General features: G+C 52.0%; 59 protein-coding genes and 2 rRNA genes (1 of these 61 running past the window's edge). 52 read left to right on the forward strand and 9 right to left on the reverse strand.

The features are described 5' to 3' along the window. Together KJS42_RS20495 and rrf are read left to right on the forward strand one after the other, a co-directional pair. A 23S ribosomal RNA gene (locus tag KJS42_RS20495) occupies positions 1-123 on the forward strand; the annotation flags it as partial. 130 nt (positions 124-253) lie between these two features. Further along, positions 254-370, forward strand: a 5S ribosomal RNA gene (gene rrf, locus KJS42_RS20500). A 127-nt stretch (positions 371-497) separates the two neighbouring features. On the opposite strand, the gene KJS42_RS20505 is transcribed toward rrf, so the two are convergent. After that, the gene (locus KJS42_RS20505) at positions 498-1,319 is read right to left on the reverse strand and encodes an arsenite methyltransferase (protein WP_213623975.1); all 822 of its coding nucleotides are present in this window, start codon (positions 1,317-1,319) and stop codon (positions 498-500) included. Between the two features lie 515 nt (positions 1,320-1,834). On the opposite strand from KJS42_RS20505, the gene KJS42_RS20510 reads away from it, so the two are divergent. The 10 genes from KJS42_RS20510 to KJS42_RS20555 all read left to right on the forward strand — a co-directional run bounded on the left by KJS42_RS20510 (position 1,835) and on the right by KJS42_RS20555 (position 11,587). Next, the gene (locus KJS42_RS20510) at positions 1,835-2,146 is read left to right on the forward strand and encodes an ArsR/SmtB family transcription factor (protein ID WP_239484065.1); all 312 of its coding nucleotides are present in this window, start codon (positions 1,835-1,837) and stop codon (positions 2,144-2,146) included. A gap of 18 nt (positions 2,147-2,164) precedes the next feature. Continuing rightward, the gene (gene arsB / locus KJS42_RS20515; protein ID WP_155606072.1) at positions 2,165-3,241 is read left to right on the forward strand and encodes an ACR3 family arsenite efflux transporter; all 1,077 of its coding nucleotides are present in this window, start codon (positions 2,165-2,167) and stop codon (positions 3,239-3,241) included. A 26-nt stretch (positions 3,242-3,267) separates the two neighbouring features. Further along, complete coding sequence (gene arsC, locus KJS42_RS20520) at positions 3,268-3,693, forward strand: arsenate reductase (thioredoxin) (protein WP_213623977.1); 426 nt, start codon at positions 3,268-3,270, stop codon at positions 3,691-3,693. Next, on the forward strand, positions 3,686-4,522 hold the full coding sequence (locus KJS42_RS20525) for an AraC family transcriptional regulator (RefSeq protein WP_213623978.1): 837 nt from the start codon (positions 3,686-3,688) through the stop codon (positions 4,520-4,522). The genes arsC and KJS42_RS20525 overlap by 8 nt, the downstream gene beginning before the upstream one ends. A gap of 99 nt (positions 4,523-4,621) precedes the next feature. Continuing rightward, positions 4,622-5,611 carry an aldo/keto reductase gene (locus tag KJS42_RS20530; protein WP_213623979.1) on the forward strand — a complete coding sequence of 330 codons (990 nt, stop codon included), beginning with the start codon at positions 4,622-4,624 and terminating at the stop codon, positions 5,609-5,611. Positions 5,612-5,789: 178 nt separating this feature from the next. Further along, positions 5,790-7,346 (forward strand): ABC-F family ATP-binding cassette domain-containing protein, encoded by a 1,557-nt coding sequence (locus KJS42_RS20535; protein WP_213623980.1) that lies wholly within the window; start codon positions 5,790-5,792, stop codon positions 7,344-7,346. A gap of 66 nt (positions 7,347-7,412) precedes the next feature. Further along, positions 7,413-7,829 carry a VOC family protein gene (locus tag KJS42_RS20540; protein WP_213623981.1) on the forward strand — a complete coding sequence of 139 codons (417 nt, stop codon included), beginning with the start codon at positions 7,413-7,415 and terminating at the stop codon, positions 7,827-7,829. Positions 7,830-8,025: 196 nt separating this feature from the next. Next, entirely contained in the window at positions 8,026-8,745 is a 720-nt protein-coding gene (locus KJS42_RS20545; RefSeq protein ID WP_155606067.1) for a YebC/PmpR family DNA-binding transcriptional regulator, read from the forward strand. A gap of 172 nt (positions 8,746-8,917) precedes the next feature. Continuing rightward, positions 8,918-10,483, forward strand: a complete 1,566-nt coding sequence (locus tag KJS42_RS20550) for a ClC family H(+)/Cl(-) exchange transporter (RefSeq protein ID WP_193418569.1) — start codon at positions 8,918-8,920, stop codon at positions 10,481-10,483. Positions 10,484-10,534: 51 nt separating this feature from the next. Next, on the forward strand, positions 10,535-11,587 hold the full coding sequence (locus KJS42_RS20555) for a UDP-N-acetylmuramate dehydrogenase (protein WP_193418567.1): 1,053 nt from the start codon (positions 10,535-10,537) through the stop codon (positions 11,585-11,587). Between the two features lie 58 nt (positions 11,588-11,645). On the opposite strand, the gene KJS42_RS20560 is transcribed toward KJS42_RS20555, so the two are convergent. Further along, positions 11,646-12,437 carry an IclR family transcriptional regulator gene (locus tag KJS42_RS20560; protein ID WP_244868564.1) on the reverse strand — a complete coding sequence of 264 codons (792 nt, stop codon included), beginning with the start codon at positions 12,435-12,437 and terminating at the stop codon, positions 11,646-11,648. Between the two features lie 306 nt (positions 12,438-12,743). Here KJS42_RS20560 and pxpB point away from each other — a divergent pair, with 306 nt between their 5' ends. The 16 genes from pxpB to KJS42_RS20640 all read left to right on the forward strand — a co-directional run bounded on the left by pxpB (position 12,744) and on the right by KJS42_RS20640 (position 28,931). Beyond that, positions 12,744-13,496, forward strand: coding sequence for a 5-oxoprolinase subunit PxpB (gene pxpB / locus KJS42_RS20565; protein WP_193418565.1), 753 nt, complete (start codon positions 12,744-12,746; stop codon positions 13,494-13,496). Continuing rightward, a complete protein-coding gene (locus KJS42_RS20570) occupies positions 13,493-14,539 on the forward strand; it encodes a 5-oxoprolinase subunit C family protein (RefSeq protein ID WP_193418563.1) in 1,047 nt (348 codons plus the stop codon). The genes pxpB and KJS42_RS20570 overlap by 4 nt, the downstream gene beginning before the upstream one ends. A gap of 43 nt (positions 14,540-14,582) precedes the next feature. Next, complete coding sequence (locus KJS42_RS20575; protein WP_155606062.1) at positions 14,583-15,359, forward strand: ABC transporter ATP-binding protein; 777 nt, start codon at positions 14,583-14,585, stop codon at positions 15,357-15,359. 18 nt (positions 15,360-15,377) lie between these two features. Then, a complete protein-coding gene (locus KJS42_RS20580) occupies positions 15,378-16,184 on the forward strand; it encodes an ABC transporter permease (protein ID WP_155606061.1) in 807 nt (268 codons plus the stop codon). Positions 16,185-16,276: 92 nt separating this feature from the next. After that, positions 16,277-17,287, forward strand: coding sequence for an ABC transporter substrate-binding protein (locus tag KJS42_RS20585; protein ID WP_213623982.1), 1,011 nt, complete (start codon positions 16,277-16,279; stop codon positions 17,285-17,287). Between the two features lie 93 nt (positions 17,288-17,380). After that, positions 17,381-18,808, forward strand: a complete 1,428-nt coding sequence (locus KJS42_RS20590) for a UbiD family decarboxylase (protein ID WP_213623983.1) — start codon at positions 17,381-17,383, stop codon at positions 18,806-18,808. A gap of 131 nt (positions 18,809-18,939) precedes the next feature. Then, complete coding sequence (locus KJS42_RS20595; RefSeq protein ID WP_193418557.1) at positions 18,940-19,722, forward strand: LamB/YcsF family protein; 783 nt, start codon at positions 18,940-18,942, stop codon at positions 19,720-19,722. A 23-nt stretch (positions 19,723-19,745) separates the two neighbouring features. Further along, complete coding sequence (locus KJS42_RS20600; RefSeq protein WP_213623984.1) at positions 19,746-21,446, forward strand: FAD-binding protein; 1,701 nt, start codon at positions 19,746-19,748, stop codon at positions 21,444-21,446. 81 nt (positions 21,447-21,527) lie between these two features. Continuing rightward, positions 21,528-21,839 (forward strand): 2Fe-2S iron-sulfur cluster-binding protein, encoded by a 312-nt coding sequence (locus KJS42_RS20605; RefSeq protein ID WP_193418553.1) that lies wholly within the window; start codon positions 21,528-21,530, stop codon positions 21,837-21,839. A 33-nt stretch (positions 21,840-21,872) separates the two neighbouring features. Then, positions 21,873-22,721, forward strand: coding sequence for an FAD binding domain-containing protein (locus tag KJS42_RS20610; RefSeq protein ID WP_213623985.1), 849 nt, complete (start codon positions 21,873-21,875; stop codon positions 22,719-22,721). Between the two features lie 20 nt (positions 22,722-22,741). Continuing rightward, positions 22,742-23,707, forward strand: a complete 966-nt coding sequence (locus KJS42_RS20615) for a substrate-binding domain-containing protein (RefSeq protein WP_193418579.1) — start codon at positions 22,742-22,744, stop codon at positions 23,705-23,707. Positions 23,708-23,736: 29 nt separating this feature from the next. Continuing rightward, positions 23,737-24,228, forward strand: a complete 492-nt coding sequence (locus KJS42_RS20620) for a (2Fe-2S)-binding protein (RefSeq protein WP_213623986.1) — start codon at positions 23,737-23,739, stop codon at positions 24,226-24,228. Next, a complete protein-coding gene (locus KJS42_RS20625; RefSeq protein ID WP_213623987.1) occupies positions 24,225-26,546 on the forward strand; it encodes a xanthine dehydrogenase family protein molybdopterin-binding subunit in 2,322 nt (773 codons plus the stop codon). The genes KJS42_RS20620 and KJS42_RS20625 overlap by 4 nt, the downstream gene beginning before the upstream one ends. A gap of 202 nt (positions 26,547-26,748) precedes the next feature. Beyond that, entirely contained in the window at positions 26,749-27,966 is a 1,218-nt protein-coding gene (locus tag KJS42_RS20630) for an XdhC family protein (RefSeq protein WP_213623988.1), read from the forward strand. Beyond that, the gene (locus KJS42_RS20635; RefSeq protein ID WP_213623989.1) at positions 27,959-28,585 is read left to right on the forward strand and encodes a nucleotidyltransferase family protein; all 627 of its coding nucleotides are present in this window, start codon (positions 27,959-27,961) and stop codon (positions 28,583-28,585) included. The genes KJS42_RS20630 and KJS42_RS20635 overlap by 8 nt, the downstream gene beginning before the upstream one ends. Before the next feature lie 55 nt (positions 28,586-28,640). Next, on the forward strand, positions 28,641-28,931 hold the full coding sequence (locus tag KJS42_RS20640; protein ID WP_193418547.1) for a hypothetical protein: 291 nt from the start codon (positions 28,641-28,643) through the stop codon (positions 28,929-28,931). A 50-nt stretch (positions 28,932-28,981) separates the two neighbouring features. Here the strand turns inward: KJS42_RS20640 and KJS42_RS20645 are convergent, their stop codons facing one another. Then, positions 28,982-30,463, reverse strand: a complete 1,482-nt coding sequence (locus tag KJS42_RS20645; protein WP_213623990.1) for an MFS transporter — start codon at positions 30,461-30,463, stop codon at positions 28,982-28,984. A gap of 151 nt (positions 30,464-30,614) precedes the next feature. Here KJS42_RS20645 and KJS42_RS20650 point away from each other — a divergent pair, with 151 nt between their 5' ends. Beyond that, positions 30,615-31,043, forward strand: coding sequence for a MarR family winged helix-turn-helix transcriptional regulator (locus KJS42_RS20650; protein WP_155606047.1), 429 nt, complete (start codon positions 30,615-30,617; stop codon positions 31,041-31,043). Positions 31,044-31,067: 24 nt separating this feature from the next. Here KJS42_RS20650 and KJS42_RS20655 read toward each other — a convergent pair whose 3' ends face one another. Beyond that, positions 31,068-31,628: a GNAT family N-acetyltransferase gene (locus KJS42_RS20655; RefSeq protein ID WP_213623991.1), complete on the reverse strand. Its 561-nt coding sequence runs from the start codon at positions 31,626-31,628 to the stop codon at positions 31,068-31,070. 152 nt (positions 31,629-31,780) lie between these two features. Between KJS42_RS20655 and KJS42_RS20660 the strand changes: the two genes are divergently transcribed. The 15 genes from KJS42_RS20660 to KJS42_RS20730 all read left to right on the forward strand — a co-directional run bounded on the left by KJS42_RS20660 (position 31,781) and on the right by KJS42_RS20730 (position 45,938). Then, on the forward strand, positions 31,781-32,206 hold the full coding sequence (locus tag KJS42_RS20660) for a DMT family transporter (protein ID WP_155606045.1): 426 nt from the start codon (positions 31,781-31,783) through the stop codon (positions 32,204-32,206). 29 nt (positions 32,207-32,235) lie between these two features. Beyond that, positions 32,236-32,934, forward strand: a complete 699-nt coding sequence (locus tag KJS42_RS20665) for a Crp/Fnr family transcriptional regulator (RefSeq protein ID WP_213623992.1) — start codon at positions 32,236-32,238, stop codon at positions 32,932-32,934. Between the two features lie 12 nt (positions 32,935-32,946). Beyond that, complete coding sequence (locus KJS42_RS20670; RefSeq protein WP_193418541.1) at positions 32,947-33,438, forward strand: DMT family transporter; 492 nt, start codon at positions 32,947-32,949, stop codon at positions 33,436-33,438. Positions 33,439-33,458: 20 nt separating this feature from the next. Beyond that, positions 33,459-33,860, forward strand: coding sequence for an NUDIX hydrolase (locus KJS42_RS20675; protein ID WP_155606043.1), 402 nt, complete (start codon positions 33,459-33,461; stop codon positions 33,858-33,860). A gap of 18 nt (positions 33,861-33,878) precedes the next feature. Next, positions 33,879-34,355: a GNAT family N-acetyltransferase gene (locus tag KJS42_RS20680; RefSeq protein WP_193418537.1), complete on the forward strand. Its 477-nt coding sequence runs from the start codon at positions 33,879-33,881 to the stop codon at positions 34,353-34,355. Positions 34,356-34,541: 186 nt separating this feature from the next. Continuing rightward, positions 34,542-38,219: a nitrate reductase subunit alpha gene (locus KJS42_RS20685; protein WP_193418535.1), complete on the forward strand. Its 3,678-nt coding sequence runs from the start codon at positions 34,542-34,544 to the stop codon at positions 38,217-38,219. After that, a complete protein-coding gene (gene narH / locus KJS42_RS20690) occupies positions 38,209-39,756 on the forward strand; it encodes a nitrate reductase subunit beta (protein ID WP_213623993.1) in 1,548 nt (515 codons plus the stop codon). Before KJS42_RS20685 ends, narH begins: the two co-directional genes overlap by 11 nt. Then, positions 39,749-40,324 (forward strand): nitrate reductase molybdenum cofactor assembly chaperone, encoded by a 576-nt coding sequence (gene narJ, locus KJS42_RS20695; RefSeq protein ID WP_213623994.1) that lies wholly within the window; start codon positions 39,749-39,751, stop codon positions 40,322-40,324. The genes narH and narJ overlap by 8 nt, the downstream gene beginning before the upstream one ends. Next, entirely contained in the window at positions 40,311-41,009 is a 699-nt protein-coding gene (narI, locus tag KJS42_RS20700) for a respiratory nitrate reductase subunit gamma (RefSeq protein WP_213623995.1), read from the forward strand. Before narJ ends, narI begins: the two co-directional genes overlap by 14 nt. A 28-nt stretch (positions 41,010-41,037) precedes the next feature. Then, positions 41,038-41,496: a GAF domain-containing protein gene (locus KJS42_RS20705; RefSeq protein ID WP_213623996.1), complete on the forward strand. Its 459-nt coding sequence runs from the start codon at positions 41,038-41,040 to the stop codon at positions 41,494-41,496. After that, positions 41,493-42,554 carry a sensor histidine kinase gene (locus KJS42_RS20710; RefSeq protein ID WP_155606037.1) on the forward strand — a complete coding sequence of 354 codons (1,062 nt, stop codon included), beginning with the start codon at positions 41,493-41,495 and terminating at the stop codon, positions 42,552-42,554. The genes KJS42_RS20705 and KJS42_RS20710 overlap by 4 nt, the downstream gene beginning before the upstream one ends. A gap of 56 nt (positions 42,555-42,610) precedes the next feature. Next, positions 42,611-43,258, forward strand: coding sequence for a response regulator (locus tag KJS42_RS20715; protein ID WP_193418527.1), 648 nt, complete (start codon positions 42,611-42,613; stop codon positions 43,256-43,258). A gap of 14 nt (positions 43,259-43,272) precedes the next feature. Continuing rightward, on the forward strand, positions 43,273-43,791 hold the full coding sequence (locus KJS42_RS20720; RefSeq protein WP_155606036.1) for a hemerythrin domain-containing protein: 519 nt from the start codon (positions 43,273-43,275) through the stop codon (positions 43,789-43,791). A gap of 192 nt (positions 43,792-43,983) precedes the next feature. Then, on the forward strand, positions 43,984-45,486 hold the full coding sequence (locus KJS42_RS20725; RefSeq protein WP_155606035.1) for a nitrate/nitrite transporter: 1,503 nt from the start codon (positions 43,984-43,986) through the stop codon (positions 45,484-45,486). Between the two features lie 38 nt (positions 45,487-45,524). Next, on the forward strand, positions 45,525-45,938 hold the full coding sequence (locus KJS42_RS20730; RefSeq protein ID WP_213623997.1) for a hemerythrin domain-containing protein: 414 nt from the start codon (positions 45,525-45,527) through the stop codon (positions 45,936-45,938). Positions 45,939-46,026: 88 nt separating this feature from the next. Here KJS42_RS20730 and comA read toward each other — a convergent pair whose 3' ends face one another. Next, positions 46,027-46,890 (reverse strand): phosphosulfolactate synthase, encoded by an 864-nt coding sequence (gene comA, locus KJS42_RS20735; RefSeq protein ID WP_193418519.1) that lies wholly within the window; start codon positions 46,888-46,890, stop codon positions 46,027-46,029. Between the two features lie 111 nt (positions 46,891-47,001). Then, entirely contained in the window at positions 47,002-48,312 is a 1,311-nt protein-coding gene (locus KJS42_RS20740) for an MFS transporter (RefSeq protein ID WP_213623998.1), read from the reverse strand. A 146-nt stretch (positions 48,313-48,458) separates the two neighbouring features. On the opposite strand from KJS42_RS20740, the gene KJS42_RS20745 reads away from it, so the two are divergent. Continuing rightward, complete coding sequence (locus tag KJS42_RS20745) at positions 48,459-49,154, forward strand: 2-phosphosulfolactate phosphatase (protein WP_213623999.1); 696 nt, start codon at positions 48,459-48,461, stop codon at positions 49,152-49,154. Positions 49,155-49,189: 35 nt separating this feature from the next. On the opposite strand, the gene KJS42_RS20750 is transcribed toward KJS42_RS20745, so the two are convergent. Next, positions 49,190-49,696, reverse strand: coding sequence for a DUF3231 family protein (locus tag KJS42_RS20750; protein ID WP_213624000.1), 507 nt, complete (start codon positions 49,694-49,696; stop codon positions 49,190-49,192). Between the two features lie 150 nt (positions 49,697-49,846). On the opposite strand from KJS42_RS20750, the gene KJS42_RS20755 reads away from it, so the two are divergent. Continuing rightward, positions 49,847-51,001 carry a hypothetical protein gene (locus tag KJS42_RS20755; protein ID WP_213624001.1) on the forward strand — a complete coding sequence of 385 codons (1,155 nt, stop codon included), beginning with the start codon at positions 49,847-49,849 and terminating at the stop codon, positions 50,999-51,001. 59 nt (positions 51,002-51,060) lie between these two features. Here the strand turns inward: KJS42_RS20755 and KJS42_RS20760 are convergent, their stop codons facing one another. After that, a complete protein-coding gene (locus KJS42_RS20760) occupies positions 51,061-51,963 on the reverse strand; it encodes an aldo/keto reductase (protein ID WP_155606028.1) in 903 nt (300 codons plus the stop codon). A gap of 118 nt (positions 51,964-52,081) precedes the next feature. On the opposite strand from KJS42_RS20760, the gene KJS42_RS20765 reads away from it, so the two are divergent. Continuing rightward, positions 52,082-52,348, forward strand: coding sequence for an FAD/FMN-containing dehydrogenase (locus tag KJS42_RS20765; RefSeq protein ID WP_155606027.1), 267 nt, complete (start codon positions 52,082-52,084; stop codon positions 52,346-52,348). A 60-nt stretch (positions 52,349-52,408) separates the two neighbouring features. Here the strand turns inward: KJS42_RS20765 and KJS42_RS20770 are convergent, their stop codons facing one another. Next, positions 52,409-53,599, reverse strand: coding sequence for a M14 family metallopeptidase (locus tag KJS42_RS20770; protein WP_213624002.1), 1,191 nt, complete (start codon positions 53,597-53,599; stop codon positions 52,409-52,411). Positions 53,600-53,805: 206 nt separating this feature from the next. Here KJS42_RS20770 and bioB point away from each other — a divergent pair, with 206 nt between their 5' ends. The 5 genes from bioB to KJS42_RS20795 form a co-directional block, all read left to right on the forward strand. Further along, positions 53,806-54,807: a biotin synthase BioB gene (gene bioB, locus KJS42_RS20775; protein WP_213624003.1), complete on the forward strand. Its 1,002-nt coding sequence runs from the start codon at positions 53,806-53,808 to the stop codon at positions 54,805-54,807. 74 nt (positions 54,808-54,881) lie between these two features. Next, positions 54,882-55,574 carry a response regulator transcription factor gene (locus KJS42_RS20780; protein WP_213624004.1) on the forward strand — a complete coding sequence of 231 codons (693 nt, stop codon included), beginning with the start codon at positions 54,882-54,884 and terminating at the stop codon, positions 55,572-55,574. Then, a complete protein-coding gene (locus KJS42_RS20785) occupies positions 55,571-56,578 on the forward strand; it encodes a sensor histidine kinase (protein WP_213624005.1) in 1,008 nt (335 codons plus the stop codon). Before KJS42_RS20780 ends, KJS42_RS20785 begins: the two co-directional genes overlap by 4 nt. Positions 56,579-56,675: 97 nt before the next feature. Continuing rightward, positions 56,676-57,431, forward strand: coding sequence for an ABC transporter ATP-binding protein (locus tag KJS42_RS20790; protein WP_155606022.1), 756 nt, complete (start codon positions 56,676-56,678; stop codon positions 57,429-57,431). Next, a protein-coding gene (locus KJS42_RS20795; protein ID WP_213624006.1) for an FtsX-like permease family protein crosses the window boundary here: on the forward strand, positions 57,428-57,671 show its beginning. The gene runs 1,697 nt beyond the window's last position; 244 of the gene's 1,941 nt are visible here — the first part of the coding sequence; it begins with the start codon at positions 57,428-57,430; its stop codon lies off the right edge, out of view. The genes KJS42_RS20790 and KJS42_RS20795 overlap by 4 nt, the downstream gene beginning before the upstream one ends.

A 57,671-nucleotide genomic window follows, 5' to 3' on the forward strand; every position in this document is an offset into this window, starting at 1 on the left:
CCCCTCAAGATGAGATTTCCCAATTAGTAAGACCCCTTGAAGACGACGAGGTTGATAGGCCTGAGGTGGAAGTGCAGCAATGTATGGAGCTGACAGGTACTAATCGGTCGAGGGCTTATCCAAAAAAACACCCCAAAAAGTGAAGCGAGGCTTCGAAGGTAATTCCGATTACTTTTCGGGGACCCCGGGAACATTAGGGGCTAACACGCAAATACGTTTCGTATCCAGTTTTCAAGGATTAAACCTTGAACCGTTTGGTGGCGATGGCGGAGGGGTTCCACGCGTACCCATCCCGAACACGACCGTTAAGCCCTCCAGCGCCGATGGTACTTGGACCGAAGGGTCCTGGGAGAGTAGGACGCCGCCAAGCAATCCCAAAAGAGCACTACCGTTCATTCGGTAGTGCTCTTTTTGGATTTGTAAATAAACGCACTGAAGCAATTAAAACGAGGGATATTTACGTAAGAAAAATTATGTCAACTTTGACCGGTTCATCCTTAGTCTTTCACCGCTTGAATGACCGCGGAGACGAGATAATCCTCAAGTTTCACCCCAGGCACCCACTTTTTGATGAAGGTTTTTGAATTGTCCTTTGGTTGGATGCTGATGTTGGTGAAGCCGCATTGGACTAGCATCTTCTCCAGTTCCGGGATTGAGGAAGCGCCGGATATACACCCGGCATACAGATCTTCGAGATCATTCTTGATCTCGGGAGGTAGTTCCGCTGTCGTAACGACATCCGAGATGGCGAGACGCCCGCCAGGGAGCAGCACCCGATAGGCTTCCCGGAAGACCTGTTCTTTGTCGGGGGAGAGGTTAATGACGCAGTTGGAGATGATCACATTGACGGTTTGATCGGCAACCGGTAAGTTTTCAATTTCGCCTAACCGGAAGTCCACATTCGCAAACCCGCCTTTAAGCGCGTTTTGGCGGGCACGGCTTACCATTTCCGGTGTCATATCCACACCGATGACCTTTCCCGACTCTCCGACTTGCCGCGAGGCGAGAAAACAATCGAAACCACCGCCGCTCCCCAAATCAAGGACGACCTCTCCCGGAGTTAGTTGAGCGATCGCTTGCGGATTTCCGCAACCAAGACCTAAATTGGCGCCATCGGGTACGGCGTTTAATTCCTCGCCGGAATAACCCAAACTGGCCGAGATATCTTTGAAATCGGTAGGGGTACTACAACAGCCGGCGGTATTCGGAGAACAGCAGCTCGATTCAGTGGTGCTGGGCTCGGATACTTGCTGAACCGCAACTTGCCGATAACGCTGGCGGACGTTTTGACGGATTTCGTCATGGGTTAATTTGGTCATTGTTATTCCTCCTTAGGTTAACTAGCAGCAAACGGTACAGCAAGAATCGGTTGGTACCGGACGAAGATGCAAAAATTCGGTGATTCGGGCGATCAAGCGCTTCTTCGGTGGTTTTGGTGTAATCCACATCCAGGCTTCACGATTTATCCTTTGGAGCTCTGACGCTTGTAATTTCATTAACACTTCAGCGGTATACACTTCACTCAACACGGTCATCCCTCACTTCTAATTTGATATTTGCAAGTAAAAGTTTACATGAATATCCGTATGGATGGGGAGGTTGATCAAACAATAACGACATTCACACCTTTGTTAAAACATTGTCGCTTTGTTTATCCAAATCCTGCCTTGTTATAGTTATACTCCGTTAACTTGCAAAATGCAAATAATATTTTGTGATACTAAACAAATAAGCAATTGATTATATAATTATATACGATTAAGATTGAATAAGGATCATCAACATGAATAAGAGGAGGTGCATTCTAGTGGATGCGGATAAAACGATCGATGATATGGCTGAGACATTTAAGTTGCTTGGCGATAAAACTAGACTAACGATTATGGCATTTCTGAAGGAACGTGAGCTTTGCGTCTGTAATATAGTTGATTTAATTCAAATGTCGCAGCCCAGCGTCAGCCAACATTTGCGAAAAATGAAGGCAGGAGGATTGGTCACGGAAGTTCGCCGCGGAAAGTGGACCTACTACTCCCTAAGATTAACGGAGAAGCCGTACGTCGAAGAACTGCTTAAGCACCTGCCATCCCAGGCATCGAAGGTGAAGCAGTTATTGGATTGTGAATCGGCATCCTCTTGCGATGATTAGTTTACCAATGATACAAGGATGGTGAGAAGTTTGTCAGGCAAACAAACACGAAGATTATCTTTTCTTGATCGATACTTGACGATATGGATATTTGCTTCGATGGCCATGGGGCTTCTGCTTGGAAGATTTGTACCGAGTTTTTCTGAGTATCTTTCTCGCTTGCAAGTGGGAACAACCTCGATCCCGATCGCCATCGGGCTGATCGTCATGATGTATCCTCCATTGGCTAAGGTGAAATACGAGAAATTGGGCCGCGTCTTTAAGGATGGGAAGGTGTTACTCCTTTCCTTACTGCAAAACTGGGTTATCGGACCAATCCTGATGTTCCTCTTGGCGATTCTGCTGCTTAGTGACATGCCGGAGTATATGGTGGGCTTAATCATGATTGGCCTGGCTAGATGTATCGCGATGGTACTAGTATGGAGCGATTTAGCTAAAGGCGACCCGGAATATACCGCTGGATTGGTCGCGTTTAACTCGATTTTTCAAATTTTGTTTTACTCGGTATTCTCTTACGTATTTATTACGGTTCTCCCCGAATGGTTTGGTATTCAAGGCGCCCGAGTGGATGTGTCAATGGGAGAGATTGCTCGTAGCGTATTGATTTATCTAGGAATTCCGTTTGCGGCCGGGCTGTTGTCTCGGGTTGTAGGGATTCGCTGGAAAGGAAAGGAGAAATATGAACAGGAGTTTGTGCCCAGAATCAGCCCGTTAGCCCTCATTGCCTTATTATTCACGATTGTGCTGATGTTCTCATTGAAGGCCGATCTGATGATGAAACTGCCTTTAGACGTGGTTCGCATTGCCATCCCAATGATCATTTATTTCGTGGTCATGTTCCTTTTGTCGTTCTTTCTGTCCAAAAAAGCGGGTACGACTTACCCCGTTGCCACTTCGTTGTCTTTCACGGCGGCGAGCAACAATTTCGAGCTAGCCATTGCCGTGGCCATCGGCGTTTTCGGTATTGATTCCGGTGTTGCATTTGCAGCGGTCATCGGGCCGCTTGTGGAAGTGCCTGTATTGATAGCGTTAGTGAATGTTGCTTTGCGTTTCAAACGGAAGCATTTCGATTCGTTCTCGGCTAAACCTAATTAAGATGCTAAAGGAGATGTTCTGATTCAATGGAGAAAAAAACGATTTATTTCTTGTGTACCGGTAATTCCTGTCGAAGTCAAATGGCCGAAGGTTGGGCGAAGAATTATTTACCGGAAGGTTGGGAGGTTTATAGCGCCGGAATCGAGGCGCATGGTTTGAATCCGAATGCGGTTAAGGCTATGACCGAGGTTGGTATTGATATCTCGGAGCAAACTTCGGATCTAATCGATATGGAACGCTTGAACCATGCGGATATGGTCGTCACGCTGTGTGGAGACGCTGCGGACCGCTGTCCGATGACACCGCCTCAGGTTCGCCGCGAGCACTGGGGATTTGACGATCCGGCGAAAGCCACGGGAACAGATGAAGCGAAGTGGGCGGTATTCCAGCGCGTCCGTGATCAAATTGGCGAGCGGATTCAGCGTTTTGCAGCTGAAGAAGCGAATGAATAGGATATTTCATTATAATCCAGACCGGCCGTTTCGCGAATCGCCGGATTTATATTTGTGTTATTGGGGAAAAGAAAAGTGTGCTCCACTTCATTCCTTTGGTCCAGGTGTCCGTGACATCTATAAAATCCACTTTATCCATTCGGGACGGGGGATTGTAAAGGTTGAGGGTGAAACCTACGAGTTGACCGGAGGACAGGCGTTTATCGCGTATCCCGAGCGGGTTATATTCTATCAAGCCGATGAAAGTGACCCCTGGACGTATTCCTGGATCGGCTTCCGTGGAGATCAAGTGACGGAAGTTTTAGACCGAACCCGGTTAAGTCCGGCATTCCCCGTGTTTCCAATGGACACACGATTGATGCCTCAATTATACGATTTGCTGGGGGATGCGGAGGATACAGCCGCCACCCGCGATTTACGCCTTCAAGCGTTGCTGCACGAATTTTTAACGTTGTTAGTGGAGCTTGTCCCTGCATCCGGAAGTTCTAACGCTGCAAGCACACAAGCAAAAGATGCGTATATCCATCACTGCCTTGATTTCCTGCATAGTCATTATAGCGAAGAGATTACCGTTGGCCAGTTAGCCGCGATCGTAGGGCTAGACCGGAAATATTTATCGTCACTGTTTAAGCAGGTTACAGGAATGCCGCCGCAGCAATATCTGTTGAATTACCGGATGGAGAAGGCCTGCTTTTTACTGGAGAAGGCCCACTATTCAATCGCCGAAGTTGCGCGCTCGGTCGGATATCAAGATGCTTTGCTATTCTCCAAAATGTTCAAGAAAAAGAGGGGTGTCTCACCTACCGACTATCGTGGGAAATTCCAATAATCAGACATTATGCCATAGGAATCATCCGTGTTGATATAGGTGTGCCGCTCCCGGTGTATTATATTGAACATATAAAACACTAAAGGAGGACAAACATTCATGTATCAAGCAGCTGACAACAGATACGAAACGATGACATATAACTGTTCGGGACGGAGCGGATTGAAGTTACCAGCCGTCTCACTCGGCCTATGGCATAATTTCGGCGGGATCGATGTGCTCGAGAATGGGCGTGCCATGCTGCACCGAGCATTCGATTTAGGGATCACGCATTTCGATCTGGCCAACAATTATGGACCGCCGGCAGGCTCTGCCGAGGAAACGTTTGGACGGGTGCTTCGCGAGGATCTTCGTCCCTATCGCGACGAGATGATCATTTCTACCAAAGCGGGTTATTACATGTGGCCAGGACCCTATGGAGAATGGGGTTCGAAAAAATATCTGGTCTCAAGCCTGGATCAAAGCTTGAAGCGGATGGGACTGGAATATGTTGATATTTTCTACCATCATCGTCCGGATCCAAACACGCCGCTGGAAGAAACGATGGCCGCACTCGACCTCATCGTACGCCAAGGGAAAGCGCTATATGTCGGACTGTCCAACTATCGTCCGGAAGAGACGCGGGAGGCGTCACGGATCCTGAAACAATTGGGTACACCAGCCGTCATCCATCAGCCAAACTATTCGATGATGAACCGCTGGATCGAGGAGGGGCTGCAGGATGTACTGGAGGAAGAAGGCATCGGCTCGATCGTGTTCTCCCCACTCGAGAAAGGTATTCTGACCGACCGTTATTTGAACGGAATTGCACCGGACTCCCGTGCTGCCGGACCTAGTGTATTCCTTCGTCCGGAGGACTTGAATGAGGAACGGATCACGAAAATCAAGCAGTTGAATGAATTGGCAGCTACAAGAGGACAGAAGCTATCGCAGATGGCCTTGAGTTGGGTGTTGCGTGGAGGTAGAGTGACCTCCGCACTGATTGGCGCCAGCAAGGTGAGCCAAATCGAAGATGCGGTTGGCGCTTTGACCCATCCGACGTTTACGTCGGAGGAGCTTCGCCGAATTGACGAGATTTTAGGGTTTTAAGAAATATCAGCACACAAGCGTCGCCCGAAGGAGATTCGGGACGGCGCTTTTTTCTACTAAATTTCCCCGCCGTATTGAGCTTTACCCCGATTAACCAGTATAATATGTCGAGTGTACCCTTTTTGCTTAAATCGAGAGTTACCAACCATATTTCCTATAGAAAAGGTGTTAAAATTCAATGAGTATTTTAAACGTAGAACGGTTAAGTCACGGTTTTGGGGATCGGGCCATCTTTAATGACGTGTCCTTCCGCCTGTTGAAAGGTGAGCATATCGGACTAGTCGGAGCCAATGGCGAGGGCAAATCGACGTTCATGAACATTATTACGGGGAAGCTGCAGCCAGACGAAGGCAAAGTCGAATGGGCTAGACGCACGCGTGTCGGTTATCTGGACCAACATGCGGTGTTGGAGAAAGGGATGACAATCCGCGACGTGCTGCGCGGAGCCTTCCAATACCTGTTTGACTTGGAACAGGAAATGAACGATATGTATGGCAAAATGGGCGAGGTGTCGCCGGAAGAACTGGAGCAGTTGCTCGAAGACGTGGGCACGATACAGGATACGCTCACGAATCAGGACTTTTACCTGATCGATGCGAAGATCGATGAAACGGCCCGTGGCTTGGGATTAACCGATATCGGACTCGATAAGGATGTCAATGACCTCAGCGGGGGGCAGCGGACCAAAGTGCTGCTGGCCAAGCTTCTGCTTGAGAAGCCTGACATTCTGTTGCTTGACGAGCCAACCAACTATTTGGATGAACAACATATCGAATGGTTAAAGCGATATTTACAGGAATATGAGAACGCATTTATCCTGATTTCGCACGACATCCCGTTCCTGAATAGCGTCATTAACTTGATTTACCATATGGAAAATCAAGAGCTGAACCGCTACGTTGGCGACTATGATAATTTTCTGCAGGTGTACGAGGCGAAAAAGCTACAGTTGGAGTCCGCCTACAAACGTCAGCAGCAAGAGATCGCTGACCTTAAGGACTTTGTGGCGCGCAACAAAGCCAGCGTGGCGACACGCAACATGGCGATGTCGCGGCAGAAGAAGCTCGACAAGATGGATATCATCGAGCTGGCAAAGGAGAAGCCGAAACCACAATTTAACTTCAAAGATGCCCGGACATCCGGCAAGCTGATCTTTGAGACAACGGATCTGGTGATCGGGTACGATTCACCGTTATCGAGACCGCTCAATCTGCGGATGGAACGCGGGCAAAAAATCGCCCTTGTCGGTGCAAACGGGATCGGGAAAACGACGCTCCTGCGCAGCATCCTGGGTCAAATCCCGGCGATCTCCGGCTCGGCACGCCTCGGCGATTTACTGGAGATCGGCTACTTCGAGCAGGAAATGAAGGACGCCAACTACAATACATGTATCGAGGAAATCTGGAACGAGTTCCCTTCGTATACGCAGTTCGAGGTACGTGCAGCCTTAGCCAAATGCGGTCTGACAACCAAACATATCGAGAGCAAGGTTGCCGTGCTGAGTGGCGGCGAGAAAGCAAAGGTTCGGTTATGCAAACTGATTAACCGGGAAACCAATCTGCTGGTGCTCGACGAACCTACGAACCATTTGGACGTTGATGCAAAGGATGAGCTGAAACGTGCCTTGCAAGCCTACAAGGGCAGTATTCTGTTGATTTCTCACGAACCGGAATTCTATCGCGATGTCGTCACAGAGACGTGGAACTGCGAATCGTGGACGACGAAAATGCTGTAGCGCTCGTCTAGTAATCTCTGGTTTCATCAGGTATAATTGTTTTAAATTTGAAATAGGGGTGATCCGATGGCAGTGACCTTGAGCAATATTTTTGTTAACCTCCCCATCAAAGATTTGCAGAGATCCATGAATTTCTTTCAAGCACTCGGATTTGAATTCAACCCGCAATTTACCGATGAGAAAGCGGCTTGCCTGGTAATTGGCGAGAATATCTTCGCCATGCTGCTGACCGAAGAATACTTTAAATCGTTTACTAAGAAAGAGATCCCGGACACCTCGGGCCATTCTGAGGTTATCGTCGCATTGTCGGCTGATAGCCGGAATCAGGTGGATGATATTGTGAATAAAGCGCTCGCCTCCGGCGGCAAACCTTACAGCGATCCGGTAGACCATGGGTTTATGTATACTTGGAGCTTTCAAGATCCTGACGGTCATTTGTGGGAAATTGTGTATATGGATGCAAGTGCAGTGCCTTCGGAGTAAAACGCAGACGTATAAACTAGTAATAAAAATGTCCTATGTCAATTCATAGGGCATTTTTGTTGTGGGCGGCCGATCTGATTTAGAAGGGTGAAAAGGCGCTCAATGGGTAACTGGGAAAGGGACTCTGTCATTCATTGCCGCGAAATCAGTTGTTGGTTATAATAGTTAGGTAGATTATTAAGAAAGTGGGAACAGTATGGGCCGCAAATGGAACAATATTAAAGAGAAGAAAGCTTCGAAAGACGCCAATACCAGCCGGATCTACGCGAAATTCGGCGTCGAAATTTATGTTGCCGCCAAGAAAGGCGAACCGGATCCGGAATCGAACCGCGCTTTGAAGGTCGTTCTGGAACGGGCAAAAACGTACAATGTACCTAAGGCGATCATTGACCGCGCCCTCGATAAGGCCAAGGGCAGTTCGGACGAAGTATACCAGGAGTTGCGTTACGAAGGCTTTGGGCCGAACGGCTCCATGGTGATTGTAGATACATTGACGAATAACGTGAACCGTACCGCACCGGAAGTACGTTCCGCTTTCAACAAGAATGGCGGGAACATGGGCGTAAGCGGATCGGTTTCTTATATGTTTGACGCGACAGCGGTCATCGGGATGGAAGGCAAGACCATCGATGAAGTGTTTGAAATCCTGATGGAAGCCGATCTCGAGGTGCGTGATATCGTCGAGGAGGACGAGGCGGTCATCGTTTATGCCGAGCCGGATCAATTCCATTCCGTTCAGGAAGCGCTCAAAAACGCCGGAATCACGGAGTTTACGGTTGCGGAATTGACCATGCTGGCGCAAAACTACGTTACTCTACCGGCGGATGCCGAAGCGCAATTTGAGAAACTGATTGACGCGCTGGAGGACTTAGAAGACGTGCAGCAAGTGTATCATAACGTGGAATTTGCTGAGTAATTGAATATGGACAAAGGGGCTGAATAGGATGAAATCCTTTCAGCCCTTATGTTTGATACTTCGGCATTCATTCGCGTATTTGCAACCTTTATTCGGCTAACTTGATGCAATACTCTGTGTATTATTAACATATATAAAGAAGTAAATGAATTCAACAAAGAAGGTTTGTACTTTGCAAGAAAATGAAACGAGTCGTATCTTGTCCGTTTGGTTTAATTTTAAGTTTCGCCTGCTTGCTGGCGGAATCGCGGTGGGGCTAGCAGCAGGAATCGTCGTTGTATTGTACCGTTATGTACTTGAGAAAACTTTGGAACTTATTTTGGGTTTGTACGATTTTCTCAATCATCATCTGTTGCTGATTCCTGTTTGGGCCTTATTTCTGATAGGGGCTGGTTGGTTGACGGGAAAGCTAGTAAACATGCAGCCGATGATTTCCGGCAGCGGTATCCCGCAAGTGAAAGGAATTTTGCAGAACAAGCTGCAAATGAACTGGTGGAAAACGTTATTAGCAAAATTTCTTGGGGGGACGCTAAGCATCGGTACTGGTTTGTCCCTGGGCAGAGAGGGTCCTTCGATCCAAATCGGGGCTAGTGTCGGACAGGGAATTAGCGAATGGCTGCGTCGTTCGAAAACCGAAACACATATGCTGATAACTTGCGGGGCAAGCGCAGGGCTAGCCGCGGCTTTTAACGCTCCGATCGCTGGGGTCATTTTTGCCTTGGAAGAAGTCCATATGAATTTTTCTCCTTTAATTATGATCGCTGCGTTAGGCTCCTCGCTGGTTGCTGATTTTGTATCCAAGGAGTTTTTTGGTTTAAATCCAATCTTCCATTTTTCGTCGATTAGCACTCTGCCGCTTAATCAGTATCTTCACCTAATCCTATTGGGTTTTGTTGTGGGAATCGCAGGGATGGGGTTTAACAAAGCAATCTACGTTTTTCAGGATTTATATCGAAAAATGAATCGTGTACCGGCTGAATATCGTCCTATACTCCCCTTTCTCATCTCCGGTGTACTTGGCTTAAGCCTGCCACAGGTTCTTGGGGGTGGGAATCATCTGGTCAATGAGATGATCTCTGGCAACTTCCCACTTCGGTTTTTGATCATCATCTTTGTTGTGAAATTTCTATTTACCATGTTTAGTTATGGCTCTTCGGCTCCTGGAGGCATTTTTCTACCAATGCTGGTCATTGGCGGGATGATCGGCGTGCTGTACTGCAAAGCTGTGAATGGAATAACCGGAGGGGCTCTTAGTGAAAGCGGGTTTCTAATCCTGGCCATGGCTGGCTATTTTACGGCCAGCGTGAGGGCACCCATCACCGGTATTATCCTAATTACGGAGATGACAGGTTCCTTTACCAATCTGCTTTCGACAGGCGTGGTATGTCTTGTTGCTTATATGACGGCGGAAATGTTTCGTTCGCACCCCATTTATGAGGTATTGCTCAGTCGGTTTCTACGTCAGGATAGAAGGGAAGAAGACAGAACACCATCGGAGAAAATCATTATGGAATTTCCTATTCATAAAGGTTCATCGTTGGATGGACTACAAATTAAGGAATTCCATTGGCCCGGCCATTGCCTCATTGTTTCCGTAAAGAGAGGTTCTCAGGAATTGATACCCGCTGGGGATATTACTATACAAGCTGGAGATTATTTAACGGTATTAACGGATGATAAGTACGCCTCGACGGTTCGGCAAAGGTTGCATCAGGTGTCCGTTTCAACCGTCTTCTAAGCTCCTTAAAATTACATTATAGAATAGGAAATTGTTAGGAAGGTGCTTATTATGACAAGCTGGAATTTAACCGGACTGCGGACGGAGCAAGCCTTGTCCCGTTACTCGACCTATGAAATCGGGGGAGAGGCCCGCTTCGTTGGAACGCCTCGATCGCAAGAACAACTACGGGAGCTGCTTGAGCAGGCGTATCGCCGCGGTATAGAGCCGACTTTTTTTGGCGGGGGCTCAAATATGCTGTTTCCCGATCGGCCTGACCCCGATGCCTTATTTCTCACGACTCGGGAAATGGTAGATTTCAAGCTCGAGGGGGACCGATTGGTTGTTTCGTCGGGAATGCCGATGTCGATGTTGGCCGTGATTGGATATGGACTGGGGATTTCCGATTTTGATTTTGCCTTTTTGCTGCCGGGAACGGTTGGCGGCGGAGTTTACATGAATGCCAAGTACTTTGACCGCCATATCAGCGATACGTTGGTCAACGTTCATTATGTTGATTTACAGCGGCCGAGCGGGATCCAAACCCTAGGGCGGGAAGCCTGCGGATTTGGGTATAAACAATCCGTATTTCAAGACAACTCCAGCAACTGGTTGATCGTCGGAGCGGAGTTTAAGTTGAGCTCGATTAGCCGAGAAGCTGTGTCGTTGTTGGCGTTACCGGAATGGATTGCTCTTCGGGAAGGGAAGCTTCCACCCACTCGGTTACCTGAATTTGCTTTGCACTTCATCGGTTGGTTGGAAGATAAAGAAGGGGAAAAGGGAGAAGACTCGGCATTAGCCCCGTTGCGAAAGGTCGTACAGGATCGTGTAGGGAAAATGCATTTTACTTATCCTTCCTGCGGGTCGGTGTTCAAAAACGATTATACCGTTGGCGAGCCGATCGGCAAACTGGCAGACCGACTTCATTTGAGAGGTGTTCAACGGGGCAATGCCCGAATTTCGCCCGTTCACGGCAATGTGATTCAAAATATAGGAGGGGCGAAAGCAGCGGACGTGATCGAGTTAATTCATCACGTACAGGATGCCTTTGATCGACATTATGGTTTTGTTCCTGAGCCGGAAGTTGTCGTTATCGAAGGGAAGTCTTCTTCGTACCGGCGTTAAAACTTCAAAGCCCGTCTCCGGCAGTTGCCGGGACGGGCTTGTTTAAGCTTATTGGGATTTATAAGGTTACCGCTACCGGGATTTGATTAGTATAACCTAATCTCCGGGAGATTTCGTTGGCTGCTTGCTGCACGTCCTTCACGAGCTCGGCGATGCGCCCCTCCTCGAACTGAACCTCTAACCCGGCAGCGCTGAGTGCTGCAATGATTTGCCCGGTATGATCGAAGATCGGTGCACTTAACTCGGCAGTGTAGTTCTCCAATTCGGACCGACTGAAGCAGTAACCATCCTGCCGAGAACGTTCCAGGATCTTGCGCAGCTTGGTTTTGTCAGTGATCGTGCCGGTGGCGATGAGTTGCAACTCAGTGGCATCCAGGTACTCCTCGCGCTCTGCCTCAGGCATAAAAGCTAAAATAATACGTGATGACGCTCCGGCGTACAATGGGGCTTTTCGGCCGATTTTGGTAAACAGTCGCACGGGGTGATCCGTATCCAGTTTTTCAATATAAATACATTCGTCGCCGTCGCGCAGCACCAAATGGATGGCCTCCTGGATCTCGTCCCGTAACTGCTGCATGACAGGCAATGCGACATGTCGGATGTCCAAACGTTCCGCGACCAGATTGCCGTATTGAAGAAAGAGTAATCCTAGGGAGTAAGAGCCTTCCGTATCTTTTTTTAAGAACCCCATCTCTTCCAAGGAGCCGATCATACGTAGAACCGAAGTTTTAGGAATTCCCGATAACTTGGCCATCTCGCTGATATTCAGCTTAGGATAGGTCAGGAATAATTGGAGTAGATCCATTGACCTGACCACGGTTTTGTTCTTGTGTTTATTGGTGGTTTGCACGTTATGCCTCCTGCATGGCCTCTAGTTCATTCTGTATTAGTATACAACGAATGGAAGAAAGTTGAAAACCAGCAAACGGTTACGGAAATTTATGCTTGATTTTTGTCTAATTCCTACTATAATGATCGTATATATGGGCATTCGAAATTCGGTAACTGCGTTCCGAAATTCGGAACCTCAACGAAAATCGATTCAATTTTTTAATGAAAAAATCTTGATTTTTATGGAATTCTACCTAACAATGATTTTAAGTAAAAGTTTCGCAATTCGGGATTTAAAGTCCGAAATTCGGATGGGAGGACGAACATGACTTACTCGCAGTCACCCGAAGAAATTCCCATCACTCCACTCGGAGATTCGGCGTTGATCGTGAAGTTCGGTGATTCGATTCTTAAAGACACTCATCTCAAGGTCAGACAGTTGGCAGAACATCTGGATCAGCATCCTTTTTCTTGGATGGTCGAGGTGGTTCCGACATTTACTTCGGTAACGATTTACTATGACGTGATGAAGTTGCTTGCAGAAACCGTGGAACAAGAGGATCACGTTCGTATCGTGAATCCGTTCCAGCTGGCCGCGGCGAGCGTGTCTGAGTTTCTTCTCACACTGCGTGACGTTAATGCATCACCAGCCAGAATCGTTGAAATTCCCGTCTGTTATGGCGGGGACTTCGGGCCGGATTTAGAAACGGTTGCCTCCAGCAACGGACTCACGCCTCAAGAGGTGGTCGAGATTCATCGTTCAGCGGACTATCTGGTTTATATGCTTGGGTTTGCTCCCGGTTTTGCTTACTTAGGAGGGATGTCCGAGCGGATCGCAACCCCGCGGCGGGAAACGCCCCGCTTGTCTATTCCGGCCGGAACCGTCGGAATTGCCGGAGATCAGACCGGCGTTTATCCGATTGATACCCCGGGAGGCTGGCAGTTAATCGGCAAAACTCCGATCGAGTTATTCAAGCCGCAGCAAATGCCGCCAACCTTACTGCAAGCTGGAGATATTGTCCGCTTCTATCCGATCAGCCGTGAACAATTTGAGGCATGGGAGGAGAAAGTGCGATGAGCCTCTTGATCGAAAAACCCGGCTTGTTAACCACGGTTCAGGATCTAGGAAGGTTTGGCGTCCAGAAATTCGGCGTGATTGTGAGTGGAGCAATGGATGCCTTCGCATTACGTATTGCGAATTTGTTGGTCGGCAATGAGGAAGAGGTGGCCGGACTTGAAATCACGTTGCTGGGTCCGGTGATCCGATTCGAGCAAACGGCACTGATCTCGCTCTGCGGCGGCGATCTGTCGCCCAAGTTGAATGGGGTGCCTATTCCGTTGTGGAGAACGGTGCTGGTGCCTAAGGGCAGCTCGCTGACATTTGGTCCGATGAAACTCGGCTGCCGCGCTTACCTGGCAGTAGGAGGTGGGATCGATGTTCCGGCTCGTATGAACAGCCGTTCTACTTATCTAAGGGCAGGCATCGGAGGTTATGAGGGTCGCGCACTTACTGCAGGCGATCGGTTGACGTTGGGGGAAATGACTTTGCGCGGCTCCCATTTGTTTGGCTCACTCGCCAGGGAGGCGAGCAACGAAACCGGCGCCGTTAGCCGTTGGGCCGTATTTCCGGAGATGCTTCCCAAATATGCGGCGAATCCCATCGTACAGCTGATTCCTGGGGAGGAATACGAGTTGTTTCAAGAACAAAGCCACCACGATTTATGGCATGAGGAATTTGCGGTTTTACCGCAGTCCGACCGGATGGGTTACCGTTTTAAAGGCCGAGCATTGCAGTTGAATCATTCGAAAGAGATGATTTCCTCGGCCGTGACGATGGGAACTGTGCAGGTACCCCCTGATGGGAACCCGATCATTTTGATGGCTGATCGCCAAACAACCGGAGGATATCCTAAAATTGCGCAAGTCGCAAGCGTGGATTTACCGCTGTTAGCCCAAACCAACTTAGGTGCACGGGTTCGATTTCGGGAGGTCACCCTGCAAGAAGCGCAACGGCAATTGATTAACCGGGAAAACGCGATTCAAACGCTGCGGAAAGGTCTGGATCAGTTGGAGACTTCCGTACGTAAATTCGGATCGGGCGACTTGGACTGGCATGCATAAACAGACAGCAGGATTGGAAAATTCAGTATGGAGGAAGTTAACTATGGAGAACAAAAGCCATCCAAAACTCGAGATTCGGGATTTGCGTGTGGAATATGAGTCCAAGGGTCAGCGCACCGTCGCTTTGGAGGATGTCCAGCTCAAGGTGGAGGACGGCGAATTCGTGTCCGTTGTTGGCCCAAGCGGTTGCGGCAAATCGACCTTGCTGAAGGTTGTTTCCGGGCTGCTCAAGCCGGCCGCCGGGAGTGCTTATCTGGATGGTCAGGCAATCCAAGGCGTGCCGAGCCAAGTCGGAATGGTATTTCAAAATGATGCACTGCTCCCATGGAAAAGCGTTATCGACAATGTCCGCCTCCCGCTGGAGATCAAGGCACTTTCCAAAGACGAGCAATTATCCGAAGCCAATCGGCTGCTGAAAATGGTCGGACTCGAAGGTTTCGGCGCTTACCATCCGAAAGAATTGTCCGGCGGGATGCGCAAGCGGGTCGCATTGGCGCGAACCTTCGCTTACGACCCTGAGATTTATTTAATGGACGAGCCATTTGGACCGCTGGATGCCCAGACCCGAGTGAAGATCGGGGAAGAGTTTTTGCAATTGTGGGAAAATGTCGGGAAAAGCGTGCTGTTCATCACTCACGATATCGAAGAGGCGATTGCGCTTTCCGACCGGGTCATCGTGATGACCTCCCGGCCGGGACGGATCAAAGCAGAGTTTAAAGTGAATCTGGAGCGGCCGCGTCCTTTTTACGACATCCGCTTCGATCCTCAGTTTAAGGAGCTGCAGAAAGAAATTTGGGCCCAAATGTCAGACGGGGAATAGAGAGAGGAGGATACCACCATGGCACCAAAAACAACGACATCATCGGCCAGCTCTCCTTCCTCTAAGGCAGGGCGGGGGAATCGCAGCGCGGCCGTGTGGATCGGCAGATTGGTCGTATTTATCGTTCTTATCGGATTATGGGAGTTGCTCTCGGGCACGGCGTTTAATTCTTTTTGGCTGAGCAAGCCGTCCTTGATCATGAAGCGAATCATTGAGATGACCGCAAGTGGGGATCTATGGTTCCATATGAGCATCACGCTTCAGGAATCCATCGTCGGTCTCATTATCGGGATGCTCGGAGGGACGTTGCTGGGGATTCTGCTCGCGTTTAGCGGTATTTTTCAAAAGTGGGTCTACCCTTACATTATGGCCTTGTACAGCTTACCTCGGGTATCGCTGGCTCCTTTGTTTATCGTCTGGTTCGGGATCGGAATGACCTCGAAAATTCTGATGGTCGTGGCGATGGTCATCTTTGTCGCTTTCTACAATGCTTACGAAGGCGTGCGCAACATCGACAAAGACTTGATGGATATGATGAGCACCTTTAAAGCCAAATGGACGCATAAGCTCCGCTGGGTGGTGCTGCCATCGATTACCGTATGGATTCTGACGAGCTTGCGTCTGAACATCGGCATGGCTCTAATCGGGTCCGTTATCGCCGAGTTGGTTGGTTCCAACCGGGGGCTTGGCTATTACATCACGTATTCGTCCAACATGCTGGATACGACGGGGATTTTTACAGGCTTGGTCCTCATCATGATCATCGCTGTCGTGTTGGAACAGATCATCGTGCAAGTCGAACGGCGATTGCTGAAATATCGTTAAGGGATGAACTCCAATTTATTTAATGAGATGAAGTAAATTCGGAGAAGCCATAAAGCTAGAAAGATAGCTAACCATTCAAGGAGGGGAATCTTATGAAAAAAACAAAAACAATACTGGCTTCGCTATTGGTCCTGACGATCGCTTTGCTCAGCGCTTGCGGAAACAACAATGCGGCCGCACCAACGGAAAATAATGGTGGTGCTGCCGGCAACGCCAATCAGCCGGAAAACGTCAAGATCCGCGTAGGTCTGGTCGGCGGCGGCATGACTCCGATTATTGCACAAATCGGCATTAACGATGGTTCCTATGAGAAAGCCGGAATTACAATCGAAAAACAAAGCTTTACGTCGGGTGCCGATATGGTGCAAGCCTTGGTCGGCGGCAGCTTGGACATCGTATTGGGTTCTTACGAGCATGTGTTAAGACAGCAAAAGAACGGTCTTGGCGTTAAAGCCTACGGCGAAATTTACAATGGAGTCGGCTATTCGCTGGTTGTGAAGAAGGATGCCCCGTTCCAATCGCTTGAAGATTTGAAGGGAACGACGTTGGCCGTTACCAAGGTGGGCAGCTTGTCCGACACCGGGCTGCGCGAAGGCTTGAAAACCGCCAATATCGATGCGGACAAAGAAGTGCAAATCATCAACGGCGGCAGCGGCGCTACCATGTTGGCAGCGATCGAAAGCGGCAAAGCTGCCGGCGGCATGGTTTCCGAACCGACGATTTCCCAGATGGTGGCGACCGGAAATTATCGGGTGCTGTACGATCCACCGTATGATTTTGCCGGGATTACCGTCATGGCAAAAACGGATTGGGTCGACAAAAATCAGGATGCCATGAAGCGGTTCCTTCAGGTCAGCAATGAAGTGAACGAGCATGTGCAGAAGGATCCGGCCTCCGCAGTAGAAGCCATGCTGAAAGAGTTTGACCAAATTCCGGCCGATGTCATGGAGACCGCGGTGAAAAACCAACTGGCAAAAGTACCGGCAGGACTCAAGGTATCCGAAGAGGGCGCGAAAAACGTAACGAATACCCAAATCGAAGCGGGCGTCCTTGAAAAAGAAATTCCGTTTGCCGATACGGTAGACCTCTCATTACTTCCTTAAGCTAGATCTATAGATCGGGTGAATCGCGTGGATTTTCGGTTCGCCCGATTTATTTCACGACCGACGATACTACGGAAAGAAGGCGATCCGCACATGGCTAAAGATTTAAGAACCTATCTCGGGCAATTGAACCAATTCGATTCAAATAGTATCAAGCTCGTCGACATGGAGGTGGATCCGCGGTTTGGTATCACCGCATATGCAGCGGCACTGGCGGAGAAAGGCGATTACCCCGCTTTGCTGTTCAATAAGGTGAAGGGAGCTCAGATGGCGTGCGTTTCCAATCTGTTGACCTCCTACGAACGTATCGCTCTATATCTGGGATGTGAGGTACAGGACATTCCGCGGGTATACGGCGAGAAATTGCAGCAGCCAATTGAACCGGTGGTCGTGGACCGCGCCGCTGCCAGAGTCAAAGAGAACGTCATCGAAGAAGCGGACGTCGATCTGGCCAAACTGCCGATCCCGGTGCACAACGAGATGGACGGCGGGCCGTATTTATCGGCCGGTGTGATGATCATCCGCGACCCCGAATCCGGGTTGATTAATGCCGGAATTTATCGTCACCAAATCTTCAATGAGCGTGATATGGGCGTTTGGTTCCTTGGCGCACACCATGGCGGACTGATCTATAAGAAGTACAAAAAGCAAGGTAAACCGGCTCCCATTGCGATTGCTCTTGGACATCATCCCGGCTTTATTATGGGCGCCGTATCCCGGGTTCAAGGCATCGGGGGCGAATATGAAGCGGCTGGCGCGTTGATTGGTGAACCGCTGGAGCTCGTGCAGGCGGATACCTCCGATTTGCTCGTGCCGGCACATGCCGAGATCATCCTCGAAGGCGAAATTTTGCCGGATAACGACCACAGCGAGGGGCCGTTCGGGGAATGGCCAGGCCATTATCTCGGCGGAGGATCGGTGCCGACCATTCGCATCAAACGCATCACCTATCGGAATCACGCCATCTTCCAGGATATTGTCGCCTCCGGACGGGAGCATTTAGTTGTGGGCGGGGTTCCGCGGTCGGGCAGTATTTATCAAACGGTGAAGAAAATCGTACCGGGTCTCAAAACGGTTAACGTTCCTTTTTACAGCCGAATGAACTGTTATCTCTCGATTCAGAAGGAAAAGGATGCGGATGTGAAAAAAGCGGCTTTTGCGGCACTCAATACCGAACCAGAGAATTTGCGTCATATCGTGGTCGTGGATGAGGACATCGACGTCTTTAACGGAGAAGAGGTGGCGTGGGCGATTGGTACGCGGTTCGATGCGGAACGCGATTTGCTGGTCATCCCGCGCTGGAACGGTCCGGGCGGATTGCTGCCGACCAACTGGGAGTACAATGCGGAAGGCAAAAATACGCCGCGCATGTCCAGCGCCGTGATTGTCGATGCCACGAAACCGGCGCCGCCGGTCGTCTTTCCAAAGCGTGCCGTCGTTCCTAAGGATAAGGTAGAACTGGCCGATCTGGCTTCGCTCCGCGAGCTGAATTCGGACGAGAAAAACAATTGGCAAATTTAATGCATGTTAGCCTCAACCGGCCGGGGACGGATCTAAGGATCTTAAAATTTCCACGGGCCGCTTGAGGCTGGCTTGTTTCTTCATTTCCATGATGATTTATGCCATGAACTATTTGTGAGAGGAGCATCAACATGAATAACGTAGTGGATTTGAACTGTGATATGGGGGAAAGCTTTGGCGCTTATAAGCTGGGCAGAGACAGCGAGGTTCTGAAATTCGTGACTTCGGCAAACATCGCTTGCGGGTTTCATGCGGGTGACCCAGCGACGATGCGCCAAACCGTCAAGTTGGCCTTGGATCACGGGGTCGCTCTGGGAGCGCATCCCGGCTTGCAGGATTTAGTTGGCTTCGGGCGTCGCGATATGGACCTGTCCCCACAGGAGGCTTACGACATCGTGGTTTATCAGATCGGTGCGCTATGGGGATTCGTACGCGCGCAAGGGGCGAAGCTGCAGCACGTGAAAGCGCATGGTTCCCTTTATAATATGGCGGCTCGGAACGCCGGTTTGGCTGAGGCTATTGCTGAAGCGGTCTACAAAGTAGATCCGGAGTTGATTTTGTTTGGCCTTGCGGGCAGTGAGTTGATCCAAGCCGGGAAGAAAGCAAGTTTACGTACGGCCAGCGAAGTGTTCTCCGACCGTACCTACCAATCTGACGGTTCGCTTACCTCGCGTCGTTCACCGGACGCCTTAATCACAGATGAAGAACAATCGGTGAAGCAGGTGATCCGTATGGTCGCTGAAGGTAAAGTATTGTCGCAGCAAAACGTCGATGTAGCCATTCAAGCCGATACGATTTGCATTCACGGTGACGGCATCCATGCGTTGGAGTTTGCCGGTAAGATCCGCAGTTCCTTATCTGCTGCAGGGATTACGGTGCAATCGGCAGGGATCACGCTGGGGCAACAAGCATAAGCGCAAAAGGAGGAGACAGCAGGATGGAACCATTGCATTTGCAAACCGATGTGCTCGTTGTCGGTTCCGGCGCCGCCGGATTGATGGCAGCAAGAGCGGCGGCTGATGAAGGCGCACGTGTGATTTTGACCGATAAGAGCTTGATTAGCCGGGGCGGGGCCACGATTTTAGCCCAGATGACCGTGGCTGTTGCATTAGGTGAAGCAGAAGAGGATAACCCGGAGGTCCACTTCGAGGACACGATGAAAGGGAGCCGGGGATTGGCGGATCCGAACATCGTCCGCGCCGTTGTGGAACGGGGGCCGGAAGTGATCCTTGAAGCGGAAGGTTATGGCGTGAAGTGGGCCCGGACGCCGGATGGCAAACGTTCACAGGCTTTTGCTCCGGGGCATTCTAAGGCCCGCTGCGTGTATGTTGATATTTTGAATACGGGCGGCGCAACGGCAGCTGGCTTAAAGAAGGCGATCTGGAAGGACGAGAAGATCCAGCGCCTCAAAAACGTGATGATCACGAAAGTCGTAGTCGAGGAAGGCCGGGCGGTTGGCGCGATCGGCTTCGAGATGGAGGCGTATCGTCCGATCAGTATTGCTGCTTCGTCGGTTATTTTGGCTACGGGCGGATTGACGGAGGTCTATGAACGGAATAGCGCGTCCGCGAACATGACCGGTGACGGATTTGTGCTGGCGGCTGAGGCGGGAGCCGAGGTGCGTGACATGGAGATGGTTCAGTTCTTCCCGATCGCCCATCTGTTTCCGCCGCTTGTCGGCATCGATCCGATTATGTGGGATCCGTTCCGCTACAAGTTGGGCGGGCGTCTGCTGAACGGGCAGATGGAAGAATTCATGGACAAGTACAACGGGGAAGTCGCAGGCAAGTATACGGCGGCGCGCGATCAAACGACGCTGGCGATCTTCCGCGAGGTGGAAGCCGGACGCGGGACGCCGCATGGCGGGGCTTACCTCGACTTCACAATGGTGCCCGAGGAAAAACTGAAGGAAGCGTTTGGCCCGGTCATCGATATTTTGCGGAACCAGGGCGTCGATTTGACCAAAGATATGGTGGAAGTCGCCCCAATGGCCCACTTCATGCTGGGCGGTGTACGTGTGGATGAAGCGATGCACACGCGGGTACCGGGATTGCTGGCGTCGGGTGAGCTGATCTACGGGATGCATGGCGCTAATCGCTTATCCGGGAATGCGATCACGGAAGCGCTGGTAACGGGACGCATCGCGGGCGAAACGGCTGCACGGGAAAAACGCAACGAGCTGGATGAGGCGGCAGTACGGCGGGCGTTTGACCGGGAGATGGAGCGATTGACCCGATTTTGGCACCCCGTACCGGTGGATCGGGATACCGCTTCGCTTCAAACGTTTAAGCGTAAGCTGCAACAGATCATGTGGAAAGGCGCCGGCCCGCTGCGTGCCGAGAGTGGCCTGCAGGAAGCGCTGGAGGATCTTCGTGCGCTGCGTGAGGAGCTTAACAGCATTTCATTAGCGAAACAGGACAAATTTGTTTTGTCTCTGTTCGAGAAGCTGGAGGCCGCCAACATGCTGAAGGTCAGCGAGGCGATTGTGCTCGGCGCGCTGGAGCGGAAGGAAACCCGCGGCGCGCATGTGCGGCTGGACTATGACGATACACTTACCCAGCCGTCCAGCTACAGTTATGTCTTGAATGAGGCGGGGGAATGGGTCGTTTCTGAAATTCAACTGCCGGTTGGCGTGTAAGTGGAGCGGACGAGCCTTAAGCGAGTTGGGTAAGTCGAGTAAGTCTGGTAAGTCGGTAACGAAAGAAGGGAGACAGTTCACATGGCAGTTGTTACATTAAACGTAGTTCGCGGCGATGCCGAAAGCGGCGCTTCCCTGGAGAAATTTGAGGTTCCGTTTCGAGACGGCATGAGCTTGCTGGATGCGATTTTTTGGATTCGGGAGCATAAGGACCCGTCCTTCTCGGTGCGTTATTCCTGCCGGTCCGCGAACGCCTGCAAAGAATGCTCGGCGTTTGTTGACGGTAAACCCGGCTACTTGTGCAGCATCCGCGCCGTCCCGGACAGCGAAGTCAAGATCGAGCCGCTGACCGGCCGTCCGTGGATCAAGGATTTGGCGACGGCGCTGGAGTAGAGACAACTATATTCACATGAAGGAGGGGCAATTATGGCCTGGCTACAGCCCCGCAGTTTAGACGAAGCGCTTGAGCAGCTTCGGGAGCGCAGTCCCCGCATCGTGTGCGGGGGAACCGATTTGTTCGTGAACGCGCAGCGCAAATCGTACGAGTCGGAGCATACCGACTGGCTCGACATCCGGCGCGTGCCGGAGCTGCATTTGACCCGCCGGACCGAAGCGGGTCTTGAGATCGGCGCCGCGGTGACGGCGGCCGAAATTTGGGGCAGCGACGTGTTCAGCGTCGTGCCCGCACTGCAACAGGCCGCCCGCATCGTCGGCGGCTGGCAGATCCAAAACCGCGCATCGCTTGGCGGCAATGTGGCGAACGCCTCCCCGGCAGCCGATATGGTCGTTCCGCTCGTGGCTTACCGAGCGGAAGTCCGGCTGGCCGGGGCGGACGGCATCCGCAGCGTGCCGATCGCGGACTTCATTTCCGGGCCGAAGACGACCCAGCTTCGCGAACGCGAGCTTATCGCGTCGCTGTTCATCCCGGCCCGGATGCTGGAGGTGCCGCAGGTGTTTCTGCGGCATGATCAGCGCGCGGCAACCGACATCTCGATCGTCTCCGTCGCCTTGCTGCTGCAAGGCAAAGGGAGCGAGATCGAGTGGGGGACCGCCGCGGTGGGCGCAGCGGCGCCCAAGCCCTTCGTGCTGGGCGCGGAGGACGAGCAGCGGTGGAGCGGCGAACTCACCTCCGCCAAGTTGGATGAGCTCAGCGATTTGTACACCCGGCGCAGCTCACCGATCACCGACGTGCGCGCCAGTGCGGATTACCGCCGCGCATTAGTTGGAACCTATATTAAACGGGCCGCGAACGCTCTGCTCGCAAACGGCCTGTAACGAGGGGGAGGGTATCAATGATGACGGGAACTAAATTGACGGTGGCGATGTCGGAAAGCGACCGCACCTTAAGACTACTAAACGGTGTTAAACCACTGACTGGTTTTGAACTGGACGTTCAGCAGGAGTCGATCGAAGAGATTTTTGTAAAGCAAATTTCACAGGCCTCCTATGATGTATCCGAGCTTTCACTCGCCTCTTACCTGATCGCCAAAGGCGGCGGAGATACGCGGTTAACGGCGATTCCAGCATTTCTTTCACGGTCGTTCCGGCACAACGCGATTTATGTGCGCTCGGACAGTCCATACACGCATCCCTCCGAACTGAAGGGAAAACGGTTTGGCTTTCCGGAGTTTCAAATGACGGCTGCCGTATGGGTACGGGGCATGTTCCGGCACGAATGGGGCATTGCCAATGAGGAGATGGAGTGGTTTACGTTCCGTCCGGAGCGCGTACCTGTGGACATTCCGGCGACCTTGACGGAAGGCGATATTTTTGAGGCATTGGCCGAAGGCAAGGTGGATGCGATCATGACGGCTCGTCGGCCTCCGGCCAAGCTGTTCCCCGCTTCGGGCGAAGGCGGCGTATTACGCCGGTTGTTCCCCGATGTCTGGAACGTGGAGCGGGAGTATTACGGGCGCACGGGGATTTTTCCGATTATGCACTTGGTTTCTCTGAAGGCGGAAACGGTCGAGCAATTCCCCGAGCTGCCAAAGCAGCTGTACGAGCTTATGCGGGAAATCAAGGACGAAGGCATCGCCGGGTTGCTGGAGACGATTCGCAACGCAACCTCCAACCCGTTCGTTTGGGAATCCGTCGAGCAATCGGCCAAGCTGATGAACGGCGATATGTGGCCGTACGGCGTTAGCGCCAACTGGGCGCAAATCGAGACGTTTATTACTTATCTGCAGGAAGACGGCCTGCTTGATCGCAGCTTCACGCCGAAGCCGCAAGAGGTCTTCCATTCCTCCGTACAAAACACATAAGCATAAGCAAGGAAAGAAGGTGCTGCCAGATGAACGGCGGACTTAACCATAACCCTAGCATGACGTTAACAATCAATGGCGAGGAAGTGACCTGGAACGGCGAAGCTACAGCTAGCCTGGCGGATGTCATCCGCGAAGGGCAAGGCCTGACGGGGACGAAAATCGGTTGCCGGACCGGCGAATGCGGAGCCTGTACGGTGCTGCTTGACGGTCAACCGGTCGTCTCCTGCTTGGTTCCGGCCGCTTCGGCGCAAGGACAAATGATCGAAACGATCGAGGGCTTGGCTCGGCATGCCGAATTTCGGGAGTTGGAACAGGCGATGCAGGAGTACGGCGGCGTGCAATGCGGCTTCTGTACCCCGGGGGTCATGATGGCGACTTGGGCCTGGCTGCAAAATCCCGCTTTATTCGGCGGCGACATTGGAGCGGCGCTGAAGAACAATCTGTGCCGGTGTACCGGTTACCGCGGCATCATTGAAGCGGCGGAGCACGTCCTGGCCTCGAAAGGAGCCGTGCGATGACGATGAACCGCATGCAGCAGCCAAGCAAATCGACGGACGCCAAGGTCATGAATCCAGCCGACCCGAATCTGTCGAGCAAGCAGGTCAATCCGGCGCTGAAGCCAAAGCCGCTGGATCTGAAGTCGAAGCTGGAAGGGCAAACTCGTTACCTTCACGACTTGAATTTTCCCGGCCAGTTGATCGGGGCGATTTATCGCAGCCCTTACGCGCATGCGCGGATCAAACGGATAAACGTGGAGAAAGCGCGCCATGTGGAAGGCGTACATGCCGTCATTACCGCGGACGATGTGCCGAACCACAAGTATGGACCAACCAAATTCAAGGACTGGAACATCCTTGCCAAGGATCGCGTGCTGTTCATCGGCGATGAAATTGCCGCGGTTGCTGCGGAAACGAAAGAAGCCGCCGAGCAGGCGCTGGCGCTGATTGAGGTCGAGTTAGAGCCGCTGGAGGGGGTCTTTGATCCGGAGGCCGCGATGGTTTCAGGAGCTCCGCAGATCCACGAGGAGGTGGAGCTCAACCGGCCGATGAAAGTGGATGTTGCGCGCGGCGACCTGGAGGAAGGCAAGAAGAAAGCGGCGATCGTCAAAGGCGGACGTTACGTGTCCAACCGAATCTATCAAGGGCATTTGGAGCCGGTCGGAGCGATCGCGTTTTGGTCGGAGGAGGAGGGCATCACCATTTGGGCGCCTTCTCATATTCCGTACCGGGCACGGGAAGCCTATGCCGCCGGGTTTGGTTTGCCGGAGGATAAGGTGCGGATTATTGTACCGCCGATTGGGGGGTCTTTTGGCGCGAAATACGTCCTGAAGGTTCATGTGATTGCCGCGGCGCTGGCGATGGTGACGGGACGGCATGTGAAGATCATTTTGGACCGCTATGAAGATATGATTACCGCCCATCCCCGCGTACCGCTGACCTTCGATATTGAAATCGGCGCGGATGCGGAAGGGAACTTCGTATACAAAGACTTGACGGTGTACGCGGATGCGGGGGCTCGGGTTTATTGGAGTCCAAACGTAATCGCAACGGCCTGCACTCGGGCTGACAACATCTATCATTTCCACAACGTGAAGTCGACGGGTTATCTGGTATACACGAACAATAGTCCAACTACGTGCATGCGCGGATTCGGTAATGCGGAGATGTTATTCGCAGTGGAGAGCGTCATTGATGAAATCGCGCTGGAGCTGGGGATGGACCCGGCCGAGCTGCGTCTCAAGAACATCGTCCACTCCGGGGATACGACGCTGCACGGTTATCGTCTGGACACCTGCAATTTGGAGGAATGCATCGAACAGGTCAAGGAATTGTCCGGCTGGAATCGGCGGAAGGAGTTGCCACCTTACCGGGGGCTCGGCCTTGCGGTGGCCAATCACGTCTCGGGCTTTCGCGCCATCGATCCGCGCTTTGACGGCTCGACGGCGGTGATTCGCGTCAAACCGGGCGGATTTGTGGAGGTGGAAACCGGCGAAATTGAGCTTGGCCAAGGGATGACATTGACCTACGCTCGAATCGCCAGCCGTGTGCTGGGGATCCCCGAAGACGAGATCCTGGTGAAATCCGGCGATACGGGACGGTATCCGTTTGGCATCGGGACGCTAGCGTCTCGAAGTACGGTGATGGGCGGGAATGCGGTGCAAAAAGCGGCGGAATCCTTGCTGCGTGAAATTCAGCAGTTGGCGGTTCAGGCGCTTGGCGAAGGAGCGGTGTTTGAGGAAGGTGTCGTGAAGCACGATGGGAAGACATTTGCGCTTGGCGATGTCGTCGATTGGTTCCGTGCCCGCCATGCCGGCGAGGAGCTGACCGTCAAGGAGACTTACGTACCGGATACGGAGCTGCCGGATGCCACTTATTTTGGGCACCCCTCGCCCAACTATCCGTTTGCCGCTCATGTGGCCGAGGTTGAGGTGGATCCAGACACCGGTCGAACGAAAGTGGTCGGTTACTGGGCCGTGCATGACTCAGGGACCATCCTACACGAGACGATGGCCAAAAGCCAAGTGCTAGGCGCCGTGGCTCAAGGCATCGGTTGGGTCACGATGGAGGATCTGATCGTACAGGAAGGTAAAGTGATGAATCCATCGATGATGGATTATCGGATGCCGGGAGCTAAGGATATGCCCGATGTGCAGGTACATTTCGTACAGGAAGCGGATCCCCATGGCCCGTTCGGCGCCAAATCGCTGGGCGAGGTGGCACTGGACCCGGTTCCGGGCGCGATCGCCAACGCGATCGCCCATGCGACGGGGCGGCGCGGCCAGGTGCTGCCGCTGTCGGCGGAGCGGGTGTGGATGTCGCTGCAATCGCAAGGTTAGAGTTTGCTGGAGGAAATGTTGTAATAAGTACAACATTTTTAGGCGAGAAACCCGTGCAGAGGGAATAATGCTGCAGAAACTGCAACAAATTTGAGCTTGTTTCTCGAAAATCACGGAATTTGTTGCACTTTAGTCAGCATTTGCGCCCGGGGGTTACTTCACCCATCGAAAATGTTGACCTTTATGCAACTTTATAGCCTCTATGAAGAAGGCCGGTTCTGAAGGGGAACAACGGACAAGAACGAAGACAGGAGATGACGAGAACATGGAGGAGCTAAGCCGTGAGCTGGAAGCGTGCCTATCGGAGAGCCGGGCTTGCGTCGTCGCCACTATCGTCGATGTGGACGGTTCGGCTTATCGCCGAGAAGGAGCGCGCTGCCTCATCCATGTCGATGGTGAGGTAACGGGCATCTTAAGCGGCGGGTGCATCGAAGAAGACCTGCGCGAGCATGCGCAAGAGGTACTTCGGACGCTCGAGCCGCGCAAGCTGTTCTACGACTTCCGCATCGGGGAAGACGAGGTATGGGGAATCGGCCTCGGGTGCAACGGGGCGATCACGGTGTGGCTCGAGCCGTTTGATCCGGTCCGTTCGCCGGACGCGGCGGACCGGATCCTCGGCGATTTGCGGCGGCGCGTGGAGACGCGCGAGCCGTACGTGGCGGCGACGGTGATCGGTTCCTCCGATCCCGCCGCCGTGCCGCCGGGCGCGCGCCGCACGCTCGTCGCCGCGGCGGAGGAAGCCGGCCTGCTGGGCGCGGGCCGGCGGGCCGGGCTGGTGCGACTCCCCGAGGGCAGCACGCAGCTGGAGCTGCTACTGGAGCGGGTCGCACCGCGCCCGGAGCTGGTCATCGTCGGCGTCGGCGACGATGCGCGCTTGCTCTGCAGCCTGGCTCGCCGGCTGCAGTGGCGCGTGACCGTCGCGTATCATGCGACGGACAAGGCGACGCGGGAGCGGTTCCCCGCAGCGGACGAGCTGCGGGTGATCCCACGTTATGCGTTCGAACAAGTCGACGTGAAAGGGAAATACGTCGTCGTCATGTCCCATAATCTTGATCTGGACCGGGAGGCGGTCCACCGGATGTTAACGCCGGAGGTCGCCTATCTCGGACTAGTCGGTTCTCGTTACCGGTTGGAGAAGATCCTGGAGTCGAATTCGAACGGAGGCGGGTCGGACGGCAGCATAGACCCCCAGTTGCTGGCGAAGTTGTATTCCCCAGTGGGCCTGGACATCGGCGCGGAAACGCCCGAGGAAATCGCGATGAGCATCCTGGCGGAAATGACCGCCGTCAAAAACAGCCGCAGCGGGGGATTTCTACGCGATCGTAAAGCAGCAGGAAGCGGAGCTCGCACCCCAACCGCCACCCCTTCACAGTCTTCGTTCCTTGACGAGCCGATCTTCCCGGAGTCTTGTCGTGTGTGAACGCGCAGCAGATAAAAGGGACATTTGGGCGCTGATTCTGGCCGGCGGCGCTTCTCGGCGGATGGGAAAACCTAAGCTGTTGCTGCCAGCACCGCACGGAAATCTGCTTAAGCAAACGGTGCATCAGGCGCTGGCGGCCGCGAATGTTCGGGTGGCCGTCATAGCCCCCAAGGACGGACCGCTTCGACGCGAGCACGTCGATGGTTTGCCCGTTGAATGGTTGACAACGACGCGTGCCGACCGGGGGCTAGGTGCCTCACTAGCGGCGGGAATCCGGCAGCTGGAAGAGTGCCATTCGCCGTCGGCGGTCTTGATCCTGCTGGGAGATCAGCCGGAAATTTCGCCGGAGGCCATACGACAGGTGGCTGAAGCGTTCATCCATACCGGCGCCGGGATCGTTCAATCGCGTTATGACGATCGTCCGGCCCATCCCGTATTGTTTGCCGCCCAGCTGTTCCCCAAATTGATGGCTTTGGACGGTGACGCCGGTGCCAAGGAGCTGCTGCACCTCTATCAAGATCACCTTTACAGTGTGAGAATTCCAGGTAAAGCGCCTCGCGATATCGATACCCCCGAAGAGTACGAGCGGTACCGGTTAACCGTATTTTCCCAAAGTTGACTTTGAGGAAGAGACACGGTATCCTTAGGCCATCCAAGCGTGAGGGGGACGGGGCATGCCGCTAAAATACCGTATCGATTCGGAACGAGTCCAGATCCGTGAGACGGCAAACGATGTGGACGTGGAGTTCGAATTGACATTTCTTCAAGAGGAACCGCTATTATCTAACATGCGGGAAGTGCAGAAAAGGTTCGAAGATAACGATGTCTATACCGATGTCTTGTTTTACTTGAACCAGGATCAGGAGCGTCAATATAAGATCATCGTACGCAAAGATTATTACGAGGATTTCCTGCTTGCGTTATTGAAATATCGAATCCTGGAAGGGCTTGAGTGGACGGAATAAAAAATAATCCGTACGGGTGTCATCTTACACCTGTACGGATTTTTTATGGATTACGTGGATCGGACCTGCTCGCGTCGCACCGCCCGTCGTGCGGACCAAAACCGCCAGCCCGTCAGGAGCGCGGCTACTAGACAGATGGAAGCGGAAGTCATAAATACGACATGCATTCCGGTTAGAAATAAATCGGGACGATCCGGCACCAATCCGGTCACCCGGCGGCCTGCCCGGCTGCTCATGACGCTGAACAGCGTAGTGGTTGCGACCGTAATGCCAACGACCATCCCGATGTTGCGGACGAGCGAGTTGATGCTGCCGGCGATGCCCAGCTGGGTTTTCGGAATCTTCGACATCACGAGCGAGTTGTTCGGCGATTGAAACAAGCCACTGCCGAGACCCAGCATGGCGATCCATACGCCGACTAGCGCGATGGGACTGCTGTCATGCAGCCGGGCTAACCCGATCTGCGCGATGACCATCACGATCAGCCCAGCGAACGTCAGCAACTCGGAGCCGATCTTGTCGGATAACGCGCCGCTGAGCGGTGCCACGATGACCATAACGATCGGGAATAACATCATCAAGAATCCGGCATGGGAAGGCGAGAGGTTTAAAATGCTTTGCGTATAAAACGGCGCAATGATGTTAAAGCAGAAATTGGCTACAAATACTAAGAATCCGGTCAGGATACTTAAGCTGAACAACGGATTGCGGAATAAGGTAAGCTGGAGCATCGGGGCTTCACTGCGTTTCTCGACCCAGAGAAACACGATGAACACGATGGCGGCCAGAGCGAGCGCGCCGATGATCCGAATATCCTGGTATCCGATCTGCTGACCCAGCAGCAGGCCGGAGAACAGAGCGAGGATAAAGACCGGAAACAGCAGGCTGCCGGCTTTATCGATATTCACCTTCAATTTGGTACGATCCGCAGGGAGCATTCTCCAGCCGATGCCAATAGCAATGAGACCGACAGGAAGGTTCACCCAAAAGATATATTCCCAGCCTAAACTCGATACAATGACGCCTCCCAGGCTCGGACCGGCGATACTGCCAAGGGAGACGAAGGTGCCGATAAGCCCAAGCGCTTTCCCTCGCTCATTGGCCGGGAAGATATCGGTCACAATCCCTTGGCTGTTGGCCATGGTCATCGATGCTCCAAGCGCCTGCAGAAGACGAGATCCGACGAGAAGCGGCAAGCTGAAGCTAAAGCCGCATAGCAGGGAACCTACGGTAAAGATCACCATTCCCCATTTGAACACCTTGATTTTCCCAACGATATCTCCCAGCTTCCCAAAGAAGAGAATGGCAGCGCAAATCATCATTAAATACGCCGTGACGACCCATTCCGCCTGCGCCACGCTCAGCTTCATTTCCTTGGAGATCACGGGCAAGGCAATGTTAACGATACTGCCGTCGAGAGTCGACATAAAGGTAAATAAATTCAGCACGATCAGGATCAGCCAACGTTTCCGCTGGATGTCCGGGTCTTCCTGATATGAAGTCATCCGAAGGTCAAAACTCTTGGAAGACATGGCACTACACCTCACTTTATCTAGATCCGAATCACTTTGTTGCGACCGCAACTAATTTGAGCATCATCAGTTTACTCCAATTTAGTTGCGAGCGCAACTGATATCGGGTAGAATTTGCGTAAACCAGATCATCGCAAAGAGGTGCAGGGGAATGAACAACCCTTCCGTTGGCAAATTGATCGCGTATCTTCAGCGGATCAATCAAAAAGAGCTGGCCACGTTATTGAAGCCGTACGAAATCGGCGGCGGTGGGAATCACAGCTACTTGTTGGCCATATTAACGACTCCCGGTTTAAACCAAGACCAACTAACGAGTCAGATGAAATTTGACAAGGCGACCACGACCCGCTGCGTCAAGCAATTGGAGGAGGCCGGGTTCATTGAACGCCGGGTAGACGAGCATGATCGCAGGTCGATCCTGTTATATCCTACGGAAAAGGGCCGGGATTTCGAGCCCACGCTTCGGCAAATCTTGGCGGATTTTAACCGTCGGTTGACGGCTGAGTTAAGCGAAGCGGAGAAACATCAGCTTGAGGCATTGCTTACGAAAATTTACGCAAGCAAGCAAAAAGGACATTAGGGACAATAGGCCCTTTAAGAGAATCTATTGACCACGAAACGATTGATGATGAAATGAAGTGATGTCCCGAAAGAGCGTTTTGCCGTCATCGGTTAAGGTAAAGTGGTCATTCAAAGGGAGATATAAAGCCCGGTAAGGTTCGGGAACCCAGATATATTGATGGACATAGGGTGTGGCGATAAATCCGCAACGAATCCAAAATCGCAGTCGTTCCCGGTTCATCTCCGTGTCTTCCGCTTCGGCCTCGATCACGATGGCCTCGGCTTGGTGTTCCCGCTCGGCATAGTCACGGATCTGTGAGAAAAAGAGGCGACCGAGTCCTTGCCCCCTTTGATCTTGACAGACCGCCATGTAATCAAGGATCATGCGTTTGCGGCCTTTCCCGCCGCAGAAGCCGGTGACGGCCATGGCAACCGCTTCGCCTTCTTGTAGTCCCGCATGCAAGCTCGCGATCCCCCGATCCAGCATGCTCCGCAGCACTTTCTCCGGCTTGGCCCCGTGCGGAAATGCCTCTCGATAAATCGGTCTAAGCTTGTCCCACCAAACCTCATCCCATTCTGTTAAGGTGTTGAAAGTCCATGGCATGCCGTGTCCTCCGTATGTGTTTCCGTTGATTTATTTTTATTTTAACCGCTTTTTCATCTTTCAGGACATATGTCCTTTTCAAACGGCAGAAGATATCCTTTAATAAGGTATTGACATAAAGGATCGGAAGATCCATTAAGAGGAGAGAGAGAATGAGGGGATTGTTATTTGCGTTTTTGGCCGGGGCGTTCATCACCCTACAGGGGGTGGCCAATACCCGAATCAGTGCGGACATCGGCACTTGGCCGGCGGCGGCGCTGACCCAGTTTACCGGCTTTGTGGCGGCGCTGCTGATTTGGCTGTTCGTCCGCGATGGAGGGTTTACAGATTTGCGGCGAGTTCGTCCGCTGTATGTCAGCGGCGGTGCCTTGGCGGCGATCATTATTTTTACTAACGTTACGGCGATTCAGCAAGTTGGGGTGACCTTGACCATTTCCGCGGTATTGATCGCTCAGCTGTGCATGACCTTCTTCATCGATAGCATGGGATGGTTTGGCGTGCCAAAGCAAAAAATGCGTCTGCCGCAATTTATTGGTATCGGAATGATGATTGCAGGCGTCGTCATTCTTAAGTTTTAGTAGATTCGGGCCTCGGGGAGAGAACGGTCATGAAAGAAATTGCGGATCCGGCTTTATTGGCCGATTATATGGACATGTACAAACTCCGTAGTGTGTTTCCCGAAGCGCTGCTGCCTTACTTGACGCTTTATGGATATGATCAAAGTGAACTGATCTGCACGCAGGGGGAACCCTCACATTCGTTGTACGTACTGGTCCGAGGGAAAATCAAAATTTTTAATACGTCTCCGGAAGGCCGCACATTGGTCATCTCCTTCAAAAATCCGCTAGAAGTCGTAGGGGATGTCGAATTCATCCGGAATGGAGACATCATTAATACGGTTGAAGCGGTGTCCCCCGTCCATATGATCGGGGTGGAATATCGCTGGTTGCATAAATACAGTGCGGATCATTCGCCGCTGCTGCATTTTTTGCTGGATATCATCACGAAGAAATTCTATATGAAATCCAGTTCGATGAGCTTTAATTTGCTGTATCCGGTTGAGATTCGCCTGGCGAGCTATCTCTTGTCTGTTTCTTATGACGAAGCGGATGCTCTGTTCCTGGGGAAGCTTGGGACGTCCGATCTGGCCGATGCGGCCAACTTGATTGGCACCAGCTATCGGCATTTAAACCGGGTGCTCCAGAAATTTGCGGAGCTAGGCTTGATTGAGCGAAGCCGGCAGGGGATTACGGTGACGGACCGAGAAGGCCTTCGTAATCTGGTCAGCCGGAATATTTACGAATAGGGGGCAATCTAGGTGCTGTTGGGAATATTGTTTGCGTTAACCGCGGGCGCACTGGTTGGGATGCAAAACGTGTTTAATACCAAAGTCAATGAACAGACGGGTAATTGGACGACGACGACCCTGGTGCTAGGTTTGGGGTTCGCGGCTTCCTTTGGGATCGGCTTGATTGTCGAAGGCAAGGGAATGTTTACGTCGTTACCCGGCATGCAAACCTGGTTTTGGTTCAGCGGCTTGATTGGCGTTGGCGTCGTCACCAGCATGGTACAAGGGGTGAAAATGCTGGGACCAACCTACGCTGTAGCCATTGTGATGACTTCGGAGCTGGGATTCGCTTTGTTATTTGATTCTCTAGGCTGGCTAGGTTTGCAAAAGATGCCGTTTACGCTTCATCAACTGATCGGCGTGCTGATTATTGTCGGCGGAATCTTCGTGTTTAAATTAGGAGGGGGCCGCGAGAGCGAGAACAGTCCCGTTCGAAATAGCGAAGCTTTGAATGAGGGATAAAGAGAGGGGAGGCGTTAGGTATGGACGGGAAAAATATCGATAAAATCGCCTGGATCTCCTTACGGGAGGGACGGATGTTAAACGTACGCTCCAAGGGGAAGGAGCTGTTTTATGTTCCGGGCGGCAAGCGAGATCCCGGCGAGACTGACCGTGAAACGCTGCAGCGGGAAATTCAGGAAGAGTTGTCCGTTGCCGTCAAGCCGGAGACGATTGCGTTTTTTGCGACGTTCGAAGCCCAAGCCGACGGCAAACCGGAGGGTGTGCTTGTTCGAATGACCTGTTATTATGCAGAGGCTGAGGGAGAACTCCAGCCGGCTTCCGAGATCGAGGAAATGGCGTGGCTCAGCTACGCGGAACGCGAGCGTACGTCGCTGATTAGCCGCATGATTTTCGACCGGTTGCATGAGATGAATTTGCTGTGACGGAAGGAAGGACACCCGATGATGATTAGATCTTTGCAAGCGGATGATAACGCTGCGATTGAAGCCGTGATTCGCGATTGCCTGATCGAGTTCGGCGGCAACCGGGAAGGCTTAGCCTGGCAGGATGACAGCCTTAGTGCTCTGTCGCGGTATTATGAGGTTGAGGGAAGAGCCTACTGGGTTGTGGAGCAGGACGGGCGGGTCGTTGGCGGGGCGGGAATTGCCCCGTTTGCCGATTCCTCCGAGGTGTGCGAATTGCAAAAAATGTACCTGCGAGGCGATATCCGCGGTACAGGCATCGCGGCTCGTCTTCTGGAGACATGCTTGGATTTCGCGAAACGTCACTACGAGAGATGTTATCTGGAAACGCTGCAGTCGATGCAGGCGGCGAACCGCTTTTACCTCAAACACGGCTTTCAACCGTTGAAAGCGCCGCTGGAGGGGTCGGAACATTTCGCCTGCGATGCCTGGTATATAAGGGATTTACGACAATAAATGATCGAATGAACCCAAAAACGCCATCCGGCGTTTTTTTGTCGTTATAGGGCATTCTCCGGCAGGCTAAGGGAATTCCCTGATGGGAAGCGGGAGCGAAGAGTTTCATAATGGAATCAGAAGCTCGAATACCATTGATTCCCCGTCAAAGGCATTCATTTGAGCGATGAAGGAGTGAACACTTCCGTGAAACGAAGATCAGGACTTAGTTTTTTTAAGAAACCGGAGACGATTTCAGGAAATTGGACGAAAATCGAAGAGAAAAGCCGGGAATGGGAAAATATGTACCGCGGCCGCTGGTCGCACGATAAAGTGGTGCGGACGACGCATGGCGTGAACTGCACCGGTTCTTGCAGTTGGAAAGTATTTGTGAAGAACGGCATTATCACCTGGGAGAACCAGCAGATTGATTATCCGTCCTGCGGACCGGACATGCCCGAGTTCGAACCACGCGGCTGCCCGCGGGGGGCATCGTTCTCGTGGTATGAATACAGCCCGCTGCGCGTGAAATACCCTTATATGCGCGGTCGTCTTCTGCGTCTGTGGCGAGAGGCGATGACCAGGCATCACGGGAACCCCCTGGAGGCCTGGGCCAGCATCGTCGAGAATCCCGAAGCTTCCCAATCCTATAAACAGGCGCGCGGTAAAGGCGGCCATGTGCGCGTGACATGGGAAGAAGCCACCCAACTGATCTCGGCGCAGTTACTTTATACCATTAAGAAATATGGACCAGACCGGATTGCCGGGTTTACACCGATTCCGGCCATGTCGATGATCAGTTACGCTTCGGGCGCACGGTTTATCTCCTTGCTGGGCGGCGAGATGCTCAGCTTCTACGACTGGTATGCCGACCTGCCGCCGGCTTCGCCGCAAATTTGGGGCGAACAAACCGATGTGCCGGAGTCGTCCGATTGGTACAACGCCGGATACCTGATCATGTGGGGCTCCAACGTTCCGCTGACGCGGACGCCGGATGCTCATTTCATGACCGAGGTTCGCTACAAAGGGACGAAGGTGGTATCCGTAGCGCCGGACCATGCGGAGAACGTGAAATTTGCCGACAATTGGCTGGCTCCGCATCCGGGAACGGACGCAGCGGTGGCTCAAGCGATGACGCATGTCATCCTGGACGAATTTTATGTACAGCGCCAAGAACCGATGTTCTTGAACTACGCCAAACAATACACGGACATGCCGTTCCTGATTTTGCTGGATCCGCACGAAGGCAGCTACAAAGCCGGCCGGTTCTTGCGGGCAAGCGATTTGGGGCAGGCATCGGAGCATGCCGAATGGAAGCCGGTTATTTATGACGAAGCGGCGGGAGAACTGGTCGTACCGAACGGAACGATGGGCCAACGCTGGGAGAAGGACGTCAAGTGGAACCTGATCCTCGACCAGGAAGACGGAAGCCGGATTGAGCCGGCTTTGTCGGTCGAGTCGCACGGCGGAGAATGGACAGAGATCGTATTCCCTTTCTTTGACGCAGACGGCAACGGTACGTTTACCCGGTCGATTCCGGCCAAAACAGTTACTCTGGCCGATGGATCAACCCGTCTGGCCGCTACGGTTCATGATTTGATGCTTAGTCAATACGGAGTAACCCGTCCGGGCAGTACCCATACAGCCAAAGGATATGATGACGCAGAGTCGCATTACACTCCAGCTTGGCAAGAGCGGATCACTGGCGTCAAAGCGTCGCTCGTGGTACAAATCGCTCGCGAGTTTGCGCAGAACGCACTGGACACGGGCGGGCGTTCAATGATCATTATGGGCGCCGGGATCAACCACTGGTTCAACAGCGATACGATCTACCGCTCGATTCTGAACTTGGTGATGCTGACGGCTTCGCAGGGGGTTAACGGCGGCGGCTGGGCTCACTATGTAGGGCAGGAGAAATGCCGGCCGATCGAAGGCTGGTCGACGATCGCATTTGCTCGCGACTGGCAAGCGCCGGCGCGGCTGCAAAACGCGACTTCGTTCTTCTATTTTGCCACCGACCAATGGAAGTACGAGGAGATGAGCGCGGAATCGTTGAAATCGCCAACCGGCGGTGATATCCCGTACCGTCATCCGGCGGATTACAATGTGTTGGCAGCTCGGCTGGGCTGGTTGCCCTCGTATCCGCAGTTTAACAAGAGCAGCTTGGCCTTCGCCGAAGAAGCGGCGGCTCAGGGCAAGACGGACAACGCTGAGATCATCCAACACGCATACGAGCAAGTGGTATCCGGTGAAACGAAGTTCGCTGTGGAGGACCCGGATGCGCCGGAGAACTTCCCGCGTTCGCTGTTCGTTTGGCGCTCGAACCTGATCTCCAGCTCGGCGAAGGGTCAAGAGTTCTTTATGAAGCATTTGCTTGGGACGCATAACGGATTGTTATCCAACCCGAACGATGAGGAGAAGCCGGAAGAAATCGTTTGGCGCGATGAGGTGGAAGGCAAGTTGGATCTGCTTGTAGCGCTTGACTTCCGGATGACGGCGACACCGATGTATGCCGACATCGTTCTCCCGGCGGCAACCTGGTACGAGAAGGTGGATCTCTCCTCGACCGACATGCACCCGTTCGTGCATCCGTTTAACCCGGCGATCGATCCGCTCTGGGAGTCGCGCACCGACTGGGATATTTACCGGACGCTCGCCAGCGTCTTGTCCGAAATGGCCAAGGAGCATATGCCAGGCGTATACAAAGACCTGGTTTCTTCGCCGCTTGGACATGATTCGATGGCTGAAATCGCCCAACCTTATGGGGAAGTGAAGGATTGGAAACGTGGGGAGATCCAGCCGATCCTCGGCAAAACGATGCCTGGCTTTACCGTGGTCGAGCGCGATTATACGAAGATTTATGACAAGTACATCACGCTGGGTCCGAACCTGGAAACCGGCAAAGTTGGCGCACATGGAGTCTCGTTCTCCGTCAAGGAAGAGTATGAGGATTTGAAGAAGATCAACGGCTCTTATATCGATGATACGATCAAAAACGGTCGACCGAAGCTGCGTACGGCGAGACAAGCGGCCAATGCAGTACTGCATTTGTCTTCGGCTACGAACGGGAAGGTATCTCAACGCGCCTGGGAATCCGCAGAACAGGATACGGGCGTAGAATTAAAGGATATTTCCGCCGACCGCGCAGCCGAACGGATCACGTTCGCGAATATCACCGCTCAACCGCGGGAGGTCATTCCAACGCCGGTATTTAGCGGCTCGAACAAATCAGGACGCCGGTATTCCCCGTTTACGACCAACATCGAACGATTAGTGCCATTCCGGACGTTAACCGGACGCCAGCATTTTTATCTGGATCACCAAATCTTCCTGCAGTTCGGGGAGGCGTTGCCGGTCTACAAGCCGACGTTGCCGCCGATGGTGTTTGGTCCGCGAGACAAGCAGGTTGAGGGTGGCAAAGATGCATTGGTATTGCGTTACCTGACGCCGCACGGCAAATGGAACATCCACAGCACGTACCAGGATAATCTGCACATGTTGACCTTGTTCCGGGGCGGTCCAACCGTGTGGATCAGCAACGAGGATGCGGAAGCGCACCAGATTAACGATAACGATTGGCTGGAGGTCTATAACCGCAACGGCGTCGTAACGGCCAGAGCGGTGGTCAGCCACCGGATGCCGAAGGGCACGATGTTTATGTATCACGCTCAAGATAAACACATCAACGTACCGGGTTCGGAAATCACGGGAGAGCGAGGCGGCAGCCATAATGCTCCGACGCGAATTCACTTGAAGCCGACGCAGCTCGTCGGGGGTTATGCCCAGCTCAGCTACGGCTTCAACTACTACGGACCGATCGGCAACCAGCGTGATGTCTACGTTGCCGTGCGCAAACTGAAGGAGGTCGACTGGCTTGAAGATTAAAGCGCAAATCGCCATGGTGCTGAACCTGGACAAATGCATCGGCTGCCACACTTGCAGCGTGACCTGCAAGAGCACTTGGACGAACCGGGAAGGCGCCGAATATATGTGGTTTAACAATGTCGAAACGAAGCCGGGGATCGGTTATCCGAAACGGTGGGAGGATCAAGAGCACTACAAAGGCGGCTGGACGATGCGTAACGGCAAGCTGGAGCTGAAATCCGGCAGCAAGCTGTCGAAGATCGCCCTCGGTAAAATTTTCTATAACCCGGATATGCCGGAAATGAAAGATTACTACGAACCTTGGACTTATGATTACGAGAAGCTGACGAATTCGGGAGAGAAGAAGCACCAACCGGTCGCCCGGCCGAAATCCGCCGTGACCGGCGATAAGATGGACCTGGAGTGGGGGCCGAACTGGGAAGACGATCTAGCCGGCGGCCATATTACCGGACCTAAGGATCCGAACATCGAGAAGATCGAAGAGGAAATTAAATTCAACTTCGAACAATCGTTTATGATGTACTTGCCACGATTGTGTGAGCACTGCCTGAATCCAAGCTGCGTGGCGTCTTGCCCATCGGGCGCGATCTACAAGCGTGATGAGGACGGGATTGTCCTTGTCGACCAAGAAGCCTGCCGCGGCTGGCGTTACTGTATGACGGGTTGCCCTTACAAGAAGGTCTACTTCAACTGGAAAACGAATAAAGCGGAAAAATGTACGTTCTGCTTCCCGAGAATTGAAGCGGGACTTCCAACGGTGTGCTCCGAGACGTGTACGGGTCGCATTCGCTACCTTGGCGTATTGTTGTATGACGCTGATCGTGTGCAAGAGGCGGCTTCCACACCGGACGAGAAGGATTTGTACGAATCGCAGCTCGGCTTGTTCCTCGATCCGCATGATCCGAAAGTAATCGAGCAAGCCCGCAAAGACGGCTTGTCCGAGGAATGGATCGAAGCGGCCCAAGATTCGCCGGTTTATAAACTGGCGATCGAATATAAGCTGGCGTTCCCGCTCCATCCGGAATACCGCACGTTACCGATGGTGTGGTATGTACCGCCGCTTAGCCCGATTATGAGTCATTTTGAAGGCAAGGATTCGATTCAAAATCCGGACCTGATCTTCCCAGCGATTGAAGAAATGAGAACGCCGGTTCAATATCTGGCCAATCTCCTGACCGCAGGGGATACTTCGACCGTCAAAATTGCCCTGCAACGGATGGCGATGATGCGCCAATACCAACGTGCGCAATTCTCCAAGAAGCCATTTGACGAAAACCGCTTGGCACGCGTCGGATTGAACGCTCAGCAGATCGAGGAAATGTATCGTTTGCTGGCCATCGCGAAATACGAGGATCGCTTTGTGATCCCAACTTCACATAAGGAAGGATACATGGATCCGTACCGGTCCCAAGGCACCGAAGGTTTCGGTATGGATTGTGACGGATGCGGCCCGGCAACTCCAATTCCGGCTAATCACGGCAAAAGTGGCCGGGATCTGTACGAACAAAACTTCTACGGGGGGATCTGGCGTGATTGATCTGGCGAAACTGGATGAAAACCGCGAGTTGTTCGGCTTCTTTGCCGGGCAGCTCGTCTACCCTGATAAAGAGATGTTCGCATCGATCCGCGAAAGCGGGGATGAGGTTCTGCCATCGACGGTGATGGAGCCGGTAACGAAATATCGGGAGCAGATGCTTGCGCTCAGCATGGAAGAGATCGAGGAGCTTTACGTGGACACGTTTGATTTTGAAAAGTCGTCTACGCTGTATATGACTTTTTTTAAATACGAGGATTCCAAAGATCGCGGTCAATTGCTTACGTCACTTAAAGCGGTTTACGAAATGTTCGGCATGGAAATGATCGACCGGGAATTGCCGGATTTCCTGCCGCTGATGCTGGAATTCTTGTCTGCAGCGAATTGGCTGGGACATCCGCATAGCGAGACAGGGATGTTTACGGTGTTAACGATTCTGGAGGATGGCACGTACCAGTTGATGAAATCGCTGGAGCAAAAGGGAAACCCTTATTATGAGCTCGTCAAGGCCCTCCGGGAAACGTTTAAGTTGTGCTTGTTACAGGAGGTGAAGGTTCATGAGTCTGTTTGAGCAATTTCTATGGGTCATCTTCCCGTATTTATGCGTGGCAACGTTCGTGGTAGGACATATATTCCGCTACCGTTACGACCAGTTTAATTGGACGGCGAAATCCAGTGAATTTATGGAGAAGAAACGACTCATGTTAGGCAGTATGTTGTTTCACATCGGGATCATTCCGGTTATCATGGGACATGTCGCTGGTTTAGGCATTCCTAAGGAGTGGATGGCCGCTCTAGGCGTCAACGAGCATATGTATCACCTTGGCGCCATGTATGGAGGAGGGCTGTTCGGCGTAATCACGTTTGCCGGGATGCTGATCCTGACCATGCGCCGTTTGACCATAAAGAACGTACGCCACCTCAGTTCTGCCTCGGATATGATCGTGAACGGACTGTTGTTGTTCATCGTATTTATGGGGATGTTCTCCACGCTGGTCACGAATAATGTGCAGCCGGATTTTGATTATCGGGAGACGATCTCTATTTGGTTCCGCAACCTGCTTATCTTCCGGCCGGAGGCCTCTTATATGGCAGAGGTGCCGATTTCGTTTCAAATCCACATTTTGGCGGGGTTTCTGATCTTTGCCTTGTGGCCGTTTACTCGTCTCGTCCATGTCTGGAGCGTGCCCTTGAATTATGCCCGGAGAAGCTATATCCTTTATAGGAAGAATCGCTCGCATACTGCGGGACGTTAAGGATTTTGAAGTTTAGGGAGACGAATACATGAATCCAACCTCCAGTTGCTACCAGGTACTTATCGATCAATTAAGAGAACAGATGGGGTATGACTTCGTGTCGCTGGCGTTTGCCGAGTCGGCCGTTAACGATTTCGTCCTTACCTGGAAGTATGCCTCGGGCAACTTGAACAATCGATATAAACGCATCGTTCTCCAGTCGGGTAAAGGGATTGCCGGCATCGTATTCAAAACCGGCAGTCCCATGCTGGTTGCAAATGTCACCGACGGGCTCGAACCCCAAGAGATGTACAATTATCCGATATTAATTTCGGAACGGTTAACCAGCTTGGCGGCGATCCCCTTGTATTTGACGGATCGGGTCGAAGGTGTGCTCTTGACTGGTTATCGGGAAGAGAATCGAATGTCGCACGAAAATTTACGCCGATTGTATGAATGGCTTCAAGGCAGGTTTGGCGATTTTGAAATCAAGGAGCTGAACCCATGAATCCTTCATCCTTGAATATACCGATCGAGCTGCTTCAGAAACAATTTGAACACAGCTCCGATGCTATTATTTTCTTTGATGCCGGACATCGGGTCATGGCGATGAATTCTCGGGCCGAACGTCTTCTGGATCGCCGAGTGCTGGAGGAACCAGCCGGACCGGACAGCAATTCGTTTTGCTTCTCCTGCCGGGGCTACACCAGTGAAGAAGAACCGATGTCTTGCTTAAATTGCTATCTGTCCAACACGGAGAAGGACTTTAGCTCCTTCCAGCTCTATCTGGAGACGAAAACCAAAGGTGTGGTGCCGTTCTCCGCCAGCTTTCAAACCGTAGATACGGCGGCGGGCATCCGGGTGCTTACCTTGCGCGATTTGACGAATCAACTTATGACGCAGCAGTTGCTCAATCAGAACACGATGATGAAGAGCGTCATTAAGGCCCAGGAAGACGAACGTAAGCGGATTTCCCGCGAACTGCACGACAGCGTAGCGCAAGAGTTGATTAGCTCGCTGGTGGACCTGCGGGTGCTCAAATATTTGAACGTACAAGAAGAGGCTCTGCAAAAAATCCAGCAAACCGAAGCCTCGCTCACCCGGTTGCTGGAGCAAATCCGCAACCTGTCGGTGGAGCTGCGGCCGGCTTCGCTGGATGATCTCGGCCTAGACGCGGCCTTCCGTTCTCATTTTAAATGGATTGAGAAAAATTATGGCGTGCTGGTACGATTTGTTGCGGAGCTCGGCGGTCAGCGTTTTAACAGTGAAGTGGAAACGGTCGTTTACCGGGTATGCCAGGAATCGGTACTTAATGCCTTGAAATATGCCGATATTGACGAGATTAACGTGCGTCTGTTTGCCTCGGCGCATTTGCTGGAGCTCATGGTTTCCGATCAGGGAAACGGATTCGACGTGAATACGAACGATCCAAAGGGAACCGGACTTGGTATCTATGGGATGAAAGAGCGAGCCGAGCTCGTAGGCGGCGAAATCTCCATTACCTCTAAACGGGGGGAAGGCACAACGGTCCATTTGCGAGTTCCGTTCGGAGCGTTCTCTCTGTAGGCGGCCATAGCGCCCAGTAGGTAGGGTTAACTTTCGAGGGCAAGGGGGAAGGTTCTGTGAAGGTGGTAATCGCGGATGATCACGCTGTCGTCCGGAGCGGTTTTACGATGATCATCAATTTTCAAGAGGATATGGAAGTGGTGGCGACGGCCGCCGACGGGATTGAGGCCTACAAAATGGTGGCTAAACACCGCCCAGACATTTTGCTGATGGATCTCAGCATGCCTCCGGGAGAAAGCGGCTTGATTGCAACGGCCAAAATCCACGAGGATTTTCCCGAGACCCATATCATTATCTTGACGATGCACGATGACGAGGAGTATTTATTTCATGTGCTTAAGAAAGGCGCACGCGGATATGTCCTGAAGAATTCCCCGGACGAACAGCTTGTCTCGGCCATTCGTATGGTGCATCAAGGTGGCGTTTATATCCATCCGAAGCTCGCGTCTTCCCTTGTCCGTGAATTTGTAAACCACGATCAGCAGGCAGATGAGAGTAACCCGTATCAACTGTTGTCCACCCGTGAAATCGAGATCTTACCCCTGGTTGCCAAAGGGTATGGAAACAAGGAGATCGCCGAAATGTTGCACATCTCTGTGAAAACCGTTGAGGCCCATAAAGCCAAAATCATGGAAAAGCTAAATTTGAAATCAAGACCCGAGCTGGTGGAATATGCCATTAAGAAAAAGCTGCTGGATTTTTAACGGAGGCTGGTAATATGGAACAAAGAACACTGCAAAGCGAATTGCCCGCCATGCGTATTTTAGAGAATGAACACCGGTATTTGGCTAGTTTAATGAACGAATGGCATACGATCGTACTGGATTTTCAGAACGATCGCTATTCCTCGGACCAGGCCAAACTACAGTTCACGCGTTTGTGTGAATTGATCCGCGAATTCAAATCACCTTTGCGCAAGCATTTTCAAAAAGAAGAGACTTATTTTTTTCCGCGATTGGGGAAACATATAGGATATGATCAAGGTCCGATTGTTTCGATCGAACAGGAACATGAGGAGATTTTCGCATATATCGACCATTTCCTTCATTATGCTAACGGTGAGTTTTCGCTGGAGGAAATGAAGGCTCTGTCTCGGGACGCGGGGGAAGCATTTGAAATTTTGACCGTGCATTTCGTCAAAGAAGAGACGGTGTTGTTCCCGATGACCAGACAGGTCATGAAGCCGGCAGAACGAGAGCAGTTGAATAAGGAGCTTTACACCCTGATTGTTGAATAGATTCCCATTCAATGAGCAGCCCATAAACATCAACCGGTGCTTATGGGCTTTTTTGTGTCCAAATTGGACCGGTAGGGAGTTTCCCGAAATAAATGGGGGAAAACCCTATTCAGGCCCAATTAGGGAATCGGCTAAAATACGGGTGGGGAAATCGATGGTCATTCCGAAGTCATTTGAAAAAGGTGATCTAATTTGATTAGAAAAGTTCAATTGCCACTGCAAACGTTAAATCTGATTGTCGGTTTTATGGTATGGGTGATCATTTCGTCGCTCCTTTCTTTCATGGGTGACGATATCCAGGTTCCCGCCGACAAGGTTGCGATCATTACGGCAATTCCCGTCGTATTGGGTTCTGTTTTGCGTATCCCGATAGGGTATTATGCTAACATCTTTGGGGCGCGGATCGTCTTCTTGATCAGCTTCATCTTGCTGCTGTTTCCCGTGTATTACATTAGTGAAGCCAAAACGTACGTTGATTTGATCATCGGCGGGTTGTTTCTCGGGATTGGCGGGGCTGTGTTCTCCGTAGGCGTTACTTCACTGCCAAAGTATTACCCGAAAGAGCGACACGGTTTGGTCAATGGCGTGTATGGTCTCGGAAACCTGGGGACCGCGGTCACTTCGTTCTCCGCCCCGGTCATAGCAACGCAAATCGGCTGGTCGGCCACCGTCAAGCTGTATTTGATCCTTCTGCTGGTCTTTGCGGCGTTGAATCTCTTCTTTGGTGACCGTAAAGAGCCGAAGGTGAAGACCGCTATGATGGAACAAATCAAGGGCGTGTACAAGAATGAAAAGCTCTGGTTGTTCTCGCTGCTGTACTTTATCACGTTTGGGTCGTTTGTGGCGTTCACCGTTTATCTGCCGAACTTTTTGGTGACGAATTTTGAACTGACCAAAGTGGATGCGGGCATGCGTACGGCCGGATTTATTGCTCTTGCAACCTTTATGCGTCCGATCGGTGGCTGGTTGGCGGATCGGTTTAATGCCTTGATGTTATTGATCATCGTATTTGCAGGCTTTACGCTGGCGGCCATCGTGCTGGCCTTTTCTCCGACATTTACGTTGTACACGGTTGGCTGTTTGGTGATCGCGATGGTTGCCGGGGCGGGGAATGGGGTCATCTTCAAGCTGGTTCCACAGTATTTCAACAAGCAGGCCGGGATCGTGAACGGGATTGTCTCGATGATGGGCGGACTAGGTGGGTTTTTCCCGCCGCTGTTGTTGTCCTATATCCACTCGGTAACGGGTCAGTATTCCATCGGGTTCATGCTACTGTCCCAGGTAGCTTTAGCCAGCTTGATTCTCGTGCTCTGGATGATCTATTCCGACAAGCTGAGCTTGTCCTCGGAAGTATTCAATAATACGGCACAGGGCATTCTGGTGACGGATCCCAAAGGCACCATTGTGGCGGTCAACCCGGCGTTCACCTCGGTGACAGGGTTTGAAGAAGAGGAGGCGGTGGGGCAGAAGCCAAGTATTCTGCGGGCAGACCGTCAATCCCCTGATTACTATGCGCAGATGTGGAAGAGCATCAAAGAAACCGGTATGTGGCAGGGCGAAATCTGGAACAAGCGTAAAAACGGCGAAACTTATCTGCAATGGTTAAATATCAGCGCCGTGAAGGACAAATCGGGGGAAGATATCCGTTATGTCGGGACGTTCTCTGAGCTTCCGGAAGGAAAAGCGGAGAAATAAGAAATGGTTTAGATTTAACATTAGGGGGAGGGGAAATTATGCCGGTTGGTCCATCATTACGGCAACGGCACGCTCATCAAGCCATTCACGCCGGAGGTTTGGCTGGAGCTCGGTCGAAAACGGAGGAAGTCGAAAGTCTGTACACAAATGGGAACCTGGAGATGGCAGATCAGGCGATGGTAGAATTGCTGGATTACTGGGAGTCACGGATTCTAAGCCATGCGGATGCGGAAGAGGACGGTTTCTACCAAGAAGTCGTTGAGAAGAATCCAACGCTCCAAGAAACGGTACTGCAATTGAAACGGGATCATGAGTTGATGAGAATTGTGGTAAAAAACATCCATCAGCTACGTGAATCAAATGGATTCAGTAAGGTCCTTCTCCCTAAGCTGTACGCCTTGCTTGAGATTAATGAAATTCATAGTCAGGAAGAGGAACGGTTGTTGTTCTAACCCCTTGAGAAATGGAAAGGGATAGGGCAACTAAGCCAACAAAGAAAATAATCGGCCAGGTGGGCTCTACCTGGCCGATTATTTTTTGCTAAATCACATAGATGCACTCTTCAGCCGGCTTCTGCCGGAGGCCGAATTCGAACGTGTCCTGACGGAGTCCCCGCCGCATCGTTTCGAGCGACAGGATATCCGGCGGCTGGATGTTGCCTAGATGCACGCCCGCGCCGAATTTGCGAAGCAGCAGCACTTGCTGATGTTTTAGCGGGGCTTCCCACATCAGTCTGGTTGAATCGGGTACGAATTTGAGGATATTGTCCAAAATATCCTGGCGACATTCGCCATGATCATCAAAAATGCCGACGCCCATTCCCGATTCGCGTGCTTCCACAGTCATCAGCTCGGCTCCGGCTTTGAGATCGGCTTCCTGGGTCTCTGCCAAATGAGTGGCATCGATAAGAGAACCGGTTAGTTTCTTGCCAAATTCGGTGACGACTCGAAGCCCCCGGTTTTTACCTTCCTGAATCAGCTCGGTACGGCGTTTACGAGGGAGCTCAATCGTGCCGTCAGACACTTCGATGCCATTAAAGCCAAGCTGGCAAATGGTATTGAAGAAGCCCGAGACAACTTCCTGCTGAACCGCCGTCTCTAACAGCGTCCCGCCAGGCATCACCATAATCCCATGCTGCTTGGCAAGGTTAATTTTGTACATCAATAACTCCGTGCTGTAGAGCGGGGCTGTACCAAAGCCGAATTTGATGCAATTTACGTAACCCGCAGCCAGTTCAATGAAATCTGTGAAGGCGGTCCGCCCGAGTCCTTTATCGATCACCATCGTCAGGCCGGGACCGGTAACCTGCAATTCGGGCAAACTTCCTTCCGGCTCGATGGTCTGACGTAGTCCGCTCGGATCAAATAACTCGGCAGGCCAGACGGCACGTAAGGTACTCTTCATACTGGAATCTCCTCGTTTCCTTGTTAACTTATCGTTTCACCGATGACATAGGCATCATATGCGAATTCATCGCAGCAGGTGCCCATGGAATTAACAAATATTGGTGAATGATCAGCTGATTTGACGAGGAGGTTTGATCAGGAAAAACACCAGCCCCAAGGTGACCAGGGATAAGCAAGACACGGTGATAAACACGACACGGTCGGAAATGTCCATCATCCATCCGAACAGGGGCGGACCAAAGGCAACGCCTAAAAACCGCAGGCTATTGTACAGCGACGTGATCATGCCGCGTTCGCTCTTTTGCACCGCGCCGGTAATCATCGTATTCAAGCACGGCAGGAGAAGGCCGGTTCCGATACTGCTGACTGTTAGTAAGCCGATAAATACATAAATGTTCTTGAAGAAGAATATCGTCGCCGCCAGCGCAAGCGTCATCATAATCAGCCCGATGTTCATCAGCCAGCGGATTAACAGGCCTTTCTTCTTGATCAGGCTGCCCGTCGTATAGGAAGTGATGACCATGCCGAGCAGGGGGATGGCTAAAACCGCGCCTTTTAGGACTCCGTCGATATGGTAAGGAGCCTCTTCCAAGGTATTGGATAAGTAAAACAAAACGCCAAACAAAATGAACAGCCCTAAAGAACCTGCGAAAAAGGAAGTGATCAACCAGATCCCTTTTTTACGGAAAATTTGACCGATTTTATGGATGTAGGACTTCAATGGCTGTTTCTCGCCCAACTGAGGTTCCTTGATCAGAAACATCACGGCAAACAGCGAGAGGGCACAGAATACGGGGAACGCGAAAAAAGAAGCATACCAAACGATCAGCACCAGCAATGAACCGATTATCGGGCTAAGCACTTTGCCAACGCCGTTAGATGCTTCAATCAATCCCAAAGCTTTACTTTCCGTTCCGCCTTTATACAAATCGCCTACTAGCGCCATGGCAATGGGTGCTGTACCTGCAGCCGCCATGCCCTGAATGGCCCGCGCCGTGATAATGACGGTATATGAGTTCCATATCGCCCCGAATCCCGCCAAAACCCCGGCACCTCCGTAAACGATCAATGCGGGAATGATGATTTTCTTACGTCCAAACCGGTCGGATAGATAACCAATTACCGGGATGAACAAGCCCGCCGCCAAAGAGAAAATCGAAATGATCAAGCTGCTTTGAAATTTACTGATTTGCAACTGCCGTTGCATTTCCGGAAGGACGGGCACCAGCATCGAGTTACCGAACACAAGCACAATCGGGATGGTAGCGATGGCCATGAACTCCCATATCCGCCCTTTGGACCCGCTCTGCTCCGAGGCTTCCGCTTTCTCCTTGGCTCCCTCTGTCGACTCCTCCTCGGGAAACGAAATGTCGCTTTGGAATGTGATTTGCAGCCTTTTCCGCGTTTTGGTGTTATTCATGGGTTTAGCTCCTCATGATTGAATTCGAAACACAATGAATACGTTCATTATTTGTCATTCGGAAATCGGGTATGCATCCATTAGCACGGCTTCCCACCCATCAGGCATAAGCTGGTAATGTTCAAAACAGAAAGGGTAGGGGAACCATGATCCAAATCATACAGGGAAATAACCACCGGCTGGCGGATGCGGAGGTCCATGTGGTGATCGATGTGATCCGGGCTTTTACGGTGGCCCATTACGCTTTTATCCGGGGAGTTCAAAGGATTATATTGGCTGGTTCGCTGGAAGAGGCGTTTCATTTCAAACGGGACCATCCCGATTTCTTGCTGGCGGGAGAAATTAATGGCTTGCCTATTCCGGGTTTTGATTTGGATAATTCGCCTGCTCGGATCGCGCTAGCTGACCTAGCCGGAAAAACGTTGATTCAAAAAACAACGAATGGCGTAGAGGCCACTTTGAACTCTTTGAACGCCAAGCACATTTTTGTAACGGGGTTCTCTAATGCGGCCACGACGGCGGCATGGATCAAAAGCCGGCTCATGAGCTCGGGCCCCGAACTGTCGCTGCATTTGATCGCTTCGCATCCGACGGGGGATGATGATCTAGCCTGCGCGGAATACATCGCAGGGATCTTAAGCGGAGACAGTAGACCAACGGCGGCGCAAACCTTGGAGCGCATACGCGGATCGTCGGCAGCGGCCAAGTTTTTCGATCCGGAGCAGCCGGCGTTTCTACCCGAGGATTTGGAATTGTGCTTACAGGAGCGATCTGCGGAATTCGTCATGAAAGTAGCGATTCGCGACGGAATCCCGATCATTGAACGGGAGGATGTAAATTAAGGGAGAGTCGCAAAGGATTCTCCCTTCATTTGTGATTACTCGGGTTTCTTGACTTGCAGCGGGGGAGGAATCAGCCAGCCTTTTTCCTTGCTCATACGCAAGATTCTTAGTCCCAGCGCGGTTTTGGTTGCATGGTATTTGGCGAACAGTTCGCCGATATCCTCACGGATCGACAACCCCATCGCCCCGCTGCAGCCCGCTAATGAAGCGGCGGTATCCATGGCAATCTTCGCCCCGATTTCCGCATCGGCAAATCTAGCGCCTGGCGGGATATCCTCCAGCTTTGCTTCCGGCCGTTCCGGCAGCATCGGGGAGGGGGTAATCCCATTGTCCATTAACAACTTGTCCAATTCTTTGATTTCCAGCTTGGCTTGATCCATCAGATCCTTTAAAATCTCTTTTAAATCTTTGTCACCGGCATGATACGTGAACAGCTGGTAGCAGGACAAGATCATCTTGGCCGCCATCGAGCTTTCCCATAGGGTGAATATTTCGCCGTAATGCATCGGCTCATGCTTCGGATTACCGTCTAACACACCCATGAAAGAATCTCCTTTGCTTCGTCATATTGATTTGCTCGTCCGTAGTATGTCTCCCGTTCATGGGTTGTATGATTCGGCTTGTAAACGTCGTAACTTTCTCCACCATTCGTCGTCTATACTAAATAGATTGAGGTGAAAGGAGAAACGAGAATGAAATTAGGCAACATTCGGCTGCGACCAGCGGTTTACGGTGTTCTAGCGACAACTTTGGCCTGGACGATGATCGCAAGTACGACAGCCGCCGCGGATGCGGCGTTTTACCATGCCTATACGAACCCGGAAACCAAAGAAGCATACTATAATGCCTATTTAACAACGGATGACGGCAAATCTGAACGGAAGGTCCTCTCCCGGACCGAGGACGGAAATTGGTATGTGTTGCCCGATACCGTCAGCGAGCTGTGGGGAGAGGAAATGAGTCCCTATGTGCGTGTCATGACGCAAGGCCTAACTCCCCAACCTTTCGGCGAAGTCTATCTGGATACGGCCGGAGACCGGTTGGTGGGGAAAACAGGATATCAGAACTCACCCAGCGGGAAATTCGGGACTCGTAAGGTGATGCATTTCGAGGGGGGGTCTAAGCAGGTTGCCCTTTTCGTGAAAAACAACCAGAACGGAGTCATCCGTCAGGTCTCCGACAGTGGAGAATGGCCTGTGACCTATTGGCTTCCGGACGGCTCCTTGCTTATGGAGCGGTATAGCGAGACGGCCAAGCAGAACGAAATCGTTCGCATGAATCCCGATACACAGGAAACGCATCGTTTATTGCTGGCTTCTTTGCTGGGGTATGACGAACAGCGAGGAGAACTCTTGCTGGCTTATAACGAATCTACCCGGAAAACGCATCTATACGATGTGCGTACTCGGAAGGTTCGGAGCGTAACCGATCAAGAGGTTCAAGCTTTCTATGATCGAGTACAAGGCTCGGCCGCGACAAAAGCACCTGAAGTCCCGGACGAATTGGAAGCCAATCAGCTGCCGGTCAAAACGCTGGAATACGTTCAAGAGGGGGAGGCTAATTTGACAGTAAACGATATGAAAATCGCTTTGCCGTTCGTTTTTTTTGGCCTTAACCGAGAGCTATATGTTCCTCTTCGACCCGTGTCCGAAAGTCTGAAGTGGAAAGTTGAGCGGAGTGCAGGTAGCGATATGAAAACCTACCGTTATACGGTTTCCACGGGAACCCAGTCCATTCAAGTCGACCGTTCGAACTCGAAGATCATGGGGGATCGGTTATATCTCAATGTCCATGCTTTAAACCGTCTGATTTCCGACTGGGGGATCGAATGGATCCCTGTCAAATAACCTGAATCGCAACAAAAAAGCAGGCCGTTCACTTGGAATGGCCTGCTCTTCATTTTAGATTAACGGTGCACCGTATATTGATTTGCTTTACTCAAGCTGCGAATCAACTCAACTTCCTGGGCGCTTAGCTCGGGGATGTCGGCCGCGGTCAGATTCTGCAACAGCTGTTCACGAGAGCTGGCTCCGGGAATGGCCACGGCCACTGCAGGATGGGCCAGTGAATAGCGGATGGCTAGCTGCGTTAAGCTGCGTTCCGGCGTTTCCAGCTCCTGCAGCTTCCGGCGCAGTTCACGAAGCTCGCCCAGCTCGTAATCCAGCACGCCTTTGGAAGGTACTCGGTTCGCTGCCAGCGCTCCGCTTGCTAGCGGCCCACGGGCGATCACGCTGATCCGGTGCTCCTGAAGCAGCGGAAAGGCAGCCTCTTCACCACGCCGATCCACGATACTGTATTGATTCATGACGCTGACGATTGAGGAACGAGAGACGTATTCGCGAATCACGTTCGGACGAATGGAAGAAATTCCGTACTCCCGGATGACGCCTTCTTTCTTCAATTGTTCAAACGCTTCGATCGTGTCGTCGATCGGATCCTCGATCGTTCCGCCATGAAGTTGATACAAATCAATATAATCCGTGCCCAGCCGACGCAGGCTGTCTTTGACCGCCGACAGGATATGCGCTTTGGACGGATCCCAGCTCCAGCCATCTTGACCGGGAATCCGTCGGTTGCCGACTTTGGTCGCTAGAATGACTTGATCCCGGCGTCCCTTGATCGCTTTGCCGACGATTTCCTCATTGGTTCCGGCATCGTAAAGATCGGCGGTATCAAGAAAGTTAACCCCTCGGTCCAGCGCCTCGTGGATCAGGGCGATCGCATGCGACTCATCCGTTCCCAGCGACATGCAGCCTAGTCCGATTTCGCTAACCATTAGGTCGGAGGAGCCCAAACGGTTCATTTTCATCTGCAGAACTCCTTTCGATAGAAGGATGAGTTTCTTTGAACTATAAAAGACATCATAGCATGTTCAATTCGCCCCTGCTAGAATGAAAGCCAATCGCTTGCCTAAGGAGGAGAACAACATGAAGAAGCTTGGCCTTGGAATCGCTGCCTTCGTATTGGTGATGGGGATTGGTGCGGCTGGAGTTTATGCGGCTGGTGCGAGCAACGGTGCAGAGAACGATCCGAATGGAGTTTGGGATTGGATGCTACCCTATGCGAAACAGATGCATCCCAATCTGACGGATGAGCAAATTCAGGATCGGATCAACAACTGTCACGGTCAAAGCGGAACGGGAACGTCCAGAATGATGAACCCCAACCTCCGCGGAGGTATGATGAATTTTTAAGCCTCTTTACACAGAAAGGGCCCTCTGCAATAGCAGGGGGCCTTGTTTTTGCGTTTACACTTACATGTACATGCTGGCCAGTAAAATCCCTAAGCTTTCCTCATAAATCTCGTCAAATTGAGAGAGCGGCAGCGGGTTGACGCCGGTTCCCAGCTCGATCGTAAATCCAGGACGCCGGAAATCATAGATGAACCAATCTTTATATCCGGCATAGCTCTCCACGTTACGGATGGCCTCGTAACCGCTGACCCGGGCGAATTCATTCGCGATCGTTTCGGCATAAGCCGGCTCGCGGTTCTCGAAGCCCCAATAGATGACTTGGCCTTGGGTATGGAACGCGAGAACATGATCAAAGTCGCTCTGCCGGGTCAAGTTGGCCATGGCGATCGCTTCAGGTTCGGTCAGCGGGGCGGTGCCCGGATAATCCCGAGGCCCGCGCTCCACCGGATTCCTAGCAACCTCACGTTCCCATAAAGCCGGGAATTGGTCGTTTAAGTCAACCCCATTGATGTTGGCTTTCCACCCTTGGAAGTCGGTGTTGCCACCGTTGTAAGACAGCACGTTGCTGCGGTAAGGCTCCTGATTCGGCAATCCATGGATAACGAGGTCTACACCGTCCAGATTCACCATGGGCACCATCGAGAAAGTAACCTCTTCGTAATAAGGCCACATCGGCAGACCGCGAATCAAGCTGCTATTCGTAAGCGCAAGCAGATACTGATTCAGAAATTTGATTAACACCGGCGTCGTAATCCATTCATTCGCATGAAAAGCTCCGTTGACATGCACCTTTTTCTTTCCTTTTCCGATGCGTAGTTCAGGGATGGGTTTGTTCATGACCGTATTTCCAATATTTTGGTAGGCTACAAACGGGTAGATGTCCATCAACCGGTTCAAATCTTCCCGCAATGCGGCGGAATCGTACGGTTTACGGATGTCGACCACGAACCAGGTGACTCGCAGCGGAAGCTGCAGCCGCTGACCAACCGCAAGCTGATTGGGATTCACCGATTGGTTCAGCAAAAGGATCACATCCATCGGAACCCCGCGGTCCCTGGACAGCTTCCAAACGGAATCCCCGGCTTTCACCTGATATTCGCTGGACAGAAAACCGGGAATGTGGATGGTTTGGCCCGCGCTAAGACTTTCCGCTTGAATACCCGGGTTGGAATCCACGATCAATTGCAGCGGAAGTTGAAAGATCTGGCTGTAATACCATAACGTATCCCCCGAACGTACTTGTATACGCATAACAAATCCCTCCTGCACATTTTTGCCTTATAACAACCTATGTAGGGGCAAGCGCGCTCCATGCCAAATGGAATGAACCCTTCACAACATCCAAACTTTCAGGTAGAATCTAGAAGGTTAATTGTTAACCATAAATTTATATTAAGGTTAACAATAGGAGCTCATTTGCTGTAGAGCTAATCAGGCATAGAAAGCTGGGATGATGGATGAACCAACGCAAGACGGAAGGACAGAGCTGGGATTCGCTTGCCGATAAAGCCCTAAACGGAGTGGTTTTAACTTGGGAGGAGGGGCTTTCCGTATTACAAGCCGAGAATGATCAATTGCTGCCGCTGATGGAGGCGGCGTATCGGGTCAGACGGTATTACTATGGCAACAAAGTGAAGCTGAACATGATCATCAATGCGAAAAGCGGACTATGTCCCGAAGATTGCGGGTACTGCTCGCAATCCTTGGTCTCGACAGCTTCGATCCCGAAGTACCCGTTGCTCGACAAGGAAACGCTGGTGGCTGGAGCTCGCGAGGCGTTGCAGCGCAAGGCGGGAACGTATTGCATCGTAGCCTCCGGCAAGGGGCCAACCGACAAGGAGTTGGAGCAGGTCGTAGAGGCAGTCGCCGAAATTCGCGTAACGATGCCGCTGAAGATTTGCGCCTGCCTGGGCATCCTTAGGGAGGAGCAAGCGCAGAAACTGAGTGAAGCCGGGGTTCACCGATATAACCACAATTTGAACACGAGCCGGACCAACTATCCGTCGATTACGACGACCCATACTTACGATCAACGCGTGGCGACGGTCGAGACCGCAAGAGCGCACGGGATGTCTCCCTGCTCCGGTGTGATCATCGGAATGGGCGAATCGGATGAAGAAATCGTGGAGATGGCTTTAGCGCTCCGCGATCTGGATGCCGATTCGGTTCCGATCAATTTCTTGAACGCCATCCCGGGCACACCGTTGGAACGGGCGGGACGGGTACCGGCGCAAAAAGCGCTTAAAGTGTTGGCCTTGTTCCGTTTCATCTGTCCATCGAAGGAAATCCGCGTGGCGGGCGGCCGGGAGGTCAGCCTCCGGACACTGCAGCCGCTATCCTTATATGCGGCGAACTCGATCTTCGTAGGCGATTACATGACGACAGAAGGCCAAGATGTATCCTTAGATCACCGGATGATCGAGGATCTGGGCTTTGAAATCGAACTAACAGCGATTTAACGGAAGGATAGCGAAACGCCTCGTAATCCATTAAACTGAATTAGGTATAGAATCCTAAAAACGTGGTGATTCGCTTGTTTCAAATCATGTTAATCGAAGACGATCCGTCCTTGTTTCAGGAAATCCGCGAACGGCTGCAGCAATGGTCCTATGGGGTACATGGCGTTCGGGATTTTGGCAACGTCTTGGAGGAATTTTCGGCCATTCGCCCGGATCTGGTTCTGATCGATATCCAGTTGCCCAAGTTCGATGGGTTTCATTGGTGCCGACAAATCCGCGCCCATTCCAATGTGCCGATCATTTTCCTGTCTTCGCGCGACCATCCGACCGACATGGTGATGTCCATGCAGCTAGGCGCGGATGATTTTGTACAGAAGCCGTTCCATTTCGAGGTGCTCATTGCCAAAATCCAGGCGACGCTTCGCCGGGTTTACAACTATAATACCGAACGCGTTGAGCTGAGGACGTGGCGCGGAGCAACGATCGAATATGGACGCAACGCCATCACGGCAGAGCGAGGGACCATTGAGTTAACGAAAAATGAAATGCTCATCCTCAAGCTGCTTGTAGAGCAAAAAAATCGCATCGTCAGCCGCGAGGAGCTGATCCGAAGCTTATGGGACAACGAGCATTTCGTCAGCGACAATACCTTGACGGTAAACGTAAATCGGTTGCGCAAAAAGCTGGAGGACCTCGAGCTTGACGCTTATATCGAGACGAAGGTCGGGCAAGGTTATATGGCAACCGAAGAGGTTCAGACGTTATGATCGGAAAATATTTGCGTGAGCGCCTAAGCTGGATCCTGCTCGTGATCGCCCTGCAGCTCCTGCTCCTCTCCGTCGCCGCGATCGATCGGACGATTCCGTTCCTGCCGATGTTATATATTGTTTTCTTATCGATATTGTTATTTGCGGCATTTTTGCTGATCCGTTATTCGAAGGAAACCCGGTTCCATCAAAGCCTAGCCGCCTGGGAGGATACGTACGATTTGAACGTGATCGCTGCGCCGGAAAGTCCGTTTCAATCTATCGTGATGGATCGATTAAACGAGCAAACGGACAAGTTTCGCAAGGAAACGTCGCAGCTTGTCGCCCAGTTGGAAGAGGAGAAGGATGAGCTGATGTCCTGGATTCACGAGGTGAAAACCCCATTAACCGCCATGCGACTCATGATCGATCGGATGGGCGACGAGCCGCTGAAGGAGCAACTGCGGCTGGAGTGGTTGCGCATTCACCTGTTGCTGGATCGCCAGTTGCACCAGAAACGCATTCCGTTCATCGAAAACGATCTATATATCGAGCAAGTGAAGCTGGAGCCCTTGCTAATTAATGAGATTCGCGAGCTGCGAGCATGGTGTTTGCAAAAAGGCATCGGTTTTGATGTCAACCTGCCTGTCCAGGAAGTGCTCACGGATGCGAAATGGTTGGCGTTCATCGTACGGCAACTGTTGACCAATGCGGTGAAATACAGTTCGGCCTCTGATATCGTCGTGGGTTCTGGAATATCGCCGGATGGACAGGCCTGGCTTTGCGTCCGCGACAGCGGTCGGGGGATTGAAGTGAAGGACCTGCCGCGTATATTCGAGAAAGGATTTACCTCTACGAAGAACCATGATGATCACGCTGCCACCGGAATGGGGTTGTATTTGGCAAAGAAGGTCGCGGACTCCCTGTCGATTCGGATGAGCGTTGAATCAACACCCGGTGTAGGAACCGCCTTTACGTTGTATTTTCCGAGGAGCAATACTTACGTCCATACCCTGGGCATGTGACAACAATGTCACATGCTCGTTTGCTTTGTTCGGTGAAACGCAGGAAACTCCATTCCGGGCAAGATAAGATTAGGGTAGGACAAAGGAGTGATCAATCATGGCGATACTCGAAGCCAGCAAAATTCATAAAAGCTATGGCAACAAATTCAATCGTCAGGAAGTGCTGAAAGGGATTGACCTGGGTGTGGAGAAGGGGGAATTCGTCAGTATCATGGGGGCGTCCGGCTCCGGCAAGACGACTTTACTAAACGTGCTTTCTTCCATCGATAAGGTCAGCCTTGGCAGCATCAAAATCGAAGGCAAAGAGTTTACGGGACTAAAGGAGAAAGAGTTGGCTGAATTCCGCAAAACCCATCTCGGCTTTATTTTTCAGGAGTACAATTTGCTGGATACGTTAACGGTCAAAGAAAACGTCCTGCTGCCGCTCTCGATCAAAAACGTCTCCCGTAAAGAGGCAGACCATAAGTTTCAGGAGATAGCCACGGAACTTGGCATCTACGACATCAAGGACAAATACCCGAACGAAATTTCGGGCGGGCAAAAACAGCGAACCTCGGCTGCACGGGCGTTCATCCACGATCCGAGTATTATATTCGCCGATGAGCCGACAGGCGCGCTGGATTCGAAGTCCGCTTCGGATTTGTTGAACAAGCTCAGCGAGCTGAACCGCAAGATCATGGCAACGATCATTATGGTGACCCACGATCCGGTGGCGGCGAGCTATACCAGCCGCGTTGTTTTCATTAAGGATGGACAAATCTATTCGCAGCTAAATAAAGGCGACGAGCCAAGGCAGGCGTTCTTCAACGACATCATCAAGGCTCAGGGCGTTTTGGGCGGGGTGCAGGAATGAGCTTGACCCATCTGATTTACCGCAATCTGAAAAAAAACCTGAAAAACTATTACTTGTACGTGTTCGCCTTGATTTTCAGCGTTGCGTTATACTTCGCATTTGTCACCTTACAGTACGACCCGGCGCTGGACGAAATGAAGGGCTCCGTGAAAGGAGCGGCCGGATTAGCCGCTGCGTCAGTGCTGCTCGTTGCGATCGTCGCTATTTTCTTGCTCTATGCGAATACCATCTTCATCAAAC

This window comes from Paenibacillus sp. J53TS2, assembly GCF_018403305.1.
GTDB lineage: Bacteria > Bacillota > Bacilli > Paenibacillales > Paenibacillaceae > Fontibacillus > Fontibacillus rhizolycopersici.

Coding starts and splice junctions, on each gene's coding strand:
- KJS42_RS20675 (WP_155606043.1), top strand. CDS start 33,459: ATGGACGGGAAAAATATCGATAAAATCGCCTGGATCTCCTTACGGGAG.
- KJS42_RS20575 (WP_155606062.1), top strand. CDS start 14,583: ATGGAGAACAAAAGCCATCCAAAACTCGAGATTCGGGATTTGCGTGTG.
- pxpB (WP_193418565.1), top strand. CDS start 12,744: ATGACTTACTCGCAGTCACCCGAAGAAATTCCCATCACTCCACTCGGA.
- KJS42_RS20540 (WP_213623981.1), top strand. CDS start 7,413: ATGGCAGTGACCTTGAGCAATATTTTTGTTAACCTCCCCATCAAAGAT.
- KJS42_RS20610 (WP_213623985.1), top strand. CDS start 21,873: ATGGCCTGGCTACAGCCCCGCAGTTTAGACGAAGCGCTTGAGCAGCTT.
- KJS42_RS20785 (WP_213624005.1), top strand. CDS start 55,571: ATGATCGGAAAATATTTGCGTGAGCGCCTAAGCTGGATCCTGCTCGTG.
- KJS42_RS20555 (WP_193418567.1), top strand. CDS start 10,535: ATGACAAGCTGGAATTTAACCGGACTGCGGACGGAGCAAGCCTTGTCC.
- arsB (WP_155606072.1), top strand. CDS start 2,165: ATGGTGAGAAGTTTGTCAGGCAAACAAACACGAAGATTATCTTTTCTT.
- KJS42_RS20510 (WP_239484065.1), top strand. CDS start 1,835: ATGGCTGAGACATTTAAGTTGCTTGGCGATAAAACTAGACTAACGATT.
- KJS42_RS20525 (WP_213623978.1), top strand. CDS start 3,686: ATGAATAGGATATTTCATTATAATCCAGACCGGCCGTTTCGCGAATCG.
- KJS42_RS20680 (WP_193418537.1), top strand. CDS start 33,879: ATGATGATTAGATCTTTGCAAGCGGATGATAACGCTGCGATTGAAGCC.
- comA (WP_193418519.1), bottom strand. CDS start 46,890: ATGAAGAGTACCTTACGTGCCGTCTGGCCTGCCGAGTTATTTGATCCG.
- KJS42_RS20705 (WP_213623996.1), top strand. CDS start 41,038: ATGAATCCAACCTCCAGTTGCTACCAGGTACTTATCGATCAATTAAGA.
- KJS42_RS20665 (WP_213623992.1), top strand. CDS start 32,236: ATGAAAGAAATTGCGGATCCGGCTTTATTGGCCGATTATATGGACATG.
- KJS42_RS20730 (WP_213623997.1), top strand. CDS start 45,525: ATGCCGGTTGGTCCATCATTACGGCAACGGCACGCTCATCAAGCCATT.
- KJS42_RS20650 (WP_155606047.1), top strand. CDS start 30,615: ATGAACAACCCTTCCGTTGGCAAATTGATCGCGTATCTTCAGCGGATC.
- KJS42_RS20530 (WP_213623979.1), top strand. CDS start 4,622: ATGTATCAAGCAGCTGACAACAGATACGAAACGATGACATATAACTGT.
- KJS42_RS20595 (WP_193418557.1), top strand. CDS start 18,940: ATGAATAACGTAGTGGATTTGAACTGTGATATGGGGGAAAGCTTTGGC.
- KJS42_RS20760 (WP_155606028.1), bottom strand. CDS start 51,963: ATGAAAATGAACCGTTTGGGCTCCTCCGACCTAATGGTTAGCGAAATC.
- KJS42_RS20755 (WP_213624001.1), top strand. CDS start 49,847: ATGAAATTAGGCAACATTCGGCTGCGACCAGCGGTTTACGGTGTTCTA.
- KJS42_RS20660 (WP_155606045.1), top strand. CDS start 31,781: ATGAGGGGATTGTTATTTGCGTTTTTGGCCGGGGCGTTCATCACCCTA.
- KJS42_RS20710 (WP_155606037.1), top strand. CDS start 41,493: ATGAATCCTTCATCCTTGAATATACCGATCGAGCTGCTTCAGAAACAA.
- bioB (WP_213624003.1), top strand. CDS start 53,806: ATGAACCAACGCAAGACGGAAGGACAGAGCTGGGATTCGCTTGCCGAT.
- KJS42_RS20745 (WP_213623999.1), top strand. CDS start 48,459: ATGATCCAAATCATACAGGGAAATAACCACCGGCTGGCGGATGCGGAG.
- KJS42_RS20640 (WP_193418547.1), top strand. CDS start 28,641: ATGCCGCTAAAATACCGTATCGATTCGGAACGAGTCCAGATCCGTGAG.
- KJS42_RS20585 (WP_213623982.1), top strand. CDS start 16,277: ATGAAAAAAACAAAAACAATACTGGCTTCGCTATTGGTCCTGACGATC.
- KJS42_RS20590 (WP_213623983.1), top strand. CDS start 17,381: ATGGCTAAAGATTTAAGAACCTATCTCGGGCAATTGAACCAATTCGAT.
- KJS42_RS20535 (WP_213623980.1), top strand. CDS start 5,790: ATGAGTATTTTAAACGTAGAACGGTTAAGTCACGGTTTTGGGGATCGG.
- KJS42_RS20740 (WP_213623998.1), bottom strand. CDS start 48,312: ATGAATAACACCAAAACGCGGAAAAGGCTGCAAATCACATTCCAAAGC.
- KJS42_RS20655 (WP_213623991.1), bottom strand. CDS start 31,628: ATGCCATGGACTTTCAACACCTTAACAGAATGGGATGAGGTTTGGTGG.
- KJS42_RS20605 (WP_193418553.1), top strand. CDS start 21,528: ATGGCAGTTGTTACATTAAACGTAGTTCGCGGCGATGCCGAAAGCGGC.
- KJS42_RS20790 (WP_155606022.1), top strand. CDS start 56,676: ATGGCGATACTCGAAGCCAGCAAAATTCATAAAAGCTATGGCAACAAA.
- KJS42_RS20630 (WP_213623988.1), top strand. CDS start 26,749: ATGAAGAAGGCCGGTTCTGAAGGGGAACAACGGACAAGAACGAAGACA.
- KJS42_RS20765 (WP_155606027.1), top strand. CDS start 52,082: ATGAAGAAGCTTGGCCTTGGAATCGCTGCCTTCGTATTGGTGATGGGG.
- narI (WP_213623995.1), top strand. CDS start 40,311: ATGAGTCTGTTTGAGCAATTTCTATGGGTCATCTTCCCGTATTTATGC.
- KJS42_RS20570 (WP_193418563.1), top strand. CDS start 13,493: ATGAGCCTCTTGATCGAAAAACCCGGCTTGTTAACCACGGTTCAGGAT.
- KJS42_RS20625 (WP_213623987.1), top strand. CDS start 24,225: ATGACGATGAACCGCATGCAGCAGCCAAGCAAATCGACGGACGCCAAG.
- KJS42_RS20645 (WP_213623990.1), bottom strand. CDS start 30,463: ATGTCTTCCAAGAGTTTTGACCTTCGGATGACTTCATATCAGGAAGAC.
- KJS42_RS20600 (WP_213623984.1), top strand. CDS start 19,746: ATGGAACCATTGCATTTGCAAACCGATGTGCTCGTTGTCGGTTCCGGC.
- KJS42_RS20750 (WP_213624000.1), bottom strand. CDS start 49,696: ATGGGTGTGTTAGACGGTAATCCGAAGCATGAGCCGATGCATTACGGC.
- KJS42_RS20505 (WP_213623975.1), bottom strand. CDS start 1,319: ATGACCAAATTAACCCATGACGAAATCCGTCAAAACGTCCGCCAGCGT.
- arsC (WP_213623977.1), top strand. CDS start 3,268: ATGGAGAAAAAAACGATTTATTTCTTGTGTACCGGTAATTCCTGTCGA.
- KJS42_RS20545 (WP_155606067.1), top strand. CDS start 8,026: ATGGGCCGCAAATGGAACAATATTAAAGAGAAGAAAGCTTCGAAAGAC.
- KJS42_RS20770 (WP_213624002.1), bottom strand. CDS start 53,599: ATGCGTATACAAGTACGTTCGGGGGATACGTTATGGTATTACAGCCAG.
- KJS42_RS20580 (WP_155606061.1), top strand. CDS start 15,378: ATGGCACCAAAAACAACGACATCATCGGCCAGCTCTCCTTCCTCTAAG.
- KJS42_RS20615 (WP_193418579.1), top strand. CDS start 22,742: ATGACGGGAACTAAATTGACGGTGGCGATGTCGGAAAGCGACCGCACC.
- KJS42_RS20720 (WP_155606036.1), top strand. CDS start 43,273: ATGGAACAAAGAACACTGCAAAGCGAATTGCCCGCCATGCGTATTTTA.
- KJS42_RS20620 (WP_213623986.1), top strand. CDS start 23,737: ATGAACGGCGGACTTAACCATAACCCTAGCATGACGTTAACAATCAAT.